Origin of the sequence: Cyanobium sp. L1E-Cus (assembly GCF_024345755.1) — a bacterium.
GTDB classification, from domain to species: domain Bacteria; phylum Cyanobacteriota; class Cyanobacteriia; order PCC-6307; family Cyanobiaceae; genus Cyanobium_A; species Cyanobium_A usitatum.
The window spans coordinates 57280-110406 of the sequence record NZ_JAGQBS010000005.1; the positions used below are offsets into that span (position 1 = coordinate 57280).

The 53127-nt window shown below is 65.1% G+C and carries 61 protein-coding genes and 1 tRNA gene (2 of these 62 cut by a window edge); 33 read left to right on the forward strand and 29 right to left on the reverse strand.

What is annotated here, in order from left to right; all coding sequences use genetic code 11:
• Window positions 1-108, forward strand: the final stretch of a protein-coding gene (locus tag KBZ22_RS06165; RefSeq protein ID WP_255021430.1) for a type IV pilus twitching motility protein PilT. The gene continues 1089 nt to the left of window position 1, outside the view; only the last 108 of its 1197 coding nucleotides appear in the window; its start codon lies off the left edge, out of view; its stop codon occupies window positions 106-108.
• A 20-nt stretch (window positions 109-128) separates the two neighbouring features.
• Here KBZ22_RS06165 and KBZ22_RS06170 read toward each other — a convergent pair whose 3' ends face one another.
• Both KBZ22_RS06170 and tsaD read right to left on the reverse strand, forming a co-directional pair.
• Entirely contained in the window at window positions 129-338 is a 210-nt protein-coding gene (locus KBZ22_RS06170) for a chlorophyll a/b-binding protein (RefSeq protein WP_255021431.1), read from the reverse strand.
• A gap of 40 nt (window positions 339-378) precedes the next feature.
• Window positions 379-1458 (reverse strand): tRNA (adenosine(37)-N6)-threonylcarbamoyltransferase complex transferase subunit TsaD, encoded by a 1080-nt coding sequence (gene tsaD, locus KBZ22_RS06175; RefSeq protein ID WP_255021432.1) that lies wholly within the window; start codon window positions 1456-1458, stop codon window positions 379-381.
• Window positions 1459-1519: 61 nt separating this feature from the next.
• Here tsaD and KBZ22_RS06180 point away from each other — a divergent pair, with 61 nt between their 5' ends.
• Both KBZ22_RS06180 and psaJ read left to right on the forward strand, forming a co-directional pair.
• The gene (locus tag KBZ22_RS06180) at window positions 1520-2014 is read left to right on the forward strand and encodes a Photosystem I reaction center subunit III (protein ID WP_254941330.1); all 495 of its coding nucleotides are present in this window, start codon (window positions 1520-1522) and stop codon (window positions 2012-2014) included.
• A gap of 54 nt (window positions 2015-2068) precedes the next feature.
• Window positions 2069-2185: a photosystem I reaction center subunit IX gene (psaJ, locus tag KBZ22_RS06185; RefSeq protein WP_254941322.1), complete on the forward strand. Its 117-nt coding sequence runs from the start codon at window positions 2069-2071 to the stop codon at window positions 2183-2185.
• Window positions 2186-2277: 92 nt separating this feature from the next.
• Here the strand turns inward: psaJ and gmk are convergent, their stop codons facing one another.
• A complete protein-coding gene (gene gmk / locus KBZ22_RS06190) occupies window positions 2278-2832 on the reverse strand; it encodes a guanylate kinase (RefSeq protein ID WP_255021433.1) in 555 nt (184 codons plus the stop codon).
• Between the two features lie 60 nt (window positions 2833-2892).
• On the opposite strand from gmk, the gene KBZ22_RS06195 reads away from it, so the two are divergent.
• Both KBZ22_RS06195 and tatC read left to right on the forward strand, forming a co-directional pair.
• Entirely contained in the window at window positions 2893-4581 is a 1689-nt protein-coding gene (locus tag KBZ22_RS06195; RefSeq protein ID WP_255021434.1) for an NFACT family protein, read from the forward strand.
• Window positions 4578-5357, forward strand: coding sequence for a twin-arginine translocase subunit TatC (gene tatC / locus KBZ22_RS06200; protein ID WP_255021435.1), 780 nt, complete (start codon window positions 4578-4580; stop codon window positions 5355-5357). Before KBZ22_RS06195 ends, tatC begins: the two co-directional genes overlap by 4 nt.
• On the opposite strand, the gene KBZ22_RS06205 is transcribed toward tatC, so the two are convergent.
• Window positions 5354-5710, reverse strand: coding sequence for a DUF3067 family protein (locus tag KBZ22_RS06205; RefSeq protein ID WP_261353958.1), 357 nt, complete (start codon window positions 5708-5710; stop codon window positions 5354-5356). The genes tatC and KBZ22_RS06205 overlap by 4 nt on opposite strands.
• A gap of 130 nt (window positions 5711-5840) precedes the next feature.
• On the opposite strand from KBZ22_RS06205, the gene petC reads away from it, so the two are divergent.
• Genes petC through cobM form a run of 4 tightly spaced genes read left to right on the forward strand, consistent with a single transcriptional unit; the run spans window position 5841 to window position 9018 of the window.
• Window positions 5841-6401, forward strand: a complete 561-nt coding sequence (petC, locus tag KBZ22_RS06210) for a cytochrome b6-f complex iron-sulfur subunit (protein WP_255021437.1) — start codon at window positions 5841-5843, stop codon at window positions 6399-6401.
• A gap of 48 nt (window positions 6402-6449) precedes the next feature.
• Window positions 6450-7397: a cytochrome f gene (gene petA / locus KBZ22_RS06215; RefSeq protein ID WP_255021438.1), complete on the forward strand. Its 948-nt coding sequence runs from the start codon at window positions 6450-6452 to the stop codon at window positions 7395-7397.
• Entirely contained in the window at window positions 7394-8254 is an 861-nt protein-coding gene (gene lgt, locus KBZ22_RS06220) for a prolipoprotein diacylglyceryl transferase (RefSeq protein WP_255021508.1), read from the forward strand. Before petA ends, lgt begins: the two co-directional genes overlap by 4 nt.
• The gene (gene cobM, locus KBZ22_RS06225; protein ID WP_255021439.1) at window positions 8251-9018 is read left to right on the forward strand and encodes a precorrin-4 C(11)-methyltransferase; all 768 of its coding nucleotides are present in this window, start codon (window positions 8251-8253) and stop codon (window positions 9016-9018) included. Before lgt ends, cobM begins: the two co-directional genes overlap by 4 nt.
• Window positions 9019-9025: 7 nt before the next feature.
• On the opposite strand, the gene KBZ22_RS06230 is transcribed toward cobM, so the two are convergent.
• Entirely contained in the window at window positions 9026-10519 is a 1494-nt protein-coding gene (locus KBZ22_RS06230) for an FAD-dependent oxidoreductase (RefSeq protein ID WP_255021440.1), read from the reverse strand.
• A 69-nt stretch (window positions 10520-10588) separates the two neighbouring features.
• Here KBZ22_RS06230 and KBZ22_RS06235 point away from each other — a divergent pair.
• Window positions 10589-10660 (forward strand) — tRNA-Val (locus KBZ22_RS06235).
• A gap of 36 nt (window positions 10661-10696) precedes the next feature.
• Window positions 10697-11479 (forward strand): RodZ domain-containing protein, encoded by a 783-nt coding sequence (locus KBZ22_RS06240; protein ID WP_255021441.1) that lies wholly within the window; start codon window positions 10697-10699, stop codon window positions 11477-11479.
• On the opposite strand, the gene KBZ22_RS06245 is transcribed toward KBZ22_RS06240, so the two are convergent.
• Window positions 11460-13070, reverse strand: coding sequence for a Ppx/GppA phosphatase family protein (locus KBZ22_RS06245; RefSeq protein ID WP_255021442.1), 1611 nt, complete (start codon window positions 13068-13070; stop codon window positions 11460-11462). The genes KBZ22_RS06240 and KBZ22_RS06245 overlap by 20 nt on opposite strands.
• A 90-nt stretch (window positions 13071-13160) precedes the next feature.
• On the opposite strand from KBZ22_RS06245, the gene KBZ22_RS06250 reads away from it, so the two are divergent.
• Window positions 13161-14066: a 4-hydroxybenzoate polyprenyltransferase gene (locus KBZ22_RS06250; RefSeq protein WP_255021443.1), complete on the forward strand. Its 906-nt coding sequence runs from the start codon at window positions 13161-13163 to the stop codon at window positions 14064-14066.
• Window positions 14063-14992 (forward strand): LD-carboxypeptidase, encoded by a 930-nt coding sequence (locus KBZ22_RS06255; protein ID WP_255021444.1) that lies wholly within the window; start codon window positions 14063-14065, stop codon window positions 14990-14992. The genes KBZ22_RS06250 and KBZ22_RS06255 overlap by 4 nt, the downstream gene beginning before the upstream one ends.
• On the opposite strand, the gene ispD is transcribed toward KBZ22_RS06255, so the two are convergent.
• Entirely contained in the window at window positions 14955-15635 is a 681-nt protein-coding gene (gene ispD / locus KBZ22_RS06260) for a 2-C-methyl-D-erythritol 4-phosphate cytidylyltransferase (RefSeq protein WP_254960157.1), read from the reverse strand. The genes KBZ22_RS06255 and ispD overlap by 38 nt on opposite strands.
• A gap of 73 nt (window positions 15636-15708) precedes the next feature.
• On the opposite strand from ispD, the gene KBZ22_RS06265 reads away from it, so the two are divergent.
• Both KBZ22_RS06265 and fabG read left to right on the forward strand, forming a co-directional pair.
• Window positions 15709-16554: a lipopolysaccharide heptosyltransferase family protein gene (locus KBZ22_RS06265; RefSeq protein WP_255021445.1), complete on the forward strand. Its 846-nt coding sequence runs from the start codon at window positions 15709-15711 to the stop codon at window positions 16552-16554.
• Between the two features lie 72 nt (window positions 16555-16626).
• On the forward strand, window positions 16627-17379 hold the full coding sequence (fabG, locus tag KBZ22_RS06270; RefSeq protein WP_255021446.1) for a 3-oxoacyl-[acyl-carrier-protein] reductase: 753 nt from the start codon (window positions 16627-16629) through the stop codon (window positions 17377-17379).
• A 49-nt stretch (window positions 17380-17428) separates the two neighbouring features.
• Here the strand turns inward: fabG and KBZ22_RS06275 are convergent, their stop codons facing one another.
• A complete protein-coding gene (locus KBZ22_RS06275; protein WP_106501449.1) occupies window positions 17429-17668 on the reverse strand; it encodes a hypothetical protein in 240 nt (79 codons plus the stop codon).
• Window positions 17669-17802: 134 nt separating this feature from the next.
• On the opposite strand from KBZ22_RS06275, the gene groL reads away from it, so the two are divergent.
• Entirely contained in the window at window positions 17803-19464 is a 1662-nt protein-coding gene (gene groL, locus KBZ22_RS06280) for a chaperonin GroEL (protein ID WP_255021509.1), read from the forward strand.
• Window positions 19465-19475: 11 nt separating this feature from the next.
• Here groL and KBZ22_RS06285 read toward each other — a convergent pair whose 3' ends face one another.
• The 6 genes from KBZ22_RS06285 to KBZ22_RS06310 form a co-directional block, all read right to left on the reverse strand.
• The gene (locus KBZ22_RS06285; RefSeq protein WP_255021447.1) at window positions 19476-20150 is read right to left on the reverse strand and encodes an N-acetylmannosamine-6-phosphate 2-epimerase; all 675 of its coding nucleotides are present in this window, start codon (window positions 20148-20150) and stop codon (window positions 19476-19478) included.
• Window positions 20151-20489 carry a hypothetical protein gene (locus tag KBZ22_RS06290; protein ID WP_255021448.1) on the reverse strand — a complete coding sequence of 113 codons (339 nt, stop codon included), beginning with the start codon at window positions 20487-20489 and terminating at the stop codon, window positions 20151-20153. It abuts the gene before it with no gap.
• Window positions 20490-20587: 98 nt separating this feature from the next.
• Window positions 20588-21433, reverse strand: coding sequence for an ABC transporter permease (locus KBZ22_RS06295; protein WP_254941304.1), 846 nt, complete (start codon window positions 21431-21433; stop codon window positions 20588-20590).
• Window positions 21433-22455: an ATP-binding cassette domain-containing protein gene (locus KBZ22_RS06300; RefSeq protein WP_396111789.1), complete on the reverse strand. Its 1023-nt coding sequence runs from the start codon at window positions 22453-22455 to the stop codon at window positions 21433-21435. The genes KBZ22_RS06295 and KBZ22_RS06300 overlap by 1 nt, the downstream gene beginning before the upstream one ends.
• Window positions 22452-23456, reverse strand: coding sequence for a heme o synthase (locus KBZ22_RS06305; protein WP_255021450.1), 1005 nt, complete (start codon window positions 23454-23456; stop codon window positions 22452-22454). The genes KBZ22_RS06300 and KBZ22_RS06305 overlap by 4 nt, the downstream gene beginning before the upstream one ends.
• Complete coding sequence (locus KBZ22_RS06310) at window positions 23449-24411, reverse strand: COX15/CtaA family protein (RefSeq protein WP_315858599.1); 963 nt, start codon at window positions 24409-24411, stop codon at window positions 23449-23451. Before KBZ22_RS06310 ends, KBZ22_RS06305 begins: the two co-directional genes overlap by 8 nt.
• A gap of 195 nt (window positions 24412-24606) precedes the next feature.
• On the opposite strand from KBZ22_RS06310, the gene KBZ22_RS06315 reads away from it, so the two are divergent.
• From KBZ22_RS06315 to KBZ22_RS06330, 4 genes are all read left to right on the forward strand, one after another.
• Complete coding sequence (locus KBZ22_RS06315; protein ID WP_396111765.1) at window positions 24607-25449, forward strand: cytochrome c oxidase subunit II; 843 nt, start codon at window positions 24607-24609, stop codon at window positions 25447-25449.
• Window positions 25450-25458: 9 nt separating this feature from the next.
• The gene (ctaD, locus tag KBZ22_RS06320; protein WP_255021451.1) at window positions 25459-27081 is read left to right on the forward strand and encodes a cytochrome c oxidase subunit I; all 1623 of its coding nucleotides are present in this window, start codon (window positions 25459-25461) and stop codon (window positions 27079-27081) included.
• A complete protein-coding gene (locus KBZ22_RS06325) occupies window positions 27078-27686 on the forward strand; it encodes a heme-copper oxidase subunit III (protein WP_396111767.1) in 609 nt (202 codons plus the stop codon). Before ctaD ends, KBZ22_RS06325 begins: the two co-directional genes overlap by 4 nt.
• Before the next feature lie 125 nt (window positions 27687-27811).
• The gene (locus KBZ22_RS06330; protein ID WP_254941327.1) at window positions 27812-28177 is read left to right on the forward strand and encodes an AbrB family transcriptional regulator; all 366 of its coding nucleotides are present in this window, start codon (window positions 27812-27814) and stop codon (window positions 28175-28177) included.
• A gap of 24 nt (window positions 28178-28201) precedes the next feature.
• Here the strand turns inward: KBZ22_RS06330 and KBZ22_RS06335 are convergent, their stop codons facing one another.
• Entirely contained in the window at window positions 28202-28777 is a 576-nt protein-coding gene (locus tag KBZ22_RS06335; RefSeq protein ID WP_255021452.1) for an HdeD family acid-resistance protein, read from the reverse strand.
• A gap of 49 nt (window positions 28778-28826) precedes the next feature.
• Window positions 28827-29492 carry a riboflavin synthase gene (locus KBZ22_RS06340; RefSeq protein ID WP_254996853.1) on the reverse strand — a complete coding sequence of 222 codons (666 nt, stop codon included), beginning with the start codon at window positions 29490-29492 and terminating at the stop codon, window positions 28827-28829.
• A gap of 60 nt (window positions 29493-29552) precedes the next feature.
• On the opposite strand from KBZ22_RS06340, the gene KBZ22_RS06345 reads away from it, so the two are divergent.
• A complete protein-coding gene (locus KBZ22_RS06345; RefSeq protein WP_255021453.1) occupies window positions 29553-30122 on the forward strand; it encodes a bifunctional nuclease family protein in 570 nt (189 codons plus the stop codon).
• A gap of 61 nt (window positions 30123-30183) precedes the next feature.
• Window positions 30184-31257 (forward strand): aldo/keto reductase, encoded by a 1074-nt coding sequence (locus KBZ22_RS06350; RefSeq protein WP_255021513.1) that lies wholly within the window; start codon window positions 30184-30186, stop codon window positions 31255-31257.
• Here the strand turns inward: KBZ22_RS06350 and KBZ22_RS06355 are convergent.
• Genes KBZ22_RS06355 through topA form a run of 5 tightly spaced genes read right to left on the reverse strand, consistent with a single transcriptional unit; the run spans window position 31254 to window position 37276 of the window.
• Complete coding sequence (locus tag KBZ22_RS06355; protein ID WP_255021454.1) at window positions 31254-32291, reverse strand: twin-arginine translocation pathway signal; 1038 nt, start codon at window positions 32289-32291, stop codon at window positions 31254-31256. The two genes, KBZ22_RS06350 and KBZ22_RS06355, sit on opposite strands and share 4 nt — an antisense overlap.
• 10 nt (window positions 32292-32301) lie before the next feature.
• On the reverse strand, window positions 32302-33435 hold the full coding sequence (locus tag KBZ22_RS06360) for a nicotinate-nucleotide--dimethylbenzimidazole phosphoribosyltransferase (RefSeq protein ID WP_255021455.1): 1134 nt from the start codon (window positions 33433-33435) through the stop codon (window positions 32302-32304).
• A gap of 21 nt (window positions 33436-33456) precedes the next feature.
• Complete coding sequence (locus tag KBZ22_RS06365; protein ID WP_254960145.1) at window positions 33457-34119, reverse strand: DUF2232 domain-containing protein; 663 nt, start codon at window positions 34117-34119, stop codon at window positions 33457-33459.
• Window positions 34119-34559: a hypothetical protein gene (locus KBZ22_RS06370; protein ID WP_255021456.1), complete on the reverse strand. Its 441-nt coding sequence runs from the start codon at window positions 34557-34559 to the stop codon at window positions 34119-34121. Before KBZ22_RS06370 ends, KBZ22_RS06365 begins: the two co-directional genes overlap by 1 nt.
• Entirely contained in the window at window positions 34559-37276 is a 2718-nt protein-coding gene (topA, locus tag KBZ22_RS06375; RefSeq protein ID WP_255021457.1) for a type I DNA topoisomerase, read from the reverse strand. The genes KBZ22_RS06370 and topA overlap by 1 nt, the downstream gene beginning before the upstream one ends.
• 110 nt (window positions 37277-37386) lie before the next feature.
• Here topA and KBZ22_RS06380 point away from each other — a divergent pair, with 110 nt between their 5' ends.
• Entirely contained in the window at window positions 37387-38946 is a 1560-nt protein-coding gene (locus KBZ22_RS06380; protein WP_106501433.1) for an NAD(P)H-quinone oxidoreductase subunit N, read from the forward strand.
• Between the two features lie 36 nt (window positions 38947-38982).
• On the forward strand, window positions 38983-39657 hold the full coding sequence (locus KBZ22_RS06385) for an ABC transporter ATP-binding protein (protein WP_255018740.1): 675 nt from the start codon (window positions 38983-38985) through the stop codon (window positions 39655-39657).
• A 7-nt stretch (window positions 39658-39664) separates the two neighbouring features.
• On the opposite strand, the gene KBZ22_RS06390 is transcribed toward KBZ22_RS06385, so the two are convergent.
• The 5 genes from KBZ22_RS06390 to KBZ22_RS06410 all read right to left on the reverse strand — a co-directional run bounded on the left by KBZ22_RS06390 (window position 39665) and on the right by KBZ22_RS06410 (window position 43944).
• Window positions 39665-40843: a M23 family metallopeptidase gene (locus tag KBZ22_RS06390; RefSeq protein ID WP_255021458.1), complete on the reverse strand. Its 1179-nt coding sequence runs from the start codon at window positions 40841-40843 to the stop codon at window positions 39665-39667.
• Window positions 40844-40886: 43 nt separating this feature from the next.
• On the reverse strand, window positions 40887-41594 hold the full coding sequence (locus tag KBZ22_RS06395) for a biotin--[acetyl-CoA-carboxylase] ligase (protein ID WP_254941288.1): 708 nt from the start codon (window positions 41592-41594) through the stop codon (window positions 40887-40889).
• Window positions 41591-42784 carry an aminotransferase class I/II-fold pyridoxal phosphate-dependent enzyme gene (locus KBZ22_RS06400; RefSeq protein ID WP_255021459.1) on the reverse strand — a complete coding sequence of 398 codons (1194 nt, stop codon included), beginning with the start codon at window positions 42782-42784 and terminating at the stop codon, window positions 41591-41593. The genes KBZ22_RS06395 and KBZ22_RS06400 overlap by 4 nt, the downstream gene beginning before the upstream one ends.
• Complete coding sequence (locus tag KBZ22_RS06405) at window positions 42771-43091, reverse strand: thioredoxin domain-containing protein (protein ID WP_255021460.1); 321 nt, start codon at window positions 43089-43091, stop codon at window positions 42771-42773. The genes KBZ22_RS06400 and KBZ22_RS06405 overlap by 14 nt, the downstream gene beginning before the upstream one ends.
• Window positions 43092-43170: 79 nt before the next feature.
• The gene (locus tag KBZ22_RS06410; protein ID WP_255021514.1) at window positions 43171-43944 is read right to left on the reverse strand and encodes a PspA/IM30 family protein; all 774 of its coding nucleotides are present in this window, start codon (window positions 43942-43944) and stop codon (window positions 43171-43173) included.
• A gap of 87 nt (window positions 43945-44031) precedes the next feature.
• Between KBZ22_RS06410 and KBZ22_RS06415 the strand changes: the two genes are divergently transcribed.
• Complete coding sequence (locus tag KBZ22_RS06415; protein WP_255021461.1) at window positions 44032-44580, forward strand: DUF721 domain-containing protein; 549 nt, start codon at window positions 44032-44034, stop codon at window positions 44578-44580.
• Here the strand turns inward: KBZ22_RS06415 and KBZ22_RS06420 are convergent.
• From KBZ22_RS06420 to KBZ22_RS06430, 3 genes are all read right to left on the reverse strand, one after another.
• Window positions 44574-46331 (reverse strand): glycosyltransferase family 39 protein, encoded by a 1758-nt coding sequence (locus tag KBZ22_RS06420; protein WP_255021462.1) that lies wholly within the window; start codon window positions 46329-46331, stop codon window positions 44574-44576. The genes KBZ22_RS06415 and KBZ22_RS06420 overlap by 7 nt on opposite strands.
• A gap of 244 nt (window positions 46332-46575) precedes the next feature.
• Window positions 46576-47649, reverse strand: coding sequence for a glycosyltransferase (locus tag KBZ22_RS06425; protein ID WP_255021515.1), 1074 nt, complete (start codon window positions 47647-47649; stop codon window positions 46576-46578).
• Complete coding sequence (locus tag KBZ22_RS06430; protein ID WP_255021463.1) at window positions 47649-48584, reverse strand: DMT family transporter; 936 nt, start codon at window positions 48582-48584, stop codon at window positions 47649-47651. Before KBZ22_RS06430 ends, KBZ22_RS06425 begins: the two co-directional genes overlap by 1 nt.
• 58 nt (window positions 48585-48642) lie before the next feature.
• Between KBZ22_RS06430 and sppA the strand changes: the two genes are divergently transcribed.
• The 8 genes from sppA to KBZ22_RS06470 all read left to right on the forward strand — a co-directional run.
• Complete coding sequence (gene sppA, locus KBZ22_RS06435; protein ID WP_106501686.1) at window positions 48643-49455, forward strand: signal peptide peptidase SppA; 813 nt, start codon at window positions 48643-48645, stop codon at window positions 49453-49455.
• Window positions 49452-49829 carry a chorismate mutase gene (gene aroH, locus KBZ22_RS06440; RefSeq protein WP_255021464.1) on the forward strand — a complete coding sequence of 126 codons (378 nt, stop codon included), beginning with the start codon at window positions 49452-49454 and terminating at the stop codon, window positions 49827-49829. Before sppA ends, aroH begins: the two co-directional genes overlap by 4 nt.
• An 88-nt stretch (window positions 49830-49917) precedes the next feature.
• Window positions 49918-50511 (forward strand): DUF2808 domain-containing protein, encoded by a 594-nt coding sequence (locus KBZ22_RS06445; protein WP_254960870.1) that lies wholly within the window; start codon window positions 49918-49920, stop codon window positions 50509-50511.
• A gap of 96 nt (window positions 50512-50607) precedes the next feature.
• Window positions 50608-50745, forward strand: coding sequence for a 50S ribosomal protein L34 (gene rpmH / locus KBZ22_RS06450; protein ID WP_006170261.1), 138 nt, complete (start codon window positions 50608-50610; stop codon window positions 50743-50745).
• A 5-nt stretch (window positions 50746-50750) separates the two neighbouring features.
• The gene (gene rnpA / locus KBZ22_RS06455) at window positions 50751-51134 is read left to right on the forward strand and encodes a ribonuclease P protein component (RefSeq protein WP_255021465.1); all 384 of its coding nucleotides are present in this window, start codon (window positions 50751-50753) and stop codon (window positions 51132-51134) included.
• Window positions 51131-51538 carry a PH domain-containing protein gene (locus tag KBZ22_RS06460; protein WP_254996822.1) on the forward strand — a complete coding sequence of 136 codons (408 nt, stop codon included), beginning with the start codon at window positions 51131-51133 and terminating at the stop codon, window positions 51536-51538. Before rnpA ends, KBZ22_RS06460 begins: the two co-directional genes overlap by 4 nt.
• A 53-nt stretch (window positions 51539-51591) precedes the next feature.
• The gene (gene yidC, locus KBZ22_RS06465; RefSeq protein ID WP_254960872.1) at window positions 51592-52719 is read left to right on the forward strand and encodes a membrane protein insertase YidC; all 1128 of its coding nucleotides are present in this window, start codon (window positions 51592-51594) and stop codon (window positions 52717-52719) included.
• Between the two features lie 3 nt (window positions 52720-52722).
• Window positions 52723-53127, forward strand: the 5' portion of a protein-coding gene (locus KBZ22_RS06470) for a DUF177 domain-containing protein (RefSeq protein ID WP_255021466.1). The gene runs 135 nt beyond the window's last position; 405 of the gene's 540 nt are visible here — the first part of the coding sequence; the start codon lies at window positions 52723-52725; its stop codon lies beyond the right edge, outside the window.

The following is a 53127-nucleotide window of genomic DNA, read 5'->3' on the forward strand; positions in this document are numbered from 1 at the left end:
CAGTCGTTGCAGCAGTTGGTAGAAGCCCACCGGGTTACCCCAGAGGATGCGATAGCCCAAAGCCTCAAGCCCAACGAGCTGGCTCAAGCGCTACGCGGTCGCACCTGAGTCAGTGCTGCAAAGGTTTTTTAGTGGCTGGCCAGGCGGGCCATTAGCAGCACCGATAAGCCCACCGACAGACCCACCATTGCCAGCCGGCCGTTCCAGATCTCGGCTTGGGGGGTGAAACCGCGGCGCCAGGAATTGAGCTCAGTGGCACTCACCGGCTCAAACCCGTCTGACAACGGCTCAATATCGACGGTGGCTTGCAGCTCGTGCTCGCGGTTGAGGGTGGTCATTGGGCCGCACCAATACCGTATGGATTTCAGTTTACGACAATTAAAAGCACGGTTGTGATTCGTAAAGCAAGCCGGCTTGCTCCAGGGGCAGCCGGGCAGCCACGCCCAGGTCAAAGCAGCTGCTCTGTCCGCCGGCCAGGCGCTGGGCCCCAGCCACCCCGATCATGGCGGCGTTATCGGTGCAGTAGGCAAGCGGAGCCACCCGCCAAGCCAGGCCATCGAGCCCGCAGCGCTGCTCCAACAGCTGCCGCAGCCGCCGATTGGCGGCCACGCCACCCACCAGCACCAGCGTGCCCAGGCCCTGCTCACGGGCGCAGCGGCAACTGCGCTCCACCAACACCTGAGCCACCACCTGCTCAAAGCTGGCCGCTAGATCAGCCAGCGGCAACGGCTCGCTGCCTGCCCGGTGCTCAGCCTGATGCTCAGCCTCCAAAGCGCGCACCTGGCGCAGCATCGCTGTCTTGAGGCCGCTGAAACTGAAGTCGTAGGGATAAAAGCCGCCCTCCGGCCGCGACACCCGGCCCTTGGGCAAGGCAAAGCGAAGGGGGTCGCCGTTTTGCCCAGCCTCCTCAATCGCCGGACCACCCGGGTATCCGAGCCCGAGCAGGCGGGAGACCTTGTCGAAGGCTTCGCCGGCGGCATCGTCGTGGCTGCGGCCCAAGCGGACGTAGCGACCTGGCCCGTCAACCCGCAACAACTCGGTATGGCCGCCGCTGACCAGCAGCACCAGGTAGGGACCGGGGGGCAGGGGCTCGCCCAGCTGCACCGAGCAGAGATGACCTTCCAGGTGATGAACAGCCACAAAGGGCTTGCCATGCAGCCTCGCCAGGGTGCGGCCCGTGACCGAGGCCACCAGCAGGGCCCCCACCAGGCCCGGCGCGGCGGTGGCGGCGATGCCATCAAGCTCCGCCATGGTCACGCCGCTGTCGCGGCACACCTGCTCAATCAGCTGGGGCAGGGCCTCGACGTGACGCCGCGAGGCGATTTCCGGCACCACGCCACCCCAGCGGGCGTGCTCCTCCACCTGGGAGGCGACGGCACTGGCGAGCACCGTCTGATCACGCACAATCGCTGCCGCCGACTCGTCACAACTTGTTTCGAGGGCCAGAACCAATGGCATTGGACTTCTACAGCTCCCGTACTGTCCAGAAGTGTCATCCTGCCCCGCGGCCTTGCGTCCGATGCGCCGTCTTTTCTCCCGCCGACTCTTCGCGGTTCTGCTCTCCGCCTTCCTGTTGCTCGGCTTCGCCCCTGCGGCCAAAGCCGACGTGGCAGGACTGACCCCCTGCTCCGAGAGCGCCCGCTTCCAGCAGCGCGCTGCTACCGCCAAAACCGATCAGGCCAAGGCGCGCTTCGCGATGTACAGCCAGGCCGTATGTGGTGCCGATGGCCTGCCCCACCTGATCGTGGATGGTCGCTGGAACCATGCCGGTGATTTCATGATCCCTGGCATTGCCTTCCTCTACATCGCTGGCTGCATTGGCTGGGCTGGTCGCAACTATCTGCGCGCCATCCGCGGTGACAAGGATGCCGCCATGAAGGAGATCCAGATCGATCTGCCCCTGGCATTCAAGAGCACCCTGGCAGCCGCGACCTGGCCCCTGGCCGCCTTCGGCGAGCTCACCAGCGGCAAGCTGCTCGAATCCGACGACAAGGTCACGGTTTCCCCTCGCTGAGCGGTTTCCCCGATCTGAGCGCGACCGGATCCCGACTTCACCCCTCCTCTAACCATGAAAAAGTTCCTCACCACCGCTCCGGTGTTTGCTGCCATCTGGTTCACAGCCACGGCAGGAATTCTGATCGAATTCAATCGCTTCTTCCCCGACTTGCTGTTCCATCCCCTCTGATCAGACCCCTCTGATCAGAGGGGTCTGATCAGTCAATTCTGATAAGCCGCGGCCCCCCGGGGCCGCTTTTTTTTTGCCCGTGCCTAGCCGCCCTAGCCCAGCAGCTGCTCCAACTCAGCTAGGGCCAGCTCCAGTTCGCCGTTGACAAGCACCGCGTCAAATTCCGGCGCCGCAGCCAGCTCCACCTTGGCCCGCTCCAGCCGCCGGCCAATCGCCTCCTCGCTGTCGGTGCCGCGGCCGCGGATACGCCGCTCAAGCTCCTCAAAACTGGGGGGCTCAACAAAAATCTGGAAAGCCTCGGCAAAGCTTTGGCGCACCTGGCGTGCCCCCTCCAGCTCGATCTCAAGCAGCACGGGCCTGCCTGCAGCTAGCTGGGCCTGCACCGGTTGGCGGGGGGTGCCGTAAAGGTTGCCGGCAAATTCGGCCCACTCCAAAAACCCGCCCTCAGCCACCTGGCCTTCAAAGGCGTCGCGAGTCAGGAAAAAGTAGTGCTGGCCATCCAGCTCACCGGTGCGGGGGGCACGGGTGGTGGCTGAGATCGATAGCCAGATCTCCGGATGAAGTAGCAGCAGTCGCTGCACCAAGGTGCCCTTGCCTACTCCACTAGGGCCAGTGATCAAGGTGAGACGGCCGGGCAAGGCGCTCATGGCGGGCGACAGCTCTGGCCTGCAGAGTAGAAGCCAGCGTCCGTGTTGCCCTGCCAAGCCGTGTCCCCCTCCCGCCTGCAGGCAGTAGACGTCACGACCCTGCGGGCGGTGCTGGCCGAGTGGCGGCCGCTGCTGCTGCCAAGTCGCTTCGAGAAGGCCCAGCAGGCCAGCCCCCAGGCCCTGCAGATCGGCCTGCGCAGCCTTAGCGGTAGCCACTGGCTCGAGCTCAGCTGGCAGGCGGAAGCGGCTCGGCTGCACACAATCCCGCCGCCACCCCGCCAAGGGGATGGCAGCACCCTGGCCCAGCAGCTGCAGCACGGTCTCAAGGGTCTGGCCCTTATAGAAATCCAGCAGCAGGGCTGGGAGCGGGTGGTGGAGCTCGGCTTCGCCAGGCGTCCCGGTGAACCAGTGCTGCGCTGGCTGGTGGTGGAGTTGATGGGCCGCCACAGCAACCTGCTGCTGCTCGACGCCGACCGCCAGGTAGTGGCCCTGGCCCGCCAGGTGAAACCCCAGCAATCACGCCTACGGCCGATCGGCACCGGCGACCCTTACCAACCGCCCCCGCCCCTGGCGGGCGAGCCGCCGCGGCTGGAGGAGAGCTTTGGGAGCTGGCAGCGCCGTGTGCGCCTAGTGCCCCTGCCCCTGCAGCAGGCCCTGCGTGATGCCTACCAGGGCATCAGTCCGGCCTTACTGCGCCAGCTACTGCCCTGCGGCTGGGGCGAACTGAGGGTGGACAGCATCAGTCCGGAGCAATGGCAGCAGTTGTGGCAAGGCTGGCGCCAGTGGCTTGAAGCGGTGCAGATGGGGCGATTCAGCTGGCAGCTCGAACCGGCCGGCTACCGCTGCTGGGCTGGATCCAGCGGCGATACCCCTACCGCAAATCCAGCCCTGGCAATAAATCAAGGCATGGCCGCCTATTTCAGCGAGCACCTCGGCGCCCAGCTGCTTGTGCAGCAGCGCCAGCAGCTGCAGCACCGCTTGCAGGCCACAGTCGAGCGCGAAAGCCGCCAGGCCAGCGAGCAGCAAGCCCTGCTGGATGCGGTGCCTGAAGGGGAAGCTCTGCAGCGCCGCGCAGATGCCCTGCTCAGCCAGCTACAGCCGAGCCGCCAGTGCATTGAAGAGGCCCAGAAGCTCTACAAAACCGCCCGCAAGAGGCGGCGCTCGGTGGCGGCGATCACCCCCAGGCTGGAGCAGCACAGGCAGCGGTTAGCAAGCCTCGAAGCCAGCCTCACCTACCTAGAGCAGGCCGACAGCCTCGAGCAGGTGGGCAGCCTGGTTGCCGAGCTCGAAGCCCTACTGGCTGAGCGCGGCCAGCGCAAACCAGCGGGGGGTCGCCAGAAACGGCGGGCTGGGGCGATCGAGGGGGGGGCCCAACCCCTGGAGCTGAACACACCTTCCGGTTTGCCTGTACAAATTGGCCGCAACCACCGCCAAAACGAATGGATTGCCTTTCGCCAGGCGCGCCGCGGCGATCTCTGGTTCCACGCCCAGGAGCTGCCCGGCAGCCATGTGGTGCTGAAAAGCTCGGAGCGACCGGCTAGCGATGCGGATTTGCAGGCCGCAGCCGATCTGGCCGCTCACTACAGCAGGGGCCGAGGCAACCGGCGGGTGCCGGTGGTGATGGTGCCCTCCGAGGAGTTACAACGCATTCCTGGTGCAGCGCCCGGTACCGTGCGCCATCGTGGCGGCTCCGTGCTGTGGGGAGAACCTCAGCGGGCTCTTAGCCTGCTGATGGAGCAGAAACGATGAGCGCCGAACCCGAAATTTCAGCCAAGCGCCTCGCCTCACCCGAATCGGGGCCTGGAGAATTTCCAGCCGAGGTGGAGATGAGCCTGGTAGAGCATCTCGAGGAGCTACGCCGCCGAGTGCTGCGCAGCCTGCTGGCAGTAGTGATGGCAGCAGCAGCGTGCCTTGTTGCCGTTAAACCATTGGTGCGGCTGCTGGAAGTGCCAGCGGAGGGCATCCGCTTTCTGCAGCTGGCCCCGGGCGAATTTTTGTTTGTGTCGTTCAAAGTGGCGGGCTACGCCGGGCTCACCTTGGCCCTGCCCTACGTGCTCTACGAGGGTCTGGGGTTCGTGCTGCCGGGACTTACCCGTCGGGAACGGCGGCTGGTGGCCCCGGCGGTAGCTTGCTCGGCGGTGCTGTTTGCGGCCGGGCTGGCCTTCGCCTGGTGGGCCTTGGTGCCCGCAGCCCTGCGCTTCCTGGTGAGCTACGGCGCCGACGTGGTCGAACCGAGTTGGTCGATCGAGCGCTACCTCGATTTCGTGCTGCTGCTGATGGTGGCCACCGCGCTGGCATTTCAACTGCCAGTGCTGCAGTTGTTGCTCGGCGCCCTTGGCCTGGTGAAGGCCCAGCCCATGCTGGCGGGCTGGCGCTGGGTGGTGTTGGCAAGTGCCCTGGCGGGGGCCGTGTTGACCCCCTCCACCGACCCCGTAACGATGCTGCTGCTCTCCGGGGCGATCACGGCCCTTTACCTAATCGGCGTGGGCCTGGTGGCCTGCACCGAACGGCTGCGGCCTGCCTAGAGCAAAAATTCGCTGGCCCGGCCGGCCGGGATCTCCAACGCCAGACCCATTGCCTTGCCCTGTCTCGGTTTATCGGAGGTGGTGCCAAGCCAGCTGCGCACCTGATCAGCCGCCCCCAGGCCGTTCAGCAAACCCACCAGTTCCTCGAGCTTGCTGCGGTAGCCCTCCTCCGTGAGTGGAAAGGATTGCTGCTCTAAGTAAGCCCACATCACCTGTAGATAGAGGCGGCCGCGACGCTGCACCAGCTGCAGGTCGTAGGAAACCTGCCATCGGGTTTGCAGTAGATCCCAAACCTCTTGCGCAGACAGGGGCGAACCTGGCTCAGGGGGTGGGGGGAGGGCACTGGAGGGCAGGGGCACGCCCAAGCTCACGCGACGGATTGCACAACAGCATGTTGCAGGCCCAGGGGCCAGCCGGCTGCACCGCCCCGGAGCCGCACAGGCAAGGTTCATAATGGGTCCCACATTGTCCCGGCGCGTCTTCATGACCCAGATGCCAGCGAGCGCTTCAAATAGCGCCTCCAACGGTGATGTGCCCGGAATGGGCCGCCGGCAGTTCATGAACCTGCTGACCTTCGGGTCTGTGACCGGTGTGGCCCTGGGTGCCCTCTATCCAGTGGCTCGTTATTTCATCCCCCCCAAGGCGGCAGGCGGCGGCGGCGGCACCACCGCTAAAGACGAGCTCGGCAACAGCGTCACTGCCAGCGGCTGGCTCAGCAGTCACAAGGAGGGCGATCGCAGCCTGGTGCAGGGCCTCAAGGGAGATCCCACCTACTTGCTCGTTGAGGGCAATGACGCCATCGGCAGCTACGGCATTAACGCCATCTGCACTCACCTTGGCTGCGTAGTGCCTTGGAATAGCGGTGCCAATAAGTTCATGTGCCCCTGCCACGGCTCCCAGTACGACGCCACCGGCAGAGTGGTGCGCGGTCCAGCGCCCCTTTCCCTGGCCCTGGCTCACGTGTCTGTAGACAACGACAACGTCTTCCTCAGCCAGTGGAGCGAAACCGACTTCCGCACCGGCGACAAGCCTTGGTGGGCCTGATTACCCCGATCCAGCTTTTCTTCTCCCTGTCTGTCGCCTGATCTCGTGATGCGTCGTTCCCTTTCCCTGCTGCTCGGCTCCCTGATCGGCACCGCCCTTTCCCTGGTAGTGCTGCTAGGCGGCGCCAGCCCCAGCTGGGCCTATCCCTTCTGGGCCCAGCAGAACTACGCCAGCCCCCGGGAGGCCACCGGCAAGATCGTCTGCGCCAACTGCCACCTGGCCAAGAAGGCCACCCGGGTGGAAGTGCCCCAGGCCATTTTCCCTGACACGGTGTTCAAGGCCGTGGTGGAAATCCCCTACGACGCCAGCGTTCAGCAGGTGGCCGGCGATGGCAGCCGCACCGGTCTGAATGTCGGCGCTGTGGTGATGCTTCCAGATGGCTTCACCCTTGCCCCGCAAGACCGCCTCAGCGAGGAGCTGAAGGAGGAAACTGCCGGCATTTATTACACCCAGTATTCCGACGACCAACCCAACATCCTCTTGGTGGGCCCGATCTCCGGTGATGAGCACCAAGAGATCGTTTTCCCGATTCTTTCCCCTGATCCCGCCACCGACAGCAGCATCCACTTCGGCAAATACCAACTGCATGTGGGCGGCAACCGTGGCCGCGGCCAGGTGTATCCCACCGGCGAAAAGAGCAACAACGGCGTCTTCAACGCCCCCGTAACTGGCACGGTGTCAGCAATCATTGCCGGTGATAACGGCACTTCCCTGGTGGAGATCACCGCCGCAGATGGCACTACAGCCACTGAAACTGTGCCGGCTGGTCCCACCATCCTGGCAGCGGTTGGTGATGCAGTAGTTGCCGGTTCACCGATCACCAACGACCCCAACGTGGGCGGCTTCGGACAGGTTGATGCCGAGGTGGTGCTGCAAAACCCTGTGCGCATCTACGGTTTGCTGGCGTTCTTTGCCGCAATTGCCCTGGCCCAGATCTTGCTGGTGCTCAAAAAGCGCCAGGTTGAAAAGGTTCAGGCTGCTGAAGGCTTGATCTGAGCAGCGTGCTTGCCACCTTCACCTCCCCGGGGCCCCTGGTTTTCCAGCTGGGCCCCTTTGTCTTGCGCTGGTACGGCCTGCTCATCGCCGTGGCCGTGTTGCTGGGCCTCAGCCTGGCCACCCGGCTCGGCCGGGCTCGAGGCATTGAGCCAGCCCTGATTGCCGATCTCCTGCCCCTGATGGTGCTGGGAGCCGTGATCGGGGCCCGCATTTACTACGTCGCCCTCGAGTGGCGCCAGTATTCCGGCAACTGGCTTGATGCGATCGCCATCTGGCGCGGAGGCATCGCCATCCACGGCGCCCTGCTGGGCGGCTCCCTGGCCACGATGCTGTTCTGCCGTTGGCGCCGGCAGCCCTTCTGGCAGCTGCTCGATGTGCTGATGCCCGCCGTGGCCCTCGGCCAGGCGATCGGCCGCTGGGGAAACTTCTTTAATTCCGAGGCCTTCGGCTTGCCTACGGATCTTCCCTGGAAATTGCAGATCCCCGCGGCCAGCCGCCCAGCTGAATTTTTTGAGCAGCTCTACTTTCACCCCACCTTCCTCTACGAATCCCTTTGGAATCTGGGGGTGTGCGCCCTACTGCTGGGTCTATTTCGGGCCGCCAGTCGCGGCCGCATTCAGCTGCTGCCTGGAGCACTCAGCTGCGTGTATCTGATGGCATACAGCAGCGGCCGGGTGTGGATTGAAGGGCTGCGCCTCGACCCCCTTTGCCTGCTCTCCGAGCCGCCCTTCTGTGATGGCGGCCTGCGCATGGCCCAGCTGGTCAGCCTGCTTTTGATTGCCCTTGGTGGCGTTGGCCTCTGGTGGCTCTACCGCCGCCACCGCCCCCTGCCCGACCCCAGTGGAGTAACCACTTGAATCAAAAACCTGTCTGGATAGTTGGTGCCGGGCCCGGCGCACCCGACCTGCTCACCCTGCGCGCAGCCCGCCTTGTGGAGCAGGCGGAGGTGTTGGTGTGGACCGACTCCCTAATCAATCCCCAGATCGCAGCCCTGGCTCCGGAGGGCTGTGAGCAGGTGCGCACCAGCACCCTCACGCTGGAGCAGGTGATGGAGGTGGTGCTGGATCGGGCCCGTGCCGGCAAAACCGTGGTGCGGCTCCACGATGGGGATCCTTGCCTCTATGGCGCCATCGCCGAGCAAATTTGCCGCCTGGCCGATGCCGGTATCGGCGTGGAAGTGGTGCCCGGCTTGAGTGCTTACCAGGCCACCGCATCGGCCCTGCAGAGCGAGCTCACCATCCCTGGCCTGGTGCAGACGATCGTGCTGAGCCGCGCTGGCGGACGCACCGGCGTGCCGGAGCGGGAAGCACTGGAGCGGCTGGCCGCCCTGCGCGCTTCCCTTTGCCTCTACCTCAGTGCTCGCCACGTCGAAGAGGTGCAAACCGAGCTGCTGCGCCACTACCCCGCCGACACTCCTGTAGCCATTGGCTACCGGGTGAGCTGGCCTGATCAATGGATAAAGGTGGTTTCCCTGGCCGATATGGCCCGGGTAAGTCAGGAACGGCAGTTGATCCGCACCACCCTCTACGTGGTTAGTCCTGCACTGGCGGCGCCGGCTGAGGCCCGTTCTCGCCTCTACTCAGTTAGCCACAATCACCTCTTCCGCGGCGGCGCCAGCTGAAAAGGCATCAGCCCGCCTCGCCATAAAGCTCCCGGGCCAAGCGCTGCCGATCGAAGCCACAGCCCAGCCGCTCGACAATCGCCTCTAGGTCCCGGGCGGCATTCCCCAGGCAGCAGGTGCCCCCAGGGGAAGGGGTGACGTTGAACACAAGGCCAGGCCGGGCCGCGATGCTGGCCTCGCCGAGCATCAGCTTGCGGTTGGTCTTATCGATCAGCTGGGGGCGCACGCCGCCATAGCCCTCTGCGAAGCTGAGATCATCGAGGCGCATGTCGGGCACGATCTTGCGAGCATCTGCCAAAAACAATCGCCGCCTCAGCCAGGGCACCTCGAACAGCAGATTTTTAAAGATGTAATTGCGGATATCGGCGATGCGAAAGAGCTGCCAGAACACGGCCAGCACTGCCCAATCGAGCCGCAGCACCTTCAGAAACTCCCAAAACGAGGCTGGTTTGTAGCGCTCCAGCAGAGGCAGCAGCAGGGCGGTAGGGCCAAAACGGGTTTTGCCAGGGGCTCGCACGTCGGGGTCGCCGTGAATGGCGGCAAAGGGCAGCTTGTCGTTCTGCACCGTGTAAACCTTGCCCCGGAGCAAATCGGGCGTGAAGTAAAAGCTGCCGGCCACGGGCAGGCAGGAATACTCCAGTCCGTAGCCCATGCGCTGGGCCATCAGCAGGCTGTGGGCTCCGGCATTCACCACCACGTGCCGGGCCCAAACGCTGTGGGGCGCAACCGGGGTGCCATCAACAGCCAAACCGGAGCTGCAGCCGGGGGTGGGGGCCAGTTCCACCCGGTAGCCATCGCCCTCAGGCGTAATCGCGACCACGCTGGTGCCTAGCTGCAGCTTGAGCTGGCGCGGCGTTCCGGCAACCGCCGCCTCCGCCTGGGCCACGAACGAGGCTGATAGCTCCTCGTAGTCCACGGCGGTGTAGGTGCGGCGGATGCCGATCGCTACCAGCTCCTCCGGGCGCAACTCCCCCTGCACCAGTCCTACCTGGGGCTCCCACTCGGCGATCTGCGGCTTCTCGAGCAGCTCCATTGCCGGGAAGTGGGGTGAGAAGCGAGCAAAGCGCTCCCGCAGGAAGGTGCACTCGTGCTCGCCCACCCCCAGCACCATTTTTGGAGTGCGAAACACACAGAGCTCGCGGCTGGCTGGATCAAGCAGCTCGGCGAAGTTCACGATCATCTCGGCGGTGCGCTTCACCCGCACCGCCTTCTCGAGCGTGTAGTTGGTCTCGATGTCGCCGCAGTGAATCGTCTGGCTGTTGTTGGTGGCCTTGGAGTTCACCCTGGCCAGGGCGTCGTAGCGCTCCACCAGCAGGATGCGGCCCAAATCGGTGTAGCGAGCCAGCTCGAACAGCAGGGCCGTACCGCACACCCCGCCTCCCACGATCAAAACGTCTACTGTCTGATCAACATCCACTGACTCGCTCAAATCCACTGGCTGGCTCAAGTCCACCGGGGCGGTTGCTGGCTTGAGATCGGCTCGTTCGGGGTTGGCGCTCACGCAAGGCGACTAGCTCTTAGCCCATGGTGACCGATCGACTGCCTGTGGTGTTTTAAGCTCTGGAGGTGCGGGCGATTAGCACAGCGGTAGCGCACTTCCTTCACACGGAAGGGGTCACTGGTTCGAATCCAGTATCGCCCATTTCAACGGCTAGACCGTATCAATTTTGCCTGCAGAATGTCTAATTCTGCTGAGCTCGCTGTTGTGGTGTCGGATTCTCCTAACCCCGAGGCCCTATCCGCCCTGCGCTGCCTGGGGCAGACCCTGCGGCAGGGCCGGGAGGTCCAAGGTCTCGAACTGGCGGTGCTGGCAGCCCGTCTAAACATGGGAGTCGAACAACTTCAGGCCCTGGAAGAAGCCGACGCCTGTCGATTGCCGGAACCGGTATTTGTGATCGCCCAGGCCCGCAGAATCGCCAGCAGCCTGGCCATCAACATCGATGGCCCCCTGCAAACCCTGCGCGATAACGGCCAGTTTCAAGCCAAGCCGATCAAGGTGGCCAAACTCACCCAGCGCGCCCCAACCAGACCGGCACAAACCAGCGGCCGAGTGGCCATCACAGCAGCAATCCTGGTCGCCCTCAGCGGCGCCGGCGCCGCGGGCTGGCAGCAGTGGCAGCGTCACCAGGCCCGCCCAACCCAGCAGCAAAAGCAGCCCCAGCTGCTGAGCGAGATTTCCCCCGCAAAGAGGAGCAAAGAGAGAGAAAGCGGCAGCCTCAAGCCCGATCAGCTGCAACTGACGAGCAGCCAGCCCAGCTGGCTCGAAATAAAAACAAAAACCGGCACCACCCTGTTCCGTGGCACCTTCACAGGTGAGCGGAGCTTCCCCCTTGGATCAGGGCTTGAGGTGCTGGCAGGGCGTCCTGACCTGGTGCGCACCCAGATGGGAGGCGGTGCTCCTCAACCCCTGGGACCCATTGATCAGGTGCGTTGGCGCAACTTCAGGGCTCCGGCACCCTGAGACCAAGGCCGCAGGATTCCTGCACCACTTCAGCGCAGGATCGCAGGCTCCAGCGCTCCAAGCTGAGATCCGGAGCTGGCTCACCTGGGGCGGCCGCTAGGGGTTCCAGGTCAACGCAAACCGCATTTTGCCTTGATCTCACCAGCAGGGTCGCAATCACCGCAGCGGGCCGGCGATCTAGGGCCGCCGCCAACCGCAACAGCAAGGCCATCGACGTAACGGTGCGGCGCTGGTCGCGGTCTTCGATCAGCTGCCACGACTCATGGCGCTTCTTCGGCAGGCTGCGGCGGTGATAGCGGCCAATCGCCGCCACCATCAGGTGCTCGGATTCGGAGTAGCCCAGCAGCTCGCCGTGGCGGATCAAATACCAGCTGTGCTTGTGATATGCGGAAATATTGATGCTCTTGCCACAGGTATGCAATTGGGCGGCGGCCCAGAGCAGCTCCCGGCCCGGCCCCTCGTCGTGGTGCAGCAGCCCCCGCGACTGGTCGTAGAGGCTGAGGGCATGGGCGGCCACCCGATCGGCCCGGGCCCGATCGACACCAAAGCGCTGGGCCAGGTGCAGCACGGTGCGCTGGCGGATAGTGCTCTGGAAGGCGAAGCGATCTCCCAGCAGGCCGTTGCGCAGCATCCAGTCCACGATCAGGCCCTCCCGCAGGGCCCGATCGCAAACCACCAGCTCCCGCACGCCGAGCATCGCCATCGCCGTCTGCAAAATCAGGGCGCCGGGCACGATGATCTCGGCCCGACGGTCATTGATCGCGGGCAAGGCGCGGCGCTGCTCCGGCGTCATAGCCAGGAGCCGGGCGGTGAGCTGGTCGATGCGCTCGCGGCTGAGCCGGTAGCCCTGCAGCTTCAGCGGCGGCTTGGGATCTTCAGCAGCAGCCAGCGCCGCTAGGGCCATGGCTGTGCCGCTGGTGCCCACCATCAGCGGCTGTTCGCCCCGCCGCAGCGCCGCCTTCACCTCAGCTACGGCAGGGTCGAGGGCGCCCTGGATATAGGCCTGCAGGAAGGAGCGACGTTCAACCGAAAGGGGGTCCTGCTGACAAAACTCGCGCTGCAGGCGCACCGCGCCGATGCGGGTGCTGCTGAAGGAGCGGCCGTCGCGGCCATCGGCCAGCACCAACTCGGTGGAGCCGCCACCGATATCAATAATCAAGTGGGGCTGGTCGCCGAAAGCCATGCCCGAAAGCACACCCAAGTAGATCAGTCGCGCCTCCTCGGGCCCGCTCACCAGATCCACCTCCAGACCCAGTTGCTCCTGCAGCGCCACCAAAAAATCCCGGCCGTTGGGGGCCTCCCGCACGGCGCTGGTGGCCGCCGTGACGATCTGCTCCACCCCATGGCTAAGGGCCAGATCGCGATCGTGGCGCAGGGTGCGGAAGGCCCGCTCGATCGCCTCGGCACTGAGGTCACCGCTATGGGGATCCCTTTCGCCGAGCCGGGTGGTGGCCTTCTCAGCCAGCACCACACTGAAACTACTGAGCTCCGGATCCACCTCTGCCACCAGCAGGTGAATCGAGTTGGTGCCGATGTCGATCGCGGCTACCCGGCGGCGACCGGCCTGCTGAAGGTTGGGGGCCTGAACCATCGAGCTCGGCAACTGCCGCAGGGGCGCTACTTTGCCACCGACGGCCCATCCCTCCGGCACACCTAGGGTGCGGCACGACGAAAAGGGGGCATGGCCAACTCGATGCGCGGCACCCGTTTGGGGGCCTGGCTGGAGCTGGTGCGCTGGCACAAGCCCAGTGGCCGCCTGATCCTGCTGATTCCAGCTGGCTGGAGCCTCTGGCTAACCCCAAACGCCCCACCGGCGCCGCTGTTAGTGGGATTAATCGTGCTGGGAGGAATGGCCGTGAGCGCGGCCGGCTGCATCGCCAACGACCTCTGGGACCGCCGCATCGACCCCTTAGTGGAGCGCACCCGCAGCCGTCCCCTGGCCGATGGCCGCGTTGGTGTTGGCGAGGCGATAGGCCTGCTGCTGCTCAGCCTGGTCGTCGCCTTGGCAGTGCTGCTGGTGCTGATGTGGGGGTTGCCCGCCGCCAGTCGCAACCTTTGCCTGCTGCTGGCAATCGCGGCCCTGCCGCCAGTGCTGCTCTACCCCTCGGCTAAACGCTGGTTTGGTTACCCCCAACTGGTGCTGGCCATCTGCTGGGGCTTTGCGGTGCTGATCCCCTGGTCCGCAGCCACCGGCTCCCTGGCCGGCGGCTGGCCCCTGGCCCTGGTGTGGCTGGCCACCTTGCTTTGGACCTTCGGCTTCGACACGGTTTACGCCATGGCCGACCGGGATGACGACCGGGCCATCGGCGTGCGTAGCAGTGCCCTCAGCCTGGGCAGCCGGGCCCCCCTGGCGGTGGCAATCAGCTACGGCCTCGCCGCCCTGGCCCTGGGGCTAGCCGCCAGCCTGCAGGGCTGCGGCTGGATCAGCTGGCCATTGGGTCTGCTGGCAGCAGCCGGCATGCAGCGCGAAGCCGCCCTGCTGCGCCGCCCCAACCTGCCCCGGTCCGCCTACGGCCGCCACTTCAGCCGCCAGGTGCAGCTGGGAGGGCTGCTGCTGCTTGCCCTGGTGCTGGGGCAACTGCCATGAGCCAGGTCACACGTCAGCCCTCACCGCTGCGGCCAGGGGATCGGGTGCAGCTGGTGGCCGCAAGCTCGGCCCTGCTGGGCGAAGACGCCTTGGCGCGCCTGGAGGCGGGCATCGCCGTGCTGGAGGGCTGGGGGCTGGAGGTAGAGCGCACGCCGCTGCACGGGCGCCAGTGGGGCTATCTGGCCGGCCAAGACCAACAGCGCCGCGGCGACCTGGAAGCTGCCGCCAGGCGGGGCGCCGAACTGCTGGCCTGTGTGCGGGGCGGCTGGGGAGCGGCCCGGTTGTTGGAAGCACCCCTGGCCCTGCCAGCTCGCTGGCTGCTTGGTTTCTCCGACGTCACCTCCCTGCTCTGGGCCCAACTAGCCCAGGGGCAGGGAGGTGCCATCCACGGGCCGCTGCTCACCACCCTGGCCGCCGAACCCGCCTGGAGCCAGGAGCGGCTGCGGTGCCTGTTGTTTGGCGAACCCGTGGGCGACCTTCAGGGCGAGGGCTGGTGTGGCGGCAGCGCCGCAGGCCCCCTGCTGGCCGCCAACCTCACCGTGGCCACCCACCTGCTGGGAACGCCGTATCTGCCGGATCTGCGCGGCGCCATTTTGGTGCTCGAAGACGTAAGCGAAGCGCCATACCGAATCGAGCGCATGCTCACCCACTGGCGGCTGGGCGGTGGGCTGCAGCAGCTGGCCGGCATCGGCCTGGGGCAGTTCACAGACTGTGATGAAAACCCGGCCGAAGCAGATCGTTTCAGCCTCGAGCAGGTGCTCCGAGAGCGCACAAGCGATCTCGGCATCCCCGTGGTGAGCAACTTGCCCATGGGTCATGTGGCGGGCAATGCGGCCCTACCCCTAGGTGCCTGGGCCGAGCTCGATGGCAGCAGCGGCCAGCTGCGGATCAGCAGCGCGAAGCAAGCACCGCCGCTGCCACGGTGAGATCGAAAGGGGTGGTGAGCTTGATGTTGGAGGCAGGCGCCTCCAACACCTGCACCGCCAAACCCAGCCGCTCAAACAGGGCCGCATCGTCGGTGACGCTCCAGCCCTGCTCCGTGGCGGTTGCATGGGCAGCCCGCAGCTGCTGCACCGGAAAACCCTGGGGAGTTTGGGCTGCCCACAACCAGCTGCGATCTGGGGTGGCCGTGATGGTGCCAGCTCCATCCACCTGCTTGATCGTGTCGGTTACGGGGGTGGCGGCGATCACCGCTGCGCCTTGCTGCACCGCAGCGGCACAGCGGGCCAGCAGCTCCGGCTCGACAAGACAGCGAGCCCCGTCGTGGATCAGCACCCCACCAGCAGCTGCCGGCAGGGCCGCCAGCCCCCGGCTCACCGACTCCTGACGGGTGTCACCACCCTCAATCCACTGCACCGGCAGGTCAGGCTGAGCTTCAGCCACAATCGCCGCGATCGCGGCTGCATCAACGGGCTGGCCCACGATGCCGATCCAGCTAATGGCGGGGCAGGCGAGGGCTGCATCGAGGGTCCAGGCCAGCACCGACCGCCCCGCCACCGGCAACAGCAGCTTGTTGCCGGTGGCCCCCATGCGGCGGCCGCTGCCGGCTGCGGCGATCAGCAAATGCACAAGCGACTCCCGCGAGACGGGTCAATCCGAATCTGATCCATACAATCAGGCCGCCGAACCTGTGTCGTTTGCGATGCGCGCCCTGTTTCTGATTCCGGGCGGCAGCAGCCAGCAGCTGCAGAGTTTTGCAGCCGTTGCCGCCGTCGCCGACCAACTCCATGCAGGCGTCCAGGTGGTCTGTCCGTTAGCGGCGGTGCCCCTCTGGGGCCTGCATCCAGCCGTGGAACGGGCCATGCCCTTCACCTACGAGCAGGCAACCCTTGCCGATTGGGCCAACTTGATGGGTTCGGTGCGGGAGCCTGATTTTCAGGTGAGCCTCAATCTGGCGCCCAGCCGCCAGATGGATCTGATGCTGTCGATGAGCCACATCCCCACCCGGGTGGCCAGCAGTGGCTTCTCCGCCACCGAGCGGATCACCCCCATCGAGGGCGGCTGGGCCAACCAGGCCTTTGAAGCCTTCCTGCGGCCCATCGGGGTGCGGCTCGAGGCTGATTCTTTCCGGTTGCCGATCGCCCCGGCCGACCTGGAGGCCGCGAGCGCGGCCCTACCCAGTGGCGATGGACCGGCCCTGCTGCTGGCCCCCTCCGCTGCTGGCGGCGACTGGCCAGCCCAGCAATGGCAAGACCTACCCGCCCAGATCCGCAGCAAGCTGCCCACCCTGCGGACCGTGCGAGCACTAGCTGGGACTGGGGCTGGAGATATGCGTAAGCGCGCCGCCCAGATCGCTAGTGCCGATGTGGTGCTAGCCAGCGACCCCGTAGCCATCGAATTGGCCCTGCTGCTCGGCCTGCCGCTGGTGGCCCTAGGCCGGGATCCCGCCAGTCTGCCCAGCCGTGCTGGGGTGCAGGGCCTCGGCAGCGCCGCCAACCTCAGCCAACTTGGCCACGCCGAGGTGCTCGCCGCCCTGGGACTGGGATAATTGGGGTTCGGGGGATAGTCAGGCCATACGATCAGCGCCACAAACCCCAGTGCCGCGATGTCGAGTGCCGTGATGTCCAGCCCAGCCCCCCTGGCCGGCCAAGTGGCGCTGGTTACCGGTGCCAGCCGCGGTATCGGTCGCGCCATCGCCCTTGAGCTGGCAGCGGCCGGCGCCCAAGTAGTGGTGAATTACGCCAGCTCCCCCGATGCCGCCGAAGCGGTCGTGGCTGAGATCACTGCTGCCGGGGGCGAAGCCTGGAGCCATCGGGCCGATGTAGCCGATGAAGAGCAGGTCGAGGCCATGATCAAAGCGGTGCTCGCCAAGGGCGGCCGGCTCGACGTGTTGGTTAACAACGCCGGCATCACCCGCGACGGCCTGCTGATGCGGATGAAAACCGCCGACTGGCAGAGCGTGATCAACCTCAATCTCACCGGCGTGTTTCTGTGCACCCGCGCTGTGAGCCGGGCCATGCTCAAGGCCCGCGGCGGCCGCATCATCAACATCACCTCAGTGGTGGCCCTGATGGGCAATCCAGGCCAGGCCAACTACAGCGCCGCCAAGGCCGGGGTGATCGGCCTCACCCGCAGCAATGCAGCTGAATTTGCAGCCCGGGGTGTCACCGTCAATGCCGTTGCCCCGGGCTTTATCGAAAGCGACATGACCGCCGAACTCGACAAAGAACCGATCCTGGCGGCGATTCCCCTGGGGAGGATGGGCAGCGCCGCCGAGGTGGCCGGTGCAGTGCGCTTTTTGGCCGCCGACCCGGCTGCCGCCTACATCACCGGCCAGGTGCTGCAGGTGGATGGCGGCATGGTGATGCGATGAGAGTTTGGGACTTTCTAGTTCAAGACTTGGGAGGTCAAGACTGGCTAGTTCAAGAGCTTGTGAGCGGCTGAGCCAACTCCTCGCGCAGCCGGCGAATCCGCTGCAGCAGGCGCAGACGGCGACTGCGGGCGGTGATTGTCAAAAACAGCCTCACCGGCACATAAACCAAAGCCATCAACACCCCGGCCGCCGCCACGAGCACAAACACCATGGCGTTTGCAGTGGAACCCGGATCCAGCGAGATGGCTTCGTCCGCGCTCTCCAATGCTGTCTGCAGCAGATCCTCCATTGCTGAACCCTATCGAGCCTGGAGCGAATCAGTAGCCCAAAGCAGCAGCTTGATTCGGCTTTCCCCACCCCACTGCGTTAGCTAGGCGGTGGTCCGCTGTGGGACCCTGACTTCACTGAGTGTCCGCCGTTTTCATGGCCAAGCTGATCAGCTTTTCAGATGCCTCCCGTGGCGCCCTTGAGCGTGGTGTAAACGCCCTGGCCAACGCGGTGAAGGTCACCATCGGACCCCGCGGCCGCAACGTGGTGCTCGAAAAGAAATTCGGCGCGCCCGAGATCGTTAATGACGGCGTCACCATCGCCCGGGAGATCGAACTCGAAGATCCCTTCGAAAACGTTGGCGCCAAGCTGATGCAGCAGGTGGCCAGCAAGACCAAGGACACCGCCGGCGACGGCACCACCACTGCCACCCTGCTGGCCCAGGCACTGGTCCGCGAAGGCCTCAGAAACGTGGCGGCCGGCGCCAGCCCCGTCGTGTTACGCCGCGGCATGGAAAAGGCCACAGCCCAGATCGTGGCGGGCATCGCCGAGAGGGCCCAACCCGTCGCCGGTGAAGCGATTCGCCAGGTAGCCGAGGTGAGCTCCGGCAACGACGAAGAGATCGGCCGGATGATCGCCGAGGCCATGGACAAGGTGAGCGCTGACGGCGTCATCACCGTTGAGGAGTCCACCTCCTTGGCCACCGAACTGGAGATCACCGAGGGCATGGCCTTCGACCGTGGCTACAGCTCCCCCTACTTCGTCACCGACCAGGAGAGGCGCGAATGCGTCTTTGAAAATGCCCTGATCCTGATCACCGACCGCAAAATCAGCACCATCACTGACCTGGTGCCCGTGCTGGAGGCGGTTTCCAAGGGCGGCAGGCCCCTGCTGATCCTGGCGGAAGAGGTGGAGGGCGAAGCTCTCGCCACCCTGGTGGTTAACAAAAACCGCGGCGTATTGCAGGTTGCAGCAGTGCGGGCCCCTGGCTTCGGGGACCGCCGCAAGGCCATGCTTGGCGACATCGCCGTACTCACCGGCGCCACGGTCGTGAGCGAAGACCAGGCCATGACCCTGGACAAGACCGGCCTAGCCGAGCTCGGTCAGGCCCGCCGCATCACCATCACCAAGGACAGCACCACGATCGTGGCCAGCGGTGAGCACCAGGCAGTCGTTGCTGATCGGGTGGCCTCAATCAAGCGCGAGCTCGACAACACCGACTCCGATTACGACCGCGAAAAGCTCCAGGAGCGGATCGCCAAACTGGCCGGAGGGGTGGCCGTGATCAAGGTGGGTGCTCCCACCGAAACCGAGCTCAAGAACCGCAAGCTGCGCATCGAAGACGCCCTCAACGCCACCCGCGCTGCGGTGGAGGAGGGAATCATTGCTGGTGGCGGCTGCACCCTGTTGGAGCTGGCCGAAGGGCTCAACAGCCTGGCGGCTAGCTGTCAGGGCGATGAGCGCACCGGCGTCGAGATCGTCAAGCGGGCCTTAGCCGAGCCCGTGCGCCAGATCGCCCACAACTCGGGCGCCGATGGCGCCGTGGTGGCAGCTGAAATCCTGCGGCTGGGCAAGGGCTACAACGCCCTAACCGGCGTCTACGAAGACCTCCTGGCCGCTGGCATTCTCGATGCGGCCAAGGTGGTGCGCCTAGCCCTTCAAGACGCGGTCTCGATCGCCTCCATGCTGATCACCACCGAGGTTGTGATCGCCGATAAGCCCGAACCCGAAGCAGCCCCCGGCGGCGACATGGGAGGCATGGGCGGAATGGGTGGTATGGGCGGAATGGGCGGAATGGGCATGCCCGGGATGATGTGATTCCAGGCTGCTCAGCCGGCCAACACATCCCGTACATAGGCAGCAACCTGCAAATCGACCCCGGTGATTGCCGTGCCCACAACCACGGCATCAGCGCCGAGGTCGAGGGCTTGGCGGGCCTGCTGGGAGCTTGATATGCCGCCTTCGCAGATCAGACTCACCTCGTTGGGTAATTGCTGCCGCAGCAGGGGCAATAGATCCCAGGCTGGTGGCTTCTGGCCTGAGGTTGACTCCGTGTAGCCATAAAGGGTCGTGCCGACCCAGCTGCAACCCAGCTCGGCAGCACGCAGACCATTGGCAACGCTGTCCACATCGGCCATCAGCACAGCACCAAGCTCCCGCTGGGCGCGGGCGATCAGACCCTCCAAATTTTCACCCCCGGGGCGATAGCGCTCGGTGGCATCAATAGCCACCACATCGGCACCAGCAGCCCAAACAGCACGAATCTCCTCCCACCCCGGGGTGATGTACACCGAGCTGTCTGGGTAGCTGCGCTTCCATAGGCCCACGATCAGGGCCGTTGGGCAGCGCTGACGAACAGCGCCGATGTGCTCTGGGCTTTCTAGACGCACCCCAGAGGCGCCATTGCGCAAACTGGCATCTGCCATGGCGGCGATCACATCGGGATCGCGCATCGGAGATCCCTCGGGGGCCTGCACCGACACAATCAAACCGGAGGGTTTCACTCAGCTGGCCAGGGGAAGGTGAAAGTCATCGAGCTCTTCAGCATCTGGCAGCCAGGCCCGCAGGGAAGCGTGGGCAAAGGGGGCAGGAGCGGCATTGCGCGCTGCCGGAGCCAGGGCATCCTGCACAAGGGCCAGCACAGGCCGTTGCTCAACTGGTTGCTCAACTCGATGCACAACTAGTTGCACGCTGGGCTCAGGGTTGGTCTCCAGGCCAGCCTGGGAGCGCAGCCACTCAGCCGCCCCTACCCCTTGGCCCACGCATAGTGGGCCGGAGATCAGGGCTTCGAGGGCCGCCAGCCCCCTGCGGTGCGCCCACTGCTGCACCAGACGCTGGGCCATGGCCTGATCCCGTTCTGCAACCGCCGCCAGCAAACGGTCCCCTAAGTCGGGACGGTCGGACGGGGGGAATCTGGAGGGCTGCGTCACGAAAGGACCTGCTAGGTGAGCTTGCGATCCAAAAGCGGCCGAATCAGCAGGAACAACCCTGCGGCCAGTAAGGCGAGCACACCTAGGCAGGTGGCGCTGCTGAGCTGGCCGTAGGGGGCCTCCAGCACCACTGCGGTGAGAGAGACCTGTCCCGCATAGGCGGCACGAATCGGTTCTATCGCGAAGGTAAGGGGATTAAGGGCCGCTAGCCAGCCCAGCCAGGCCGGCATGAACGACAACGGAGCCAAAGCGGTGCTGGCAAACAGCAGTGGCAGGTTGGCCACAAAGATCACCGCAATCAGCTCGATGTGGCCTGGCAGCGCAAAAGCAAGCCCCAAGCTCAAGGCCGTGACTGCAAAAACCAACAACAGCAAGGTGACCAATACCAGCAGCAGCCCAGCTCCACCAGGCCAGCCGTAACCCAGCAATGCGGCAGTGCCCATGATCGCCAGGCTCTGCACCAAGCTCAGGGTGGTGATGTAGAGCACCGAGGCGAACACGATCGAGCTGCGCGAGCGCAGCGGCGCCACCAGCAACCGGTTGAGGAAGCCAAATTCGCGGTCAAACATCAACGGCAGGCCAGCGTTCAGGGCCGCACTGAAGGCCGTGAACACGATCACACCTGCGCCAAGGAAGCGGCCGTAGCTGATGCCGCCAGGCAGCAGGCCCGCCGGAGCCTTGGCAAACAGGGCGCCAAACAACACCAGCCAGATCAGGGGCTGCAGCACCCCCGCCACCAAGGTGGAAGGCCGGCGCTGCAGCTGTACGAACAAACGACGGGTGAGGGCCAGGGTTTCTTGACTGATCTCGGCCAAGGCGGATGCCTCGGGTTGGGGGCCTGGAAGGGTTGTGGTCATCACATGCTCGCTTTGCGTTCAGCCTTGGGATCACGGCTGCCGGCCACCGCCAGCTCCGCGTCCATCAGGGTGCGGCCGGTGGCCTGGAGATAGACATCATCGAGGCTGGGGCGGCTCTGGGCGAGGGCGAAAACCGGCAGGTCGGCTGCCGCCAATTGGCGGCGCAGCTGCTCGACAACGCCGTCGTGCTCAATCACCAGATTCAGGGAGTAGCCCTGGGCCCGGTTCACCACCACCTGGCGTACCCCGGCGCAATCGTGCAGCAGGCTGCGCACCCGCTCGGCTTCGTCGGCATCACTGAATTCACGCACCCTCAAGGTCACTCGATCGCCACCCAAGGCGGCCTTGAGCACAGCAGGAGCGCCCTCGGCGATGACCTTGCCAGCCTCGATGATCGCCAGATGGTCAGCCAGGGCATCAACCTCCTCTAAGTAGTGGCTGCTAAGCAGAACGGTTGTGCCGCCTTCGCGCAGCTGACGCAAGACGGACCAGATCGCAGCGCGACTCTCGATATCAAGGCCGACGGTGGGCTCATCGAGCACCAGCACCTTGGGGCTGTGCAGCAGGCCAGCGGCCAGATCGAGCCGGCGCCGCATCCCGCCCGAGTAGCTACCGCAACGCCGATCAATCCAGTCGGCCATGCCGAGCAGCTCGATCAGCTCGTCCATGCGCCGGTTCCGGGCAGCTGGGGCCAGGTGATAAAGATCACCCTGCAGCTGCAGCAGTTCGCGGCCGGTGAGGATCTTGTCGATTGCCACCTCCTGGGCCACGTAGCCCAACAAGCGACGCACCGCCCGGGGCTCGGCCAGGGCATCAACGCCGCCTACCCGCACGCTGCCGCTGTCAGGGGCCAGCAAGGTGCAAAGGATTCGCAAGGCGGTCGTCTTACCGGCACCGTTAGGACCAAGCAGGCCATAGAGGCTGCCGGCCGGCACTTGCAGGGAAAGGTTGTCGAGGGCAACGACGGCAGTTGCCGCCTTTTTGCCCCCGTAGCGCTTGCAGAGCTGCTGCAGTTCGATCACCGACTCAAGCCGCTCCAATCAGCCGACCAATGTAGGCAAGGCAGCAAAGGGGGCGTTGAACAGTTGGGGCCCAGCAGGGCTGCCTGCGGTAGGCGGGCCAACAAAAGCAACGCACAGATGCCGAATAAATAGAAAATCGACCAGCGGAACATGGCCTTGGCCCGTTGGGGTTCGTCAGGCTGGCTGCGTAACTGGGAGCTCAGCTGCAGCAGGCGGGCGTTGAAGGGCAGCACCATCAAGCCATAAAGCAAGCCACCCGTTGGCAGCGCCACGATCCCAAGCAGGCTCAAGCCAACAGTGGCCCAGGCGTAATGGCTGATAGCCCGAGTCGTAACCGCTACTCCCTTGACCACCGGAAGCATCGGGATGCCCACGGAGCGGTAATCGTCCTTGAGCAGCAGGGCAAGGGCCCAGAAGTGGGCTGGCGTCCACAACATCACCAGGGAAAACAACCACCAGGAAGCCCAGCCAAGGGAGCCGGTGGCAGCGGCAGCTCCCACCAAGGGCGGAATAGCCCCGGCCACCCCGCCGACCACGATGTTCTGACTGGTGCGCGGCTTGAGCAGGGCTGTGTAGAGCAGCACATAGCTGCAGAGCCCCAACAGGGAAAGGCTGGCAGCCAGCGGATTAACGCCCATAACCAGCACTGCCACCGACAGGATGGTGAGGCCAATGGCTAGGGCAAAGGCCTGGCGCTGGGCCAGACGACCAGAGGGGAGGGCCCGGCGACTAGTGCGCTGCATGCGCCCATCGAGATCCTGTTCCCAAAGGCAATTGAGCACTCCGGCCGCAGCCGAGGCCAAGCTGCCCCCCACCAGGGTGCAGATGATCGTGCTGGCGGCGGGTGCATCGCCACTGCTGAGTGCCATGCCACCGAGGGTGGTGGCGAGCAGCAGCGGTATGAGCCGGGGCTTGGCCACTTCAAGCCAGGCCGGCAATTTCACCGAGGGGCGGATCGCCGGGGCAACGGCGATTGGAGCTGTGATAGTTGCACTAACCATGAGCCACCTCGGAAGACGTTTGAGACATGGGCAAGGTCTGGCCTGAGTTGCCAAGGGAGCGGGCAAGCACCGCTGCCAGCAGAGCGACCAGCAGCGCTGCCAGCAGTTGGTGGCCGATCGTCACCAGCGGCGCCTGCAGCTGGAGCTTCAAGGTCCAAATGCCCAGGCTCACCTGGGCCAGCACCAAAACGGCCGCTCCCTGGGCGAGGCCGGGCAGTTGACCCTGACCTGGGGGCAACAGCAGGGTTGCTGCAGCTAGGGCCAGCACGGCTAGAGCTGCTGGCATGGCGAGCTGGCGGTGAGCAAGCAGCCAGCGGCAGCCATGGCCGGCACTAAAACACTGATCTGCCGCCCATTGGCTGGCCATGGTTCCACCCAGCAGGCACTGGGCGAACACCAGCACGAGAGCCAAGCTCGCCAGTAGCTGCCACCAAAGCGGAGGGCTGATCGAGGCCCTATTCGCCATTGCCAGGCGCTGGTAGAGGCCACTTGTGAGCGCAACCAGCAGCAAGGCCGTGGCGAGATGGGCAGTAACTAACGGCGCTGCCAGTAGCTGGGTGACGGTGAGAGCCCCCAGGCCCCCTTGAACCAGCACTAAAAGGAGGGTTCCAGCAGCCAGCCAGGGCAACCAAGCGGGCAGGCGTCGCCGCCAGAAAAAACTCGCTGCCGTAAGAACCAGCAGGGCCACTCCCACTACGAAGGCATCAAGGCGGTGAAACCACTCCAAAAACACCTGGAGATTCATCTGACGACCTGGCAGGAGGCGGCCGTAGCAAAGGGGCCAGTCAGGACAAGCCAGACCCGCCTCCATAACCCTGGTGGCACCGCCGATGCCAACCAAGGCCACCAAGGCCACCACTAGATGGGAAGCAAGTAAGGCGAGCCTCTGGATCAGAACAGGGTCCGGCCTGCTGCGAATGCTTGGGTTTAGGGGTGAATTGAGATTTGTCGTCACGGAAACGACCATCCCGGAGTCAAGAGAAGCTAACCAAGTTGTTCAAAACGAGGGACTCTTAATTGCCCAGATCACGAAGTGAAAACATCAGCCCTGCTTGCAAGCGGCTGAGGCGTTGATTTGCCAACCAAGGCAAAGATCGACCCGCACATCGCAGCCTGTGCCCATAGGCTGACTGGAAGCTCAAACAGCACCGTGCCAATTCGCACCGCCCTAGCTGTGCTCACGGCCACCACAGCCCTTGTGCTGACAGGGCTTTGGGTTGGCTATAACGTCAACATGCTGCCCCTGGGCGCCAGCAGCAACGCATCCACCTACGACGATCTATTTAAGGTTTTGTTCAGCATTGGCACCGTGCTGTTTCTCGGCATCGTGATCCTGCTGGTTTACAGCTTGTTTCGATTTAGGCGCCGCAGCGGCGATGTGAGTGATGGGCTGGCAATAGAGGGAAATCTGCCCCTGGAGATTGTTTGGACAGCAATCCCCGCAGTGGTTGTTTTGTTTGTCGGTCTATACAGCTACGACATTTATGAGCGGATGGGCGGTATGGCCACGCTCAACGATCACATGACTATGGATCACGGGGCCATGCAGCAAGTCAGTGTTAAGGAAGGGGATGCGGCTGGCCGGGTTTGGGGTGGTATTGGCGTAGCCGGCATGGACGCAGCGCCTGCTGGTCCGGTTTTACCTGTTGAGGTAACCGCTATGCAATTTGCCTTCATTTTTCACTATCCAGGCTCAGACATAACCAGCGGCGAACTGCATGTGCCCACCGGTCAACAGGTGGAGTTGCGCATGGAAGCCCGTGACGTAATCCATGCCTTCTGGGTGCCCCAGTTCCGTCTCAAGCAGGACGTAATTCCAGGCCAGCCAACCGTGCTCTCCTTTACAGCCACTCGGGCTGGCACCTATCCGATCATCTGCGCCGAGCTCTGCGGGCCTTACCACGGCGGCATGCGCTCCAACGTGGTAGTGCACGAGCCCGATGCCTACGACAACTGGTTGCAGCAGAACACCCCCAACCGCACCACCACCTGACGACCCGCCATGACTCTCGCCAACCCAAGCGATTTCGACGGCAACCTGCAACCCCAAGGCTGGCTGCGCTACTTCAGTTTCAGCCTGGATCACAAGGTGATTGGGCTGCAGTATTTGGTTTGTGGCTTCATCTTCTATTTGATCGGCGGCGCCCTAGCTGGGGTTATTCGCACGGAACTGATCAGTCCAATATCTGATTTTGTCAGCCGTGAGACCTACAACGAGGTGCTCACCCTGCACGGCACGGTAATGATCTTTCTTTGGATCGTGCCAGTCGTGAATGGCGCCTTCGGCAATTATCTGATTCCCTTTTATGTGGGCGCCAGAGACATGGCTTTCCCCCGTCTCAACGCAGTGGCCTTCTGGCTGATTCCACCTGCGGGCATTCTTCTTATAAGTAGTTATTTTATTGCTGGAGCGGCTGCCCAATCCGGCTGGACCGCCTATCCACCCCTAAGCCTCACCACCCCAGCGGCAGGCCAAGTGGTGTGGATATTGAGCGTGCTTCTGCTTGGTGGCAGTTCGATTTTTGGCGGCATCAACTTCATTGCCACCATCCTGAAGCTGCGGCGACCTGGGCTGAAGCTGATGATGCTGCCCATGTATTGCTGGGCGATGCTGGGCACCAGTATTTTAGTTGTGCTGTCGACGCCAGTACTGGCAGGCACCCTAATTCTGCTCAGTTTCGACATCATTGCCCACACCGGATTTTTCAACCCAACGATGGGTGGAAACGTAGTGGTTTATCAACACCTTTTTTGGTTCTATTCCCATCCGGCTGTATATATCATGGTGCTGCCAGCCTTCGGGCTCGTCAGCGAAATACTTCCCATCCACGCCCGCAAACCTCTTTTTGGTTACACCACAATGGTGTATTCGATCATGGCGATCGTTTTCCTTGGCCTAATTGTTTGGGCTCACCACATGTTCACCAGTGGCACACCGCCGTGGATGCGCCTGTTTTTCACGATTGCCACCTCCTTTATCGCCGTTCCAACCGGCATCAAATTCTTCAACTGGTTGGCGACTTTGTGGGGCGGCAAGATTGCCCTTAATTCGGCGATGTTGTTTTCATGCGCCTTCATCGTTAATTTTGTATTCGGCGGCATCACTGGCGTAGCTCTGGCCCAAGTGCCTTTTGACATTCACGTTCACGACACCTATTTCGTAGTGGGTCACTTCCATTACATTGTTTACGGGGGCACGGTGTTTGTTATTTTCGGATCTTTGTATCACTGGTATCCGAAATTCACCGGTCGCCTGCTCAACGAGGACCTGGGGAGGCTCCACTTCCTGCTCACTTTTGTTGGTTTCAATCTCTGCTTCGCCCCCCAGCACTGGCTCGGCTTAAATGGCATGCCTCGTCGGGTTGCCGAATACGATCCCGCCTTCACCACCCTTAACCAGGTGAGCAGCGTGGGCGCCCTGTTGATGGCGATCAGCACCCTGCCACTGCTTATCAACGTGGTGGTTACGGCGATAAACGGCAAAGAGGCTGGTGACAACCCTTGGAATGCCCTTACATCTGAGTGGCTCACCAGTTCGCCGCCACCGGTTGAAAACTGGCACGGCGAGGCACCACTAGTTACCGAGCCCTACGGCTACGGCCAGCACCAGGAGACAAAAGCGTGACCAGCACCACACCCCTACAGGATTCAGTCGCCATTGAGGCTGGCCACAGCCCAGCTGGTGAGGGCCACGGAGATTTCCGCCTATTTGGCCTGGCCACCTTCTTAGTGGCAGATGGCATGACCTTCGCCGGTTTTTTTGCCGCCTATCTCACTTTCCGGGCCGTGAATCCGCTGCCGGAAGGGGGGATCTATGAGCTCGAATTGCTGCTACCCACCATCAACACGGTGGTTTTGATCATCAGCAGCTTCACCTTTCACCGCGCCGGCAAGGAATGCCGGGCCGGACAGCTGGGGGCCAGCCGCCTCTGGCTGGCAATCACTGGTGGCCTGGGCGCGATTTTCCTGGCGGGTCAGATGGTCGAGTATTTCAACCTGCCCTTCAGCCTCACCGACAACCTTTTTGCCAGCACCTTTTACGCCTTAACAGGCTTCCACGGCCTACACGTGACTCTTGGCGTGATTTGTATCGCCATCGTTGCTCTGCAAACTCGCAAGGGAGGACGCATCAGCGCCAGCGACCACTTCGGCCTAGAAGCGGCTGAGCTCTATTGGCATTTCGTTGATGGCATCTGGGTTGTGCTCTACGGAATCCTGTATCTGCTCTGAGGCTCCAAGTCGTCAACCGCTGGCACGGATGGCGATTTCCTCGCGTACCGGGCACAATCAGTACATATATCTGCCCAGCGCAGGCCTTTTACATGGCGGCCAGGAACGGCGACAGCCCCGCGGACATGCTGGAAGGCAAGGCCCTTCTTGATCGGGCCCGCGCCCTGAGCAACCGCCCAGAGGACGAAATCGCCCGGGGCTGCGGCTACGTGGGTCCGAGCGGACGGGTGCTGAAAAAAAGTTTTTATCGAGCTTTGGTGGCTGCCAAGGGCTACCCGGTACCAAACAGCGTTAGCCGAACCGCCAGCAGCGGCCAAGGCAAGGGACGGCAAGCTGATTTCCGCACCCGGGTGCATGGCAACGGAAACCTGCTGATCGGCCACGCCTATACCCGCAGGCTGGGTTTGGAGCCGGGCCAGGAATTTCGGATCGAGATCAACCCAGACAACGGCTCGATCAGCCTGCTACCGCTCGAACCACAAGATCCCTAGACCCCTCTCCCCTGTCGCTCCTGCTCAGTCGTCGCCGTGGAAGCTGGCGCTGAAGGCGAGCAAGTCAATACCGCTGAACAGGAAGCTGATTCCAACCAGCACCCCAATCACCCAGAGCAGTCCCCATGCCTGCATGGTCACGATCATCACGCCGAGGATCAGGGTGACGATGCCGTTAAGCAAGCCCCAACCCCAGCCACTCACCCGTGTGTGACCGAGGGCCACAAGCATCGAAACCACGCCTTCGAGGATGAAAACGATGCCGATGGCAAAGGCCAGACTGGCCACCACCACGCCGCCCTCGAGCGGACCGCCGCGGAACTGCTGAATCATCCAGGCCCCCACCACGATGAAGAGGGTGGAAATCACCAGCCGCGAAAAGCAATACCAGCGTCCCAACTGGCGGGAGCGGGCCAGGTTGCTTACCCAACCCACGATGCCGCCCACCAGAAAGCCCACCGCCACGATCACAGCGATCCAGGCGGAAGCCAGCACCGGGAAGATCAGGGCCAGCACCCCAAGTACCAGCATCAACACCCCCTCAAACAGGGTGAAGGCCTTCAATCCCTCGCCTTTGGCCGAAAACAGACCTGAGCCCATCGGTATGGCAGCAACATCACCTGGACGGTAGTCACGCCAAGCGCAGACGTCAGATCCAGCCGTGATCAGCCAGCCAGGGGGCATTGATCGGCTCGGCCGCGCCGCTGGGGCCGGTGGCAGCCAGCAAACGCTCGGTGTATTTGGCCAGTAGGTCGGCCTCCAGGTTGACCCCATCCCCCACCGCCAGCTGCGCCAGGGTGGTGCTGGCCCAGGTGTGGGGGATCACGGCAATCCAGAAACCAACACCATCGGGGTCGCAGCCGGCCACTGTCAGGCTGATTCCATCCACCGCCACACTGGCCTTTTCGCAGACATAGCGGCCGTAGGCGGGGTTGTGCCAGGCCAGCTCCAGGCGCCAGGAGGCGGCCTGGCGGGCGATGGCTCGCACCACCCCGAGCCCATCCACATGGCCGCTCACCAGGTGGCCACCAAGCCGGTCGGCCAGGCGCAGGGCCGGCTCAAGATTCACCCTGCCGCCCCGGTCTGCCTTGGCCGCCAAGGTGGTGCGGCCCAAGGTTTCCTCGCTGACATCGGCGCGAAAGCCATCGGCCAGCCGCCCAGCCACGGTGAGACAAACCCCATCCACCGCCACGCTGTCGCCCAGGGCCAGGCTGGCAGGGGTCCAAGTAGCCCCAGGGGCAGCAGCCCACTGCAGTTGAACCCCGTGGGGAGAGCGGCGGATCACGCCTGTGGCCTGCACCAGCCCGGTAAACATCTGCTTTCCAGCCCAGGGCGATAATCCTCGCCATAATCGGCTAAAGGGCAGCGCTGAGCCATGGTTGAAATGCGCGTTGCCGGAATTGCCCTCGATGCGGCCAGTCGCAGCCCGATCGTTTTGCTACGCGATCCATCGGGCCGGCGCCAGGTGCCGATCTGGATCGACCAGGCCCAAGCCCAAAACATCTTGGCGGGACTCAGCGAAGAACCACCGACCCGACCCCTCAGCCACGACCTGATGGCCGACCTGATCGACGCTGGGGGTTTGCAGCTCGACCGGGTTGTAATTCACACGATCGAAGACAGCACCTTCCGCGCCGTGCTGAAACTCAGCCCCGCTAGCGATGGGGAAGCTGGGGCGCCTGGCGACCAAACAGCTGCCTCAAGCATCGAACTCGACGCCAGGCCTAGCGATGCCATCGCCCTAGCCCTGCGCACCGGCAGCAGCATCTGGATGCTTGAAGAGGTCGTGGCTGATGCCTCCATCCCGGTGGATGCGGAGGCCGACGCCCAGGAGCAGGACAATTTCCGCCGCTTCCTGGACAGCACCAGCCCTGCCGACCTGGTGCGCCACCTCAAACAGGCCCACCCCAAAGCCGACCAACCTGGGGATGAACCAACAGCCTGAAAACCGGCTGCGGCGCCCCTACGGCGCCGGGCCGGCGGTGTCGGCCTTCAGCTTGGGCACGATGCGGGCCCTGGGCAGCCCCGCCCAGATGGAAGCGGTGCTTAGGGCAGCCCTGGCCGCCGGCATCAACCACCTGGAAACAGCCCCTGCCTATGGACCCGCCGAAACCTTCCTGGGCCAGGCCCTGGCGGCCCTGCAACGGGACAACCTGGGCCCCTCAGACGGCTGGCGCATCACCAGCAAACTGCTGCCCGGCCCCGACCTGGCCACCGGCCAGGGGCAATTGCGCTCAATCCTGGCGCGCCTTGGCGTGGCCCAGCTCTCCAACCTGGCCGTGCACGGCCTCAACCGCCCCGAGCACCTGGAGTGGGCGATTAAGGGGCCCGGCGCCGACCTGCTGACCTGGGCCAAAGACGAAGGACTGGTGGGCCAGGTGGGCTTCAGCAGCCACGGCACGCCCGAGCTGATCGAAGCCGCCCTGAGCTCGGGGAGCTTCACGTTCTGCAGCCTGCATGTGCACCTGTTTGACCAGACCCTCCTGCCCATCGCCCGCGCCGCCCTGGCCCAGGGAATCGGCGTGCTTGCCATCTCCCCGGCCGACAAGGGCGGGCGCCTCTACGACCCACCAGCGGAGCTGCTGGCCGACTGCGCCCCGTTTCACCCCCTGGAGCTGGCCTATCGCTTCCTGCTCGATCAGGGGATCTCCACCTTGAGCCTGGGGGCTGAGCAGCCGGAAGACCTGGCCTGGGCCGCTGCCATCGGCGGGCCCTCGCCCTGGCTGAGTGCTGCGCAACGCTCAGCCCTGCAGCGCCTGGACGTCGCCGGCCGCGAGCGCCTGGGGGCGGAGCGCTGCGGCCAGTGCCGCGCCTGCTTGCCCTGCCCCAACGGCGTGCCGATCCCCGAACTCCTGCGCCTGCGCAACCTGGCCGTGGGCCACGGCATGGAGGCCTTTGCCCAGGAGCGCTACAACCTGATCGGCCGCGCCGGCCACTGGTGGGAGCAGCTCAACGCCGAGGCCTGCCGCGCCTGCGGCGCCTGCCTGCCCCGCTGCCCCCACGAGCTGCCCATCCCCGAGCTGCTAGCCGACACCCACCGGCGCCTGAGCGCCGCCCCCCGCCGCCGCCTTTGGGGCTAGGGCCTGGGGGCGGCCGCATCCCAGAGGTTCTGCTGGGCCAGCTGCTGGGGCACGGAAAGGGGTGGCAGGCTCCAGCAGCGCTGCAGCAGGCCATCTCCAGGCAGCAGCAGGGCTGCTATCGACTCGGGAAAGCGCCGCGCTACCGGCGCCAGATCAGCCTGGGGCAGGGGCGGCACCCAGCCGCGGGCCAGCAGCCCTTCCAGCTGGGGCTGCTCCAGCACTGCACCGAGCCACTCCAGCGGTGGTGGCGCTGACTGTGCAGCACCGGCAGGTCGCAGCAGCAGTTGCCAGCTGAGGGGCGCGCCGCTGTCGGGCCAGATCACCGCCAGGCGCTGGTCGCGGCGCAGCAGGGGAATCAGGCGCTGCAGGGGCAGCACCGCCGCCTCAGCATCACCGCTGAGCAGCAGATTGAGGCCGTCACGGTCGTCGTAGGCGAGGGCTTGGGCCCGCAACCGCTCCAGCCGCTCAAAATCGCCGCCCATGATCTCCAGGCTGATGCGAGGGCTGGAGGGCAACACCAACCGGCCACGCAGGCTGGGATCAAGCAGCAACTGCCAGCCCTCCTCGCGACGGGCGGCCAGGTCGGGGCGGCTGCGCAGGGCGATCACCCAGGGGCTGTAGGCCCAGGGGAAGGCCAGCTGCGCCTCACCCACCGGACCATAAAGACGGGCCACCGGGGCACTGAAGGCGGCCAGGCGAGCCCAGAGCCGCGGCGCCTCAAAGGACTGAAGTTGCTGCCGGCTCAGGCCACTGGCCCAGCCGTCACTCAGGGCAACCAAACCAGGAGCAACCAAGCCAGGGGCCGGCCTTTGGCCCAGCTCACGCACGACTTTTTGCACAGCAGCGGCATCAGCCACTTGGCGTGTCCGCCAGGGGGCGGGCAGTTGCTTCAGCCAGGCGGCTGGCAGGTCTGCTTCTGCCAGCAGCAGCTCGGGGCCAGGGGCGGAGCGGCAGGCGGCCAGCAGGCCAGCGCCAGCTCCCACCCCTAGCTGCAGCAGCCGGCGACGGGAGAGCACAGCGGGAGTGAATGCCATGGCAGCGACCCTAGGCACCGAGCTCCAGACGGCAGGCTGCGTCGCAGGCCTCAGCCAGGGCCCCTGGCTGCCGGCCCGCCAGCTGCCAGAGCAGGGCCAGGCCGCCGGCCCCCACCCCCTCCTTGACGTAGCCGCGCTCGTAGTCGCGTAGGGCGGCGCTGCTGCAGCCATGGAAGCGCAGAGCCGCCACCTCCAGCCTCGGCCGCACCTGCCAGCGGGCACCTATGCGCTCCAGCAGCAGGGCCAGGTTGCTGCCAGCTTCCTCGGCCACCCAGGCGGTGGTGGCCACCACCAAACGATCCGCCAGGGCTGGCCGCTGGCCTGGCTCAGCCAGGGCTAGGGCCAGGGCCAGCACCGCCGCCATCTGGCTGCCACCGGCCAGCAGCACCGGCGTACCGCGGGCCGCCGCCGCCCCCACCAGCCCAGCAGCGAAGGCCTGCATTGGATCCCCCAACGCCGCCAACACGTTTAGGGGGTCCGCAAATGCTGGGGGATGCGCAACTCCCGTCAGATCTGCCGCCTCAAAACTCGCTGCAGCCAAACCCTGAGCCACGAGGGCCGCCTTCAGGCCATGGGCCGGTTGGCGCAAGCTGCCGCTCACTAAACCCGCCGCTGCCACCCCCAGGCCCTCGAGCACCGCCAGGGCCGTGGTGGTGCCTCCTGGCACACATTCGGCCAGCAGCAACGGCTCGGCCGGATCCCAGCGCCTGCCCCAGGCGCTGCCGCGCTGCACCAGGGCCGCCACCCTGGCTGGGGCAAGGGCCTGGCCCGTGCTGAGGCAGCGGGCCGGGCCGACACTCTCCAGCCCCGGCAGGCGCAGGTGCGGCACCGCCGCCGCAATCGCACAGCCCAGATCGAGCACCCGGGTGCGCTCCAACAGCCCCAGCTGACTCAACACCACGTGGCTGATCAGGGCCGGGCTGACCCCCGCCGGCAGGGGCGGCAGGGCATGGCAGCGGCGACCACCGGGGCCCAGCAGCAGCAATTCGGCATCGGCGGCCGCCGTGCCCAGCCGGGACTGGGGCGATGCCCCGGCAGCGGAAATCCCAGGCACCGCAGCCGTATCGGTGGCGGCGAGCAGCAGCAGAGTGCGGCTGCGGCACCAGCCCTGCTCCAGAGCCTGGGTCCAGGAATCAGGGGCCATCAGGCCGCTTAGAGGGTGGCATCAGAGGGGGTCAAGGGCCACCAGGGCCCGAAGGGAATCTGGGGGCTCTGGGATGGGGGAATGCAGGCGCGGAAAGATCCAGTAGGCCACCGCATGCAGGGCTAGCACCACGATCACGTTCTGCACCCACACCAACGCCAGCGCAGCCAGCTGCACCTGGGCCAGCTCGATCGATGCCGCCAAGCCCAGCCAGCCAGCCAACTTCTCCAATAAACCAGCAGCCGCCGTGGTGATCAGCACCCAAAGGTTCTCGCCCACCAAAACCGAGAGCACCGCCACCCTCACCAGGAAGCCAGCTGCACTGATCAGGCTGCCAACACCCCAGCTCAGCCACCAACTGGAACGCCAACCGGCCCTGGCCCGCCAGCACCAGCCCAGCCACAGCGCCAGCAAGCCATAGGGGAAAACCACCAACGGCCCCCGGATCGGACCCATCAGGGCGACCAGCAATAGGGCGGTCACAACCAGTCCCTCCACGGCACAGCGCCAGCCATGACGCAACTGCAACAGGGCCAGGGGCAGGGGCAGGGCCAGCCGAAATAGGGGGCTGCCCACCGGCAGGTAGTAGAGCGCCACCCACAGCAGGGCGGTGGCGGCGGCGAGATAGGCCGTATCCATCAACTGGCGGGCCTGGCCGCGGTTGAGTTGGCGCCGGGACGACATCAGCGCGGTGCCGGCGCCGGTGTGACCGTGGGGGCAGGCGCCGGCGTGGCAGCAGCTCCGACCCGCTCAATCATCTCCACCTCAAAACTGACCCCCGCCGCCCGCAAGGCTTCTGTGACCGCTTCCGCCGGGGCAGCGGGATCGGCGGAGGGCAGCTGGATCGTGATGCGATAAGGGGCTGGCTTACTGGGATTGACGGCTGCCGCCTTGGCTTCCACGGGCCTGGGCTCAGCCTTTTTGGGGGAGACAGCAGTGGGGGCAGCAGCTTTTGAGGCGGGAGTGGCGGTAGCTGGATTAGGGGTAGGAGAGACCGGCTGAGCGGGCTGGGCCGGGGGCGCTGAGAAGCTGCGGGCCAGCTGGTCGCCGAAGCGGGTGCCACTGCAGCCAGCAAGCGCTAGGGCGCAAAGCAGCGACCCAAAGGTGCGGCCGGCGCCTGCCATCAGCTGTCCGCCGCCCTGATCACCCGCACGGCACTGGCGCGCAAGCGGCCGGTCTTGGTGGTGGCGGGAGCTTTCTTTGCCGCAGGAGCCTTAGCTGCCGGTTTAGTGGCTGCTGGCTTTTTGGCTCCCGGCTTCCTGGCAGCAGCTTTGCCGCTAGCGGCCTTAGCGGCCAGCAGCTCAACCGCCTGCTCCAGGGTGATGGTGTCGGCGGTGGTTCCCTCCGGCAGCGAAGCATTCACCTTGCCCTGCTTGACATAGAGGCCGTAGGGACCGTCAAACAGTTGGATCGCCTCGTCGGCGCCCTCGGGGACACCGATGTCCTTGAGGGCCGTGCGGCCGCCACGGCCCTTCTTGGGCATGGCAAACAGCTCCAAGGCTCGCTCAAGTCCAACCACCAGTACGTCGTCCTCCGCCTTAAGGGAGCGGTAGTCCTTCTCGCCTTTGCCCTTGTGGTGCACCACGTAGGGGCCAAAGCGACCGAGACCCGCCTCCACCCGACCGCCCTCCGGGTGGTCGCCAAGCTGGCGGGGTAGCCGCAACAGGGCGATGGCATCCTCCAGGGTCAGCTCCTCGGGCTTGGCGCCTTTGGGCAGCGAAGCCCGCTTCGGTTTGGGGTTCTCGTCACTCACCTGGCCCCGTTGCACGTACGGCCCGTACTGGCCAAACAGCAAGTACACCTGCTCACCGCTTTCCGGGTCATCGCCAAGGGACTCAGGCCCATCGGCCTTTTGCCTCAGGATCAGCTCCGCCTTTTCGGCATCGAGATCGGCAGGGGTGATCTCCTGGGGCAGTGTGGCCTTGAGCAGCTCCTCGGTGCCGTCTTCAGCTACGCGCTTGGTTTCCAGGTAGGCGCCGAAGCGGCCGATGCGCACCACGCAGGGCAGGCCCTCCAGCTCAACGGTGCGGGACACGCCGGGGTCGATATCACCCTCCCGCTGCTGCACCTGGGTTTCCAGGCCCTTTTCTCCCTTAAAAAAGCTCTCCAGATAAGGCAGCCACTGCACCTGACCGTGGGAGATCTCATCGAGGGTGTTCTCCATCCGGGCCGTGAAACTGGTGTCCACCAGATCCGGGAAGTGCTCCTCCAGCAGGGCCGTCACGGCAAAAGCCGTGAAGCTGGGGGTGAGGGAGTTGTTGGCGAGGGTGGCGTAGCCGCGATCAACGATCGTGCCGATGATCGAGGCATAGGTGGAGGGGCGACCGATGCCCTCCTTCTCAAGCATCTTCACCAGGGCAGCCTCGCTGTAGCGAGCGGGGGGCTGGGTTTGGTGGCCCAGGGCCTCCACCGCCTTGCAGGCGGGGCTGTCGCCCACCTTCAGGGCCGGCAGCAACAGCTCCTGACCTTCAAGGGCCGCATCGGGATCGTCGCTGCCCTCGACGTAGGCGCGAAAGAAACCGGCGAAGTCGATGCGCTTACCCGAGGCCCGGAAGTGGGCTGGGCCCAGGGCGCCGCCATCGGCCTGCAGTTCAACGGCGAGCATGGTGAGGCGGGCATCAGCCATCTGGCTGGCCACGGTGCGCTTCCAGATCAGCTCATAGAGGGCCAGATCCTTGCCATCTAGACCTGTGGCGTTTGGGGTGCGGAACGCCTCACCGGCTGGGCGAATCGCCTCGTGGGCCTCCTGGGCGTTGCGGGCCTTGGTGGAAAACTGGCGGGGGCTGGGGCTGAGGTAGTCCTTGCCGTACTTCTCGCTGACGCAGCTGCGGGCTGCGTTGATCGCCTGGTCGCTGAGGTGCACCGAGTCGGTGCGCATGTAGGTGATGAAACCGCGCTCGTAGAGGCCCTGGGCCGTGCGCATGGTTTCCCGGGCCGAGAGCCGCAGCTTGCGGTTGGACTCCTGCTGCAGGGTGCTGGTGGTGAAAGGCGGCACGGGCTTTCGCACCGTGGGCTTCTCCTCTACGGAGGTCACCTGCCAGGGATTGGCTTGCACCTGGACCTGGAGCTGGCGGGCCTCGGCCTCGCTCAGCAGCCTCACCTTGCTGCCGGCCTTAAGGGCGCCGGTGCTCTCATCGAAGTCGGAGCCTCCGGCGATGCGCTCCCCCTTCAAATGGCTGAGCTTGGCCTCAAAGCCAGCTTCGCCCTGCTCCAGCCGGGCCTTGAGGTCCCAGTAGCTGCCGCTGCGGAAAGCCCGGCGGGCCCGCTCGCGCTGCACGAGCAGGCGCACTGCCACCGATTGAACCCGGCCGGCGCTCAGCCCCCACGCCACCTTTTTCCACAGCAGCGGCGAGAGGGTGTAACCCACCAGCCGATCGAGGATGCGCCGGGTTTCCTGGGCATGCACCAGCTCCATATCGAGGTCGCGGGTGTCCTCGAGAGCCCGGCTGATGGCCTCTTTGGTGATCTCGTGAAACACCATGCGCTTCACCGGCACCTTGGGGCTGAGCAGCTGCAGCAGGTGCCAGCTGATCGATTCCCCCTCCCGATCTTCGTCAGTGGCCAGCAGCAGCTGGTCGGCGCCCTTGAGGGCATCCTTGAGCTCCTTGACCACCTTTTTCTTGTCCTTCGGCACCACGTAGAGGGGCTCGAAGTTGGCGGCGGTGTTGACGCCGAGATTGGCCCACTTCTCACCCTTGTGAGCCGCCGGAATCTCACTGGCGTTATTGGGCAAGTCGCGGACGTGCCCCATCGAGGCTTCCACCTTGAAGTCCTTGGGAAGGAAGCCGCGGATGGTGCGGGCCTTCGTCGGACTTTCAACAATGACCAGGGTGTGACCCACAGACCAGCGCCTTACCGCTTCCCTCTTTATCGCATCAAGCGCCCAAGTTGACAGCCAGGCGCAGCTACAGTCACCGACATCACAGCTCCCACCTCGCGGTCCCCTCGCTGATGTTCCTGCTGGGCGCCCTCTCTTCCGTGGCCGATGCGATCGGCAGTGGTGCCGGAACGGGAGGATTAAATCTCCAGCTCAACGCTGGCGCCATCGCCCCGGAGGCGGCGGTGCTGATCGCGCTGCTCACCTGCCTGCTGGTGGATCTCGCTGGCGAAAAGGCCGCCAGCCGCTGGGTGCCACCGATTTGTTATGCCGGCCTGGGCAGCGCCCTGGTGCTGCTTGCCCTGCAGTGGAACACCCCCGACCTGCAGCCCGCCTTCGTGGGCTCCTTCCTGGCGGACAACCTGGCGATTGCCTTCCGAGCCGTGGTGGCGGCCTCCACCTTGATTTCACTGCTGCTCAGCTGGCGCTACGTGGAGCAGAGCGGCACACCGGTGGGTGAGTTCGCCGGCATTCTGCTGGCTGCCACCCTCGGCGCCATGTTCCTATGTGGCGCCACCGATCTAGTGACAATTTTCGTGTCCCTGGAAACTCTCTCTGTGTCTAGCTATTTGCTGGCCGGTTACATGAAGAGGGATGCCCGTAGCTCCGAGGCAGCACTGAAATATTTGCTGGTGGGTTCGGCCGCCGCGGCTGTATTTCTCTACGGCGCCTCCCTGCTTTACGGCCTCACCGGCGGCGCCACCGGCCTCGACGCCGTAGCCCTGGCCCTGCGCACCAGCGCCTCGCCCGTTACGGCTCTAGCCCTGGTTTTCGTGCTGGCCACGGTGGCCTTCAAGATCGCAGCGGTGCCCTTCCACCAATGGACCCCCGACGTCTACGAAGGCTCGCCAACGCCGGTGGTGGCCTTCCTTTCGGTGGGCTCCAAGGCCGCCGGCTTTGCCCTAGCCCTGCGCATCCTGGTGGGCTGCTTCGAGAGCTTTGATGCCCAGTGGAAGCTGCTGTTCACCGTGCTTGCGGTGCTCAGCATGGTGCTGGGCAACGTGGTGGCCCTGGCCCAAACCTCGATGAAACGGATGCTGGCCTACAGCTCCATCGGCCAGGCCGGCTTCGTGATGATCGGCCTGGTGTGCGGCACCGAAGACGGCTTCGCCGCGATGGTGCTCTACATGGCGGCCTACCTGTTCATGAATCTGGGCGCCTTCGCCTGCATCATCCTGTTCTCGCTGCGCACCGGCTCCGACCGCATCGCTGATTACGCCGGCCTTTATCAAAAGGATCCGCTGATCACCCTGGGGTTAAGTCTCTGCCTGCTTTCCCTAGGTGGGATACCACCGATGCTGGGCTTCTTCGGCAAGATTTATTTATTTTTTGCCGGCTGGGCCGATCACCAATACCTGCTGGTGGTGGTGGGTCTGGTCACCTCGGTGGTATCGATCTACTACTACATCTCAGTGATCAAGATGATGGTGGTAAAAGAGCCCCAGGAAGCTTCAGACGTGGTGAAGGCTTACCCGGCGATAAATTGGTCTGTGGCTGGCCTGCCTGCCCTGCGCACCGCCCTTGTGGGCTGCGTGATTGTCACCGCCGTGGGTGGCATTCTCTCCAACCCCCTGTTCACCTGGGCCAGCCAGGCTGTTACCGGCACGCCGATGCTCGTTCAGGCCATTGGTTGAACACGGGTTATTTATTAAGAACAGGGCAGCGATTTGATGGGGGATCCCGTTGCCCAACTTCAGGGCGTAGACAAGGTTTATGGCAGCGGCGAGATGGCCGTTAAGGCCCTCGATGGTGTGGATCTCACTGTCAATAGAGGGGATTACTTAGCCGTGATGGGAGCGTCCGGCTCCGGCAAAAGCACGGCCATGAATATTCTCGGCTGCCTCGACCGCCCCTCCAGCGGCAGCTACCGGCTCAACAACACCCCGGTGGAAGACCTCAGCGATGACCAGCTCGCTGATTTGCGCAACCGCGACCTGGGCTTTGTGTTTCAGCAGTTCCATCTGCTGCCCCAGTTGAGCGCCCTCGACAATGTGATCCTGCCGATGGTTTACGCGGGGGTGCCTGCGGCTGAGCGGCGCCAACGGGCCCAGGCCGCCCTCGAGCGGGTGGGGCTGGGTCAGCGGCTAAATAACAAGCCCAATCAGCTCTCGGGCGGCCAGCAGCAGCGGGTAGCCATAGCCAGGGCGATCATCAACCAGCCCGCCCTGCTGCTGGCCGACGAGCCGACCGGGGCCCTGGATTCCCAAACCACCGCCGAAGTACTCGACATCTTCGATGCCCTGCATCGCGGCGGCATGACCGTGGTGATGGTTACCCACGAAGACGACGTGGCTGCCCGGGCCGAGAAAATCGTGCACTTCCGCGACGGCCGGATTCTGGGCTGACGGATCCTCAGCTAAGGGAGCGTGGCCGCTCCAATCTCTCTAATAGCTGCCCCATCAACAGGGCGATGGCATCGCTGCCGGCGGCCCCCTTGCCCGGGTCTAGATCACCAGGATCAACCGCCACCCAGCCGCCGTCGCCGGGCAGCCGCAACTCGAAGTGCAGATGGGGTCCGCTGCTCAAGCCCGTGCTGCCGACCCGACCTATTACCTCGCCCTGACGCACCCGATCACCCTCCTTGACGTAGAGCTCGCTAAGATGGCCGTAGAGGGTGCGGCGCCGCGGCCGGTCGTGTTCGACCTCAACCGCCAGGCCATAGCCACCCGCCAGGCCACTGCTCACCACCAAGCCGCCCAGGGCTGAAACCACTGGCGTGCCCTCTGGAGCCGCCAGATCGCGTCCCGCGTGCATCAGCCAGCTGCCCAGGATCGGGTGCAGCCGGTAGCCGAAGTTGCTGCTGGTGATGGCCGAACCAATTAAGGGAAACAGCAGCTTGCGGTTGCCGTTGCCACCGATCGGAGCCGGGCGGGGCGTGACCCCAAAGACATCTGCAAGGCGAAAGCTACCGCCAGCGCCGGCCAGCAGGGCCGAAACCGGCACCGTGAGAGGCGGCAGCAAGCGACCTTCGCCGTCATAGCGGCCAAATTCAGGGCCAGCATTACCAGCGCCTGCTACTCCAGCATTTAGGTCCTTGTTGGTACGGCCGCGCCAGCGCACTACCAAGCCACTGCTGCACTCCTGCTGGGAAAGGGCGCCGCTGCTGCAGGCCTGCTGGTGGGCCGGCACGTTGAAGGGGGTCGTGCCGGTGCCCGAACGAATCAGGGCCCGCTCCACCGGACTAACCACCCCATCACGCACCAGCTCATCGAGGGAGGCATCAAAACGGGTCGGCGGCCGGCTCTGCAGGGCAGCCGGATCGGGACGCAGCGGCTGGGCCAGGGGCACGGACGGTGGCGCTGGCGGCATCTCGATTGCCGGCTGGGGATTGGCTCCAGCGGCAGCAGGCGAAGGGGCAAGGCCAGGACTGAGCTGGTCTTGCCCCCAGGCCAGGCCCACTCCCAGCAGGGGGGCTGCCATAAGGGGCAGCATCCCCACCAGGACCCGGCCACGGCCCCGGCGCAGGGGGCTTGGGGCAGCAGAATTTAGGGGGGCTTGCCCCGGTGGCTGGCGATCGCGCATAGGCGCCATTGTAAAAATCCTGCCTAACCGTGGCCTTGCCGAAGGAACGGCCTCAGAAGTGGCGCTGGAGGGCCAGCTCCCGCCCCTGCCGGCCGAGGCGCAGGCGGCCATCGGCATGCAGACCCAGCACCTGCCAAAGCTCACCGTCGTGCAACCAGCCCGCCCCAGGGCGCCACAGCCGGGCCTCGGCGGCAGCGCGCACCTGGCAAGGCTGCTGGGCATGGGCCGCAGCCCATTCCAGGCCGGCAAGCACCCTGGGCAACAAGCGCTCTGGCCGCGCCAGGGGGTGGCCCTGGCGGCAGCCGAGGGCCTCTGCCACCGACAGGGCTCCAGGCGGCACCCGGTTGCAACCATTAAGACCAACCCCAACCTGGGCAGCGCGGATCCGCTGACCCCGCAAGCGCATCCGGGGCAGCAACCCCGCAATTTTGCGATCCCCCACGAGCAGATCGTTGGGCCACTTGAGTTGCACCGAAAGCCCCAGGGCCTCGAGCTGCTGGGCCAGCCCCACCGCTACCGCAAGGCCCAGGGAGGCCGTTCCAGGCAAATCCCCAGCCCAAGGAATGGCCGCACTGAGCCAGATCCCGCCCGCCGGCGATAACCAGGGCCGCCCCTGCTGACCGTGGCCAAAACGCTGGCGCCGAGCTGTTACCGCCAGCCGCTGCAGCGACATGCCTGCGGCCTGGCGCCGCTCCAGCCAGCGATCAAGTTCGATCTCGGTGCTGGCACACACCGGCAGGCGGCGCAACTGCCAGCTCAAAGGGTGGCCAGCCAGGCACCGATGCGGGCCGCACCAGCCTCGAGGTCAGCCACCGGATGCACTAGAGCAAGGCGCAGCCAGCCCTCCCCTCCGGGGCCAAAGCCATTGCCAGGCGTCAGGGCCACACCGGTGGCCTCGAGCAGGGCTGCACAAAAATCTTCGCTGCCCCAGCTGCGCTGGCGCGCCTGGGGCGGCAACTCCAACCACAAATAAAGCGCCATTGAGGGCCGCCGCACCGGCCAGCCCACCGCCTCAAGGGCGTCAGCCATGCGATCGCGCCGCAGCCGATATTCCTGCCGCAACTGACCAGGCCAATTCGGAGCCTGCTCAAGGGCCGCAATCGCCCCGGCCTGCAGGGCCAGGGACTGATTGAAATCCACCACCCCCTTGAGCTGGCGCAAGGCGCTGATCAACCACTCGGCACCGATGGCGAAAGCAAGCCGGTAGCCCCCCAAACACCAGCCCTTGGAAAAGGAGAAAAACTCAATGCCGCAGTCGCGCCAATGGGGTGCTCGCAACAGGGCTGGCGCATCGCCATCGAGGGCCAGATCCACGTAAGGGTTGTCGTGGGCCAGCACCAGCCCATGGCGAAAGGCCCTTTCCGCCGCTTCATCCAGCCAGACCTGCTGGCCCGTAGTGGCAGTGGGGTTGTGGGGGTAGCCGAGCACCATCAACTTCAAGTCGTCCCACTGCTCTGGGCTGAGGGCATCAAAATCCGGTCGCCAGCCCGCCTCGGGATCGAGCGGCAACAACACCGGCTCAGCGGAAGCCAGGTGTAAGCCACCCAGGTGGGAGGGGTAGCAGGGGTCGAGCAGCAGGGCCCGATCACCCGGGTTGAGCACCGCTAGGGGCAGGTGAGCCGTTCCCTCCTGGGAACCCACCAGCAACAGCACCTCCGTCTCCGGATCCACCTTCACCCCAAAGCGACGCTGGGCCCAATCGGCCACTGCCGAGCGAAAGGGCAGGGTTGCTGCGTGAAGGCAGTAGGAGGCGCTGGCGGGCTGACCAAGCTGGGCAGCGATCGCCTCGATGGCCGCCTCGGGGGGTTGCAGATCGGTGGAGCCGAGTGAGAGATCGAGCAGTGGGGACAAACCCCGGCTGGCGGCACGAGATGCGTAGGCAGATTTGCGCTGGTCATTGCGGGCGAAAACGCCGCTGCCAAGACGCGACAGGCGCTCAGATATGGGCATCCACAAAAGCCTGTAGCTGCGGTTTGGCCATGGCACCCTCGTGGCGTGCCAGTTCCTTGCCATCTCGGAACAAGATCAGGGCGGGCAGTCCCTGGATCTGCAAGCCATCGCGAATCACTGGGTTGGCGTCTGCCTCGAGCTTGCCCACCACCAGGCGACCCGCATATTCAGCAGCCATCCACTCCATCATTGGAGCCATCAGCCGGCAGGGACCGCACCATTCGGCCCATACATCCACCAACACGGGCGTAGAACAATCGGTCACCTCAGCTTGGAAATTGGCATCGGTGAAATGAGCGACAGACACGACAGCAGCCCTTAAAAACGTATGCGTACGGCGATTGTATGGAGCGGGGCAGCCGGCCGGAGACGAACTGCCAAGCCGCTCAAAGTTTGTCGATCGAACGCTTGAGCTCCTCGAGCTCCGGGTCTACCTCGCTCACCTTTACCGGCTCGAGCTGGGGAGCAGCTGAGCTTCCCAGGGGCAGGGATACCGGTGTCCCACCGGCGAGGCGATTTTTCAAAGCCGCCAATTCATCGTCAACCTCGGGGGCCCCTTCAAGGGCCGCAAACTGACTCTCCAGATCTGCTCCAGCCAGCTCAGCGGCGGCCTGGCTGCGAGCCTCCAGGGTCTGCACCTTTTCCTCCATGCGCTCAAAGGCGGCCATGGAGCTGTTGGTACCGAGGCTGCCCACGGCGCTCTGCAGCTGCTCCTGAGCCTGGGCCGCCTGGGCCCGGGCCTTGAGCATGTCCTTTTTAGTTTTGGCCTCAGCGATCCTGCTCTCAAGTGACACTAAGCTCTTTTTGAGCTGGTCCACCTGACCCGCCTGGCTCTGCAGCTGGGCGTTGAGGGCAGTGGCGGTGTCCTGGCAGGTTTTGCGGCGCCCTAGGGCTTCGCGGGCCAGGTCTTCCTCACCCTTCTTGAGTGCCAGTTCAGCGCGCTCATACCACGTCTTAGCCTGGGAATCGGCCTGCTCGGCCTGGTTCTGGATGCGCTTTTGGCTAGCGATAGCAGTAGCCACCGCCTGGCGAAGCTTGATCAGGTCCGACTGCATGTCGGCCACCGATTGATCCAAAATCTTGGAAGGGTCCTCCATCGCGCCTACCGCCGCATTGGCGTTGGCGCGGATCAGGCGGCTGAGGCGGTCAAAGAAGCCCATCGGAGGCTGCAGGGGCAAGGCTTGAGGTTAGCCAGGGTTTGGCTTGATTCACCAGCGGGATTGCCGCACCGCCGATAGGGTCAAGCCATGGCCAAGGCCCCCCGACAGCAAACCCGCCAACTCGGCAATCTGAGCCTGCTGATGCCGCCACCCCGGCAGCCCGCCAGCGCCCTGGCCAGCTGCCTGCGGGAATTGGAGCAAAGCTGGCAGCAGGGCGGACACCTGGCAGCCCTATGGCAGGCCTGGCCCCGCATCGCCGGCGCCCAGCTGGCACCCCACTGCCGGCCCCTGCGGCTGCACAGCGGCCTGCTCACCGTGGGCGCCGCCCCTGGCCCCTGGCTGCAGGCGCTCCAATACAACCGCCACCAACTGCTGGGGGCCCTACGCGCCAACGGCTTCACCGTGCGCGACATACGCCTGGAGCAGCACCACCCCAGCGCCGCCGTAGCCCCCGGCCGCCAGCAGGAGGAAGAGGTGTGGAGCGTCCATCCCAGCCGGGTGGACGTCCACGGCATGGCTAGCTGTCCCCGCTGCACCAGCCCGGCCCCCGCCGGTGAGATGGCCCGCTGGGGCCATTGCAGTTTCTGCCGGCAAAAGCAGCTGACCCACTCTTTAGATGGCGCGCAGCCTCAGTAGCGCTCGGGGCGCTGCAGCCGCCAGTCGGCGGCCACCCCCTGCCGCTGCAGCTGGGCCGCCCGCTGCTCCAGGCGACTGCGCTCCAGGCGCCAGAGGGAATAGATACCGCGGCGACTCAATAGCTGGGGTTTAAGTCCCTGCCAGTGGGGCTGGGCAGCGGTGCCGGAATCAATCACCACCAACACACTTGGCTGCTGCGCCGACGTGCTGGCGGGTTGGCCTGGGCGGCTCTCATGCCGCAGGCGATCGGCCAGGTTCAACAGGTGCTGGGGCTCATCACCCTCGAAGATCACCACCCGGCGGCTGTAGTAATGCAGCGAGGGTTTGAGCATGCCGAGCATCGCCAGCGGCTCGCTGGGCCGGCGGGCGGAGCGGGTCTCAGCCGCGAGCTCCCGCACTGGGGCGGCCCGCAGCCGATCCCCCAACTCCACCAGCGGCAGCAACACGGCCGGCACAAATGCAGCCAGCGGCAGCTGCAGGGCCAGCAGGCCCGACAGAGCGTCCTTGCGCCAGCCTGCCCAGGCCCCCAGCAGCAGGGCTAGGGCCCAGAAGGCCGCGGCCAGGGGCACCCAGGGCCCGGCCAACAGCTCAGCCCCCAGGCTGGGCATCTCGGGGGCCTCAATCAGCGGCAGCCAAAGGGGGCCTGCCGCGAAGACCCCGGCCAACCCCGCCGTGAGCAGCAGGCTCAGCCCCCAGGCCCAGCGCCGGCCCCGCTGAGCAGCAAGGGCCACCAGCAGGCCCGCCGCCGGTGTGGCCGGCAGCCAGTAGCTGGGCAGCTTGGTGGCGGCCGCAGTGAAAAACAGAAACACCGCCAGCAGCCAGCAGGCGGCAAAGCGCTGCAGGGAGAGCTCGGGCGCCAGCGGCTCCGCCGGCACCCAGCGCCAGCGCAGGCGCCCCAGGCCCTGGGCCAGCCCCAGCAGCAACAAGGGCATGACCGGCAAGCTGGCGATCACCAGCACGGGCATGAAGAACCACCAGGGAGCCTGGTGGTTGTTCACCACCGCGGTGAAGCGCTGAAGATTGTGATAGCCAAAAAAGCTCTGCCAGAACGGTTCTCCCTCCACCAGCAGCGCCAGTCCATACCAAGGCAGCGCCACCAGGGCGGTGAGTGCCAGTCCAGGCAGGGGCCGCAGCCGCGCCCACAGCCCGCCCAGATCCGCCTGCAGCCAGCCAAATAAAAGGAGGGTGAGCCCCAGCAAAAGCACCGCCACCGGCCCCTTGGCCAGCACCGCCAGCCCCAGCACCAGCCAGGCCTGCCACCAGCGGCGCCCGCCTGCGGCGTAGCAGCGCCAGCTCAGCAGCAGGCTGAACCCCAGACACCCAGCCAGTAGAGCATCACTCACGGCGATGCGGCCCCACACCAACGCCAGGGGCGAAAGGCCATAGGCCAGGGCGGCCGCCAGCGCCGTGGCCCCTGGGGCCCGGGAGCGCTGGGGCCAGCGCAGCAGCGTGTGGGCCAGGCCCAGCATCAGCGCCACGCTGGCCAGGGCCGAGGGCAGCCGCGCCGCCCAGGTGCCCAGGGGGTTCCAGGCCTGCTGCCCCGGCAGGGCATAGAGGGCCCCCATCAGCCAATACACCAGCGGCGGCTTGTCGTAGCGGGGCAGGCCGTTGACCCGGGGAATCAGCCAGTCGCCCGTTTCAGCCATCGCCCGCGCGGAGGCGGCGAACAGCGGCGGTGTTTCATCCACTAGCCCCGTGCTGCCGAGCTGCCACACGAACAGCAGCAAGCCGATCGCCAGGGTGCCGAGCAAGACGAGGCGATGGCGGGTCAGCGTGGCCGGTGGCGGCTCAGCGCTTAGCAGATCTGGCGTTAAGCGCTGTGGCAGAGGGCGTTTTGCCGAAGCATTCAACGTACTGAAGCGACGTGCGACCGCTGGTGGCAAGCCGGACCTGGCAGTTCCTACCAACCGCCTTCAAACAGATCGGCGATCTCGGCGGCGGCTAGCTGATCACAAACGGTTCACCTGCCGCATGGCCGTGAATGCCCCATCTCAGTCAGGTCAGCCCCGCCAGCAACCACTCCTCCACCCGCTCCGCCAGCACCGCCCGCGTGGCGTTGGCCTCCACCCAGGCCCGGCAGGCGCGTCGCTCGATCGCACCCACCTGTGCCACCGCCGCCGCCAGGGCCGTCACGTCGTCCGGCTCCACCAGCAGTCCAGTGAGACCGTGCTGCACCAGCTCGCCGGGGCCGCCGCGGCGATAGGCCACCACCGGCACACCGCAGGCCAGCGCCTCCACCACCACGTTGCCGTAGGCCTCATTCCACTTGGGGGTATTCAGCAGGGCCTGGCAATGGCCGAGCTGCTGCTGCAGCTGATTGGTGGGCAAGAAACCCCGCCACTGCAGGGTGCCAGCAGGCACCGACGCCTCCACAGCTGCCGCATAGGCCTGGTCTTCCACCAAACCCCACACCGCTAGGGGTAACCCCAGCTGGGCCGCCGCCGCCGCCGCGTCCTCCAGCCCCTTCTCCGGCGCAACCCTGCCGGCCCAGCCGAGCAGAGGCTCAGGCTCGGCGCAGAAGCCGTATGCGTCTAGGTCAAAGCCATTGCCCAGCACCACCGGCGCCTGGGGCAAACGAAAATCCTCCGCCTGCACGCGGGTATGAAAAGCGAGGCGCCGCTGATCCCAAGCCGCCAGCTCGGCAATCGCCAAATCCATCGCCTCACTCACCGAACCCATGCTCACCAGGTGAAACAGGGGCAGGGGCGCTAGGGGGGTCAACCAGAGAGGCAGCCAGTCGTAGGCCAGGTTGATCACCGCCTCAAAGCCGGCCCCAGGCCCCTCCAAAAGCGCCCGCCGCCAGAAGGCCTGCAGCAGGCCATCGGCCGGCATCGTGATCGCAGCACTGCGCTGCTGGTGCTGGGCGCTGGTCTGGGAGCTGCCGCTACAGGTCCAAAGTTCGGCGGCGAGGCAGGAGGTGGGCAACACCGACTCCTCGGCCGCCAGCACCGTCACCCGGTGGCCCCGCGCCAACAACCCCGCTACCAGGGCACAGGCCGTGAGCTCCACCCCACCGCCGCGGCCACTGCCCAGGGCTCCCACCGGAGTACTCACCACCAGGATCCGCATCACGGCTGCTCCAGCAGGGAGGTACCGCGCCAGAGCTGCTTGCGCCGGTTTATCAACAGCACCGACACCAAGGCCAGCAGGGCCCCGAGCCACTGCAGCGGCTGCAACTGCTCATCAAGCAGCAAAACCCCGCAGAGCAGGGCGAAGACGGGAGTTAAGAAGGTGAGAGCGGTGAAACCCGTGAGGTCACCACTGTTGGCAAACCAGAAGAAGAGGCCGTAGGCCAGGGCGCTGCCGAGCACGGTGGCGTAAGCCATCAATCCCCATTCTTCCAGGCTCCAGCTGGGCAGTAGGGCCCCCTCCCAGGCGACCCCGCCCAGCAGCGGCAGGCCACCAAGCAGAAGGTGCCAGCCGGTAATTGCCACCGGATCGCTCTGGCGGCTGGCGTAGCGACTCAGCACCGTGCCGATGGCCATCGCCGCCGCCGCCGCCAGCATCCACAGCTCGCCATGGCTCCAGGCCTGTTCGCCAAGGGCGACGGGACCATCGAGCCACCAGTGGCGCAGCACCGGTGCCGGCAAACCCAGGCAAAGGATGCCGAGCAACCCCAGCAGCAGGCCCACCCAGCCCACCGGATTGATCGCTTCCCCAAACAGACTGCGGGCCAGCAGGGCCACCAGCAGGGGCTGGGAATCAATAAGTACCGAACCCAGGCCCGCTCCGGTCTGGCCCAGGCCCCGGGCCAGTAGCCCCTGGAAGAGGCTGCCGTCCACCAGGGCAAAGGCCAGCAACCAGGGCCAATCAACGGCAGCCACCCGCAGGGAGCGGCCCAGCAACAGGGCGGCCAGCAGCACCAGAACCCCCGCTGGCAGCAGCCGCAGGCTTGCCACCTGCAGGGGACTGCCGGATTCCAGCAGGGGCCGCATCGCCGCCATCGCCGTGCCCCACAGCGCAAAAGGGAGCAACATCAAGGGCCATCGCAGGGCCTGGGGCATGGGCTTCCTGGCCGGCGAAGGCTTTGTTTTTAAGATCCAACCACTTCACCTATCCCAAATGCCCTGGCCCTGGCGCCGCAAGACCCGTCGCACCCTGGCGCGCATTGCCATCGAAGGACCAATCGCCGGCCCGACCCGCAGCCGGGTGCTCAAGGCCCTGCGCCAGGTGGAGCAACGGGAGTGCCCTGCTCTTCTGCTGCGTATTGATAGCCCCGGCGGCACCGTGGGCGACAGCCAGGAGATCTACAGCGCCCTAATGCGCCTGCGAGAAAAGGGCTGCAAGGTGGTGGCCAGCTTCGGCAACATTTCCGCCTCAGGCGGGGTCTACATCGGAGTTGCCGCCGAAAAAATTGTGTCCAACCCAGGCACGATCACCGGCTCGATCGGCGTGATTCTGCGGGGCAACAACCTCTCCAAACTGCTGGAGCGGGTGGGCGTGAGCTTTGAAACCGTCAAGAGCGGCCTCTACAAAGACATCCTTTCGCCGGATCGCGCTCTCAGCGAAGGGGAACGCAAGCTGCTGCAGAGCTTGATTGATTCGAGCTACCACCAGTTTGTGGAGGCTGTAGCAACGGGAAGGGGGCTTAACCAAGAGACGGTGCGCGGCTTCGCCGATGGCCGGGTGTTCAGCGGCGCCCAAGCCCTGGAGCTGGGTTTAGTAGATGTGCTCGGTGATGAGGAGACGGCCAGGCGACTGGCCGCTGAGCTGGCTGGCCTCGACCCTGAGAAAACCCGCCCAACCACCTTTGGCAGCCCGCCTAAACGCTTTGGCGGTGTACTGCCCGGCCGCAGCCAACTGCGCCAACTGATCGAGAGCTTCAGCCTGGAACTGGCCTGGAGCGGTCAACCCCTGTGGCTCTACAGGCCATGAATGCTGGTTTTGTGCTGCGGGCCCTGCGCGGGGCAACCACCGCCGAGGCGAACAGCACCGAGGCGATTCAGGCCTGTGTCAAGGAGCTTGTGGATGCCCTTATGGAGCGCAATGGACTCCAGGGAGAGCAGCTGGTGTCGGTGACCTTTTCCGTAACCCGGGATCTAGATGCCTGTTTTCCGGCGGCCATCGCCAGGCGCCAGCCAGGCTGGGACCAGGTGGCTTTGCTCGATTGCCAGCAAATGGAAGTAGTGGGCGATCTGCCTCGCTGCATCCGACTGCTGGCCCATGCCTGGCTACAACCGCAGCAGACCCCGGTGCACCCCTACCTGCGCGAGGCAGCTGGCCTGCGACCAGATCGGGCTCAGCCATAGGCCCGCCGCCACCTTTGGGGCCGGCCACCCCGGGCACCGGGGCAGCAGCTCCCTGCTGAGAATCAAATCACTTATTGGTGCAGCCCTGATGGGTTTCCCTCGCCTTCGCCACCAACTCGCCCTCCCGGCCCTGGCCGCCAGCGCCGCACTCGTCACTGGAGCAGTTGCGCTTAGCACCAGTCTCCAGCCGAGCCTGGCTCAGGGCACGCCCAGCCTGATGGAGTTCCGCTGGGACAACACCAAGGACTACCGCAAGCTCTACTTCTTTATGACCGAAACCCAGCGCCTCAAGCGCTCGGAGTACTACTTGATACTCAGACCAAAAGATCGCAAGACGGCAATTCTAAAACTAAGTATCAGCGTCCCAAGTTATTTTGACACCAAGATTGATCCCAAGCGAGTCAAGCTCTGCAAGATGAGTGAGGGCGGCATGATGTCTCGCACCAAGTGCCAGGAGACCATCCCAGCCACGATCGAAGTATCTGCCGATGGCGGTGCCATAGAGATTTTCCCAGATACCCCCGTGCCAGACACCGGCACCATCGGGGTGTACATGAACATCTTCAATCCCTTCAACATCGGCATGTATCAGTTCAATGCCCTGGCCCAAGCCCCCGGCGACGTGCCAATGGCCGGCTACCTGGGCAGCTGGCTGATTCAGATCGATCCGCCTAACAACTGAGTGGCATAGACACTGAGCCCCAGCGGCGCCAACCCCGCCTGATAGGTTGGCCCTTACGCCCATTACCGACGCAATAAGCGCAGCGAAGAGCCAGCCATGACCAAGCGCACCCTTGAAGGAACGAGTCGTAAGCGCAAGCGCGTATCTGGTTTTCGTGTGCGCATGCGCAGCCACACAGGCCGCCGCGTGATCCGCACCCGCCGCCGCCGCGGCAGGGCCCGCCTCGCCGTTTAAGAGCCTTGGCCCTGCCCCAGTGCCACCGGCTTAAGGGGCAACGGGTGTTTGACCGTGTGTATCAGAAGGGCCGCAAAACCCACGGCCCTTTTTTGTTGCTCCGCGTTTTGGACGCCCTGCCCCAACTCCTACCTGCCAAGCAGCAGGCAAGTCCGGCCAGCACTTGGCGATGCGGGATTGTGATCAGCAGCAAGGTGCACAAACGATCCGTGCGCCGCAATCGCCTGCGCCGCCTCCTGCACCAGCACCTACTTGCCCAGCAAATCGGCGATGGCCAGCGCTGCCTCTGGCTCCTACTCAGCCTCAAACCCGGTAGCGCTGAGCAATGCCCCCAGGCCTTGCTGGGAGAATGCAGTCAACTTCTTCACCAAGCAGGCCTGACGCGATGAGCACTGCCGCCGCCACCTCCATTGAGGAAAGCGTTTTCTACGAAGGTGGACCCGCCAAGGGAGACCTGATCTTCAATTTGGTGCTCGGGCTCACCCTCATCGGCATTCCTTTCGCCATTGGAGCGATCGTGCGGGCTTTTTGGCTGCGTTTCCGGATCACCAGTCGCCGGATCGAGGTAAATGGTGGCTGGCTGGGGCGCGACCGCACCCAGGTTGTGTACAGCCAAATCAGGGAGGTGCGCAGTGTGCCCCGCGGCTTCGGCCTCTGGGGCGACATGGTGCTGGTGCTCAACGACGGCTCCAAGCTCGAGATGCGCGCAGTGCCTGGGTTCCGGGACCTCGAGGCCTACATCGAGGAGCGCCGCCAAGCCAAAAGGTCCACACCCAAGGGCATGGCCGCCTAGACCATCAGTCACACTGAGCCCACGCGCCCCCCTACCCCGAGAGCCCCTCTGCCGTGATCGGCTACATCTCCGACAACCTGCTGCTCCCAATCCTCGATTTCTTCTACGGATTGGTGCCCAGCTATGGCCTGGCAATCATCGCCCTCACCGTGGTGATCCGGCTGGCCCTGTTCCCGCTCAGCGCCGGCTCGATCCGCAACGCCCGCCGCATGCGGATCGCCCAGCCCGCCATGCAGAAGCGGCAGGCCGAGATCAAGGCCAAATACGCCAACAACCCCCAGAAGCAGCAGGAGGAGCTGGGCGGGCTGATGAAGGAGTTCGGCAGCCCCCTAGCTGGCTGCCTGCCCCTGCTGGTGCAGATGCCGATCCTGTTTGCCCTGTTCGCCACCCTGCGGGGCTCACCTTTCGCGGATGTGCCTTACACCCTCAACCTCAAGGTGCTGCCTGCTGAGCAAATCGCCGCAGTCGAACCCAAACCCTTCAACAGCCCGAGCCACTCGATCTTCGTTACCGAAACCACCCACGTGCCGGTGATCGCCAGCCTCGAAGGCGGCACCAAGCTGGGAGTGGGTGATTCGGCCCAGGTGAAGCTGCACACCAAAGACGGCTCGAGCTTTGCTTCGGTGCTGCAGGGCATCGACCATGGCGACGCCTACACGCCGGCCTGGAGCGTGACCAAGGGAGAAGGCGTCGTAAGCGTGGCAGCTGATGGCACGATCACTGCCCTAGGCACCGGCGACGCCACAGTCGAGGCCAAGATCCCCGGCCTGGCGGCCCGCAGCGGCTTCCTGTTCATCAAGGCTCTCGGCCAGGTGGGCTTTATGACCGATGGCGCCGTGAACTGGGACATCGCCATCCTGGTGGCAGGTTTCGGCGCCAGCCTGTTTGCCTCCCAGATCCTTTCTGGCATGGGCATGCCCGCCAATCCTCAGCAATCCACCGCCAACAAGATCACCCCGGTGATGATCACCGGCATGTTCCTGTTCTTCCCCCTGCCGGCTGGGGTGCTGCTCTACATGGTGGTGGCAAACATCTTCCAGGCCCTGCAGACCTTCCTGCTCAGCCGCGAAGCCTTGCCCGACAACCTGCAGGCGATCCTTGACCAGCAAATGGCGCAGCAACCCGTGACTGTGTCAGCCAGTGGCGGTCGCCTGCCCTTCGAACCCAAGGGCAAGAAGTGACCCGTGTCCAGTTCACCCCAGCCAGAGCACTCTGATCAGATTTTCGGGGAGCGGCTTCGGCCGGTTCCCCTTTCGGATCTGCGGCACCTTGAAGCTGGGCGCCATTGGCAAATAGACCAAACCATTGAGGGTCTAGCCAGCCTCACACCGGTGCGAGGCCAACTGCACGCCAACCATCGAGGCAACGTGCTGGAGGTGGTGGGCAAAGCAGAAACGATCGTCACCCTCTGCTGCGACCGCTGCCTCCAGCACTTCAACCATCCCCTCCTCGCCAGCAACCAAGAATTGCTTTGGATCGGCGAACCGGCCCCAATCCCATCCGACTCGATGGCAATGGAGGGCGAGGCTGACGACAGCGGTCTGATGGAGCAGCTCGATCCCAGGGGCAATTTCGATCCAGAACACTGG

What these genes read in the sequence shown, in the direction of transcription:
- KBZ22_RS06170 (WP_255021431.1), bottom strand. Translation starts at nt 338, where the DNA reads ATGACCACCCTCAACCGCGAGCACGAGCTGCAAGCCACCGTCGATATT.
- tsaD (WP_255021432.1), bottom strand. Translation starts at nt 1,458, where the DNA reads ATGCCATTGGTTCTGGCCCTCGAAACAAGTTGTGACGAGTCGGCGGCA.
- KBZ22_RS06180 (WP_254941330.1), top strand. Translation starts at nt 1,520, where the DNA reads ATGCGCCGTCTTTTCTCCCGCCGACTCTTCGCGGTTCTGCTCTCCGCC.
- psaJ (WP_254941322.1), top strand. Translation starts at nt 2,069, where the DNA reads ATGAAAAAGTTCCTCACCACCGCTCCGGTGTTTGCTGCCATCTGGTTC.
- gmk (WP_255021433.1), bottom strand. Translation starts at nt 2,832, where the DNA reads ATGAGCGCCTTGCCCGGCCGTCTCACCTTGATCACTGGCCCTAGTGGA.
- tatC (WP_255021435.1), top strand. Translation starts at nt 4,578, where the DNA reads ATGAGCGCCGAACCCGAAATTTCAGCCAAGCGCCTCGCCTCACCCGAA.
- petC (WP_255021437.1), top strand. Translation starts at nt 5,841, where the DNA reads ATGACCCAGATGCCAGCGAGCGCTTCAAATAGCGCCTCCAACGGTGAT.
- petA (WP_255021438.1), top strand. Translation starts at nt 6,450, where the DNA reads ATGCGTCGTTCCCTTTCCCTGCTGCTCGGCTCCCTGATCGGCACCGCC.
- KBZ22_RS06240 (WP_255021441.1), top strand. Translation starts at nt 10,697, where the DNA reads ATGTCTAATTCTGCTGAGCTCGCTGTTGTGGTGTCGGATTCTCCTAAC.
- KBZ22_RS06245 (WP_255021442.1), bottom strand. Translation starts at nt 13,070, where the DNA reads ATGGTTCAGGCCCCCAACCTTCAGCAGGCCGGTCGCCGCCGGGTAGCC.
- KBZ22_RS06250 (WP_255021443.1), top strand. Translation starts at nt 13,161, where the DNA reads ATGGCCAACTCGATGCGCGGCACCCGTTTGGGGGCCTGGCTGGAGCTG.
- KBZ22_RS06255 (WP_255021444.1), top strand. Translation starts at nt 14,063, where the DNA reads ATGAGCCAGGTCACACGTCAGCCCTCACCGCTGCGGCCAGGGGATCGG.
- KBZ22_RS06265 (WP_255021445.1), top strand. Translation starts at nt 15,709, where the DNA reads ATGCGCGCCCTGTTTCTGATTCCGGGCGGCAGCAGCCAGCAGCTGCAG.
- fabG (WP_255021446.1), top strand. Translation starts at nt 16,627, where the DNA reads ATGTCCAGCCCAGCCCCCCTGGCCGGCCAAGTGGCGCTGGTTACCGGT.
- KBZ22_RS06275 (WP_106501449.1), bottom strand. Translation starts at nt 17,668, where the DNA reads ATGGAGGATCTGCTGCAGACAGCATTGGAGAGCGCGGACGAAGCCATC.
- groL (WP_255021509.1), top strand. Translation starts at nt 17,803, where the DNA reads ATGGCCAAGCTGATCAGCTTTTCAGATGCCTCCCGTGGCGCCCTTGAG.
- KBZ22_RS06290 (WP_255021448.1), bottom strand. Translation starts at nt 20,489, where the DNA reads ATGGCCCAGCGTCTGGTGCAGCAGTGGGCGCACCGCAGGGGGCTGGCG.
- KBZ22_RS06295 (WP_254941304.1), bottom strand. Translation starts at nt 21,433, where the DNA reads ATGACCACAACCCTTCCAGGCCCCCAACCCGAGGCATCCGCCTTGGCC.
- KBZ22_RS06305 (WP_255021450.1), bottom strand. Translation starts at nt 23,456, where the DNA reads ATGGTTAGTGCAACTATCACAGCTCCAATCGCCGTTGCCCCGGCGATC.
- ctaD (WP_255021451.1), top strand. Translation starts at nt 25,459, where the DNA reads ATGACTCTCGCCAACCCAAGCGATTTCGACGGCAACCTGCAACCCCAA.
- KBZ22_RS06330 (WP_254941327.1), top strand. Translation starts at nt 27,812, where the DNA reads ATGCTGGAAGGCAAGGCCCTTCTTGATCGGGCCCGCGCCCTGAGCAAC.
- KBZ22_RS06335 (WP_255021452.1), bottom strand. Translation starts at nt 28,777, where the DNA reads ATGGGCTCAGGTCTGTTTTCGGCCAAAGGCGAGGGATTGAAGGCCTTC.
- KBZ22_RS06340 (WP_254996853.1), bottom strand. Translation starts at nt 29,492, where the DNA reads ATGTTTACCGGGCTGGTGCAGGCCACAGGCGTGATCCGCCGCTCTCCC.
- KBZ22_RS06345 (WP_255021453.1), top strand. Translation starts at nt 29,553, where the DNA reads ATGGTTGAAATGCGCGTTGCCGGAATTGCCCTCGATGCGGCCAGTCGC.
- KBZ22_RS06350 (WP_255021513.1), top strand. Translation starts at nt 30,184, where the DNA reads ATGCGGGCCCTGGGCAGCCCCGCCCAGATGGAAGCGGTGCTTAGGGCA.
- KBZ22_RS06355 (WP_255021454.1), bottom strand. Translation starts at nt 32,291, where the DNA reads ATGGCATTCACTCCCGCTGTGCTCTCCCGTCGCCGGCTGCTGCAGCTA.
- KBZ22_RS06360 (WP_255021455.1), bottom strand. Translation starts at nt 33,435, where the DNA reads ATGGCCCCTGATTCCTGGACCCAGGCTCTGGAGCAGGGCTGGTGCCGC.
- KBZ22_RS06365 (WP_254960145.1), bottom strand. Translation starts at nt 34,119, where the DNA reads ATGTCGTCCCGGCGCCAACTCAACCGCGGCCAGGCCCGCCAGTTGATG.
- KBZ22_RS06370 (WP_255021456.1), bottom strand. Translation starts at nt 34,559, where the DNA reads ATGGCAGGCGCCGGCCGCACCTTTGGGTCGCTGCTTTGCGCCCTAGCG.
- KBZ22_RS06380 (WP_106501433.1), top strand. Translation starts at nt 37,387, where the DNA reads ATGTTCCTGCTGGGCGCCCTCTCTTCCGTGGCCGATGCGATCGGCAGT.
- KBZ22_RS06385 (WP_255018740.1), top strand. Translation starts at nt 38,983, where the DNA reads ATGGGGGATCCCGTTGCCCAACTTCAGGGCGTAGACAAGGTTTATGGC.
- KBZ22_RS06390 (WP_255021458.1), bottom strand. Translation starts at nt 40,843, where the DNA reads ATGGCGCCTATGCGCGATCGCCAGCCACCGGGGCAAGCCCCCCTAAAT.
- KBZ22_RS06400 (WP_255021459.1), bottom strand. Translation starts at nt 42,784, where the DNA reads ATGCCCATATCTGAGCGCCTGTCGCGTCTTGGCAGCGGCGTTTTCGCC.
- KBZ22_RS06410 (WP_255021514.1), bottom strand. Translation starts at nt 43,944, where the DNA reads ATGGGCTTCTTTGACCGCCTCAGCCGCCTGATCCGCGCCAACGCCAAT.
- KBZ22_RS06415 (WP_255021461.1), top strand. Translation starts at nt 44,032, where the DNA reads ATGGCCAAGGCCCCCCGACAGCAAACCCGCCAACTCGGCAATCTGAGC.
- KBZ22_RS06425 (WP_255021515.1), bottom strand. Translation starts at nt 47,649, where the DNA reads ATGCGGATCCTGGTGGTGAGTACTCCGGTGGGAGCCCTGGGCAGTGGC.
- KBZ22_RS06430 (WP_255021463.1), bottom strand. Translation starts at nt 48,584, where the DNA reads ATGCCCCAGGCCCTGCGATGGCCCTTGATGTTGCTCCCTTTTGCGCTG.
- sppA (WP_106501686.1), top strand. Translation starts at nt 48,643, where the DNA reads ATGCCCTGGCCCTGGCGCCGCAAGACCCGTCGCACCCTGGCGCGCATT.
- aroH (WP_255021464.1), top strand. Translation starts at nt 49,452, where the DNA reads ATGAATGCTGGTTTTGTGCTGCGGGCCCTGCGCGGGGCAACCACCGCC.
- KBZ22_RS06445 (WP_254960870.1), top strand. Translation starts at nt 49,918, where the DNA reads ATGGGTTTCCCTCGCCTTCGCCACCAACTCGCCCTCCCGGCCCTGGCC.
- rpmH (WP_006170261.1), top strand. Translation starts at nt 50,608, where the DNA reads ATGACCAAGCGCACCCTTGAAGGAACGAGTCGTAAGCGCAAGCGCGTA.
- KBZ22_RS06460 (WP_254996822.1), top strand. Translation starts at nt 51,131, where the DNA reads ATGAGCACTGCCGCCGCCACCTCCATTGAGGAAAGCGTTTTCTACGAA.